Here is a 56,568-nt window from a genome sequence, read left to right on the forward strand (position 1 = left end):
AGCGGTGAAGCGCGACCTGCATGCGCTGATGACGATGTCGCAGGACTGGTGGCCGGCCGACTTCGGTCACTACGGCGGCCTGTTCGTGCGGATGGCCTGGCATGGCGCGGGCACGTACCGGATCGCCGACGGGCGCGGCGGCGCGGGCGGCGGGCAGCAGCGCTTCGCGCCGCTGAACAGCTGGCCCGACAACGGCAACCTCGACAAGGCGCGCCGCCTGCTGTGGCCGATCAAGCAAAAGTACGGCCGCAACATCTCGTGGGCCGACCTGTTCATCCTGACCGGCAACGTCGCGCTCGAATCGATGGGCTTCAAGACCTTCGGTTACGGCGGCGGCCGTGCCGACACGTGGGAGCCGGACGACGTCTACTGGGGTTCGGAAAAGATCTGGCTGGAACTGAGCGGCGGCCCGAACAGCCGTTACTCGGGCGACCGCGATCTCGAGAATCCGCTCGCGGCCGTGCAGATGGGCCTCATCTACGTGAACCCGGAAGGCCCGGACGGCAAGCCCGATCCGGTGGCGGCCGCGCGCGACATCCGCGACACGTTCGCCCGCATGGCGATGAACGACGAAGAGACGGTCGCGCTGATCGCCGGCGGCCACACGTTCGGCAAGACGCACGGCGCGGGCCCGGCATCGCACGTCGGCGCCGAGCCGGAAGCGGCGGGCATCGAGCAGCAGGGCCTCGGCTGGAAGAGCACCTACGGCTCGGGCAAGGCCGGCGACGCGATCACGAGCGGCCTCGAAGTCACGTGGACGTCGACGCCGACCCAATGGAGCAACGACTTCTTCAAGCACCTGTTCAGCTATGAATGGGTGCTGACCAAGAGCCCGGCCGGCGCGCACCAGTGGGTCGCGAAGGATGCCGAGGCGGTGATTCCCGATGCCTTCGATCCGTCGAAGAAGCATCGCCCGACGATGCTGACGACCGACCTGTCGCTGCGCTTCGATCCGGCCTACGAAAAGATCTCGCGCCGCTTCTACGAGAACCCGGACGAGTTCGCCGACGCGTTTGCGCGTGCGTGGTTCAAGCTCACGCACCGCGACATGGGCCCGCGCTCGCGCTATCTCGGCCCGGAAGTGCCGGCCGAGGAACTGCTGTGGCAGGACCCGATTCCCGCCGTCGACCACCCGCTGATCGATGACGCCGATGCGGCCGCGCTGAAGGCGAAGATCCTCGCGACCGGGCTCACCGTGCCGCAACTCGTGTCGACCGCATGGGCGTCGGCGTCGACGTTCCGCGGCTCGGACAAGCGCGGCGGCGCGAACGGCGCACGCATCCGCCTCGCCCCGCAGAAGGACTGGGCGGTGAACCAGCCGGCGGCGCTCGCGGCAGTCCTCGAGACGCTCGAAGGCGTGCAGAAGGCGTTCAACGACGCGCAGACGGGCGGCAAGAAGGTGTCGCTCGCCGACCTGATCGTGCTGGCCGGTGCGGCCGGCGTCGAACAGGCCGCCAAGCAGGCAGGCGTCGCGGTCACGGTGCCGTTCGCCGCGGGCCGGATGGACGCGTCGCAGGAGCATACGGACGTCGACGCGATGGCCGTGCTCGAGCCGGTCGCCGACGGTTTCCGCAACTACCTGAAGGCCGCGTACAAGACGCCGGCCGAGGCGCTGCTGGTCGACAAGGCGCAGCTGCTGACGCTGACGGCGCCGGAGATGACCGTGCTGATCGGCGGCCTGCGCGTGCTGGGCGCGAACGCGGGCGGCGCGCAGCACGGCGTGTTCACCGATCGTCCGGGCACGCTGTCGAACGACTTCTTCGTGAACCTGCTCGACATGGGCACGGAGTGGAAGCCGGCGTCGGCGGCGAACGACGTGTTCGAAGGGCGCGACCGTGCGAGCGGGCAGCTGAAATGGACCGGCACGCGCGTCGACCTGATCTTCGGCTCGCACTCGCAGCTGCGCGCGCTGGCCGAGGTGTACGGCAGCGCCGACGCGAACGAGAAGTTCGTGCGTGATTTCGTCGCGGCCTGGAACAAGGTGATGAACCTCGACCGCTTCGACCTCGCATGAGCATCGTGACGCGATAGCCCGTCGCGTTGCAACGTGAAGCGGCCGGTCGCACGACCGGCCGTTTTTTCTTCCGATTCACCATCTGGTCTTGTCGAAGGAGAAACGACCATGACGCAAATGATCCTCAACATGCGCGCAGCATATACGCCGGCCGAGCTGGTACGGCGCGTCTTCGGGTTCGCGATCGTCATCGGCGGCGCGGCCGAGCTGGCCACGCAGGCGCTGCACGCGCTCGCGTCGCTCGGGGCGGGACACTGAGCGCAACGATTCGCTCATCGCGCTAGACTGGCAAGTCGCGCCCGGATGCCCGCGACGCGGCATGCGGCATGCGGCATGCGGATTGCGCGCGCTTTCGTCGGTTCAACGTTTCGAACAAGGAGTCTCGAAGATGGCCAAGAAAGGCAACGTCACGCAGATCAACATCGGCATCAGCGACAAGGACCGCAAGAAGATCGCGGACGGCCTGTCGCGTTTGCTCGCCGACACGTTTTCGCTGTACCTGAAGACCCACAACTTCCACTGGAACGTCACGGGTCCGATGTTCAACACGCTGCACCTGATGTTCGAGGAGCAGTACAACGAACTGTGGCTCGCGGTCGATTCGGTCGCCGAGCGCATTCGCACGCTCGGCGTCGTCGCGCCGGGCACGTTCGCCGATTTTGCAAAGCTGTCGTCGGTGCCGGAAGCGAACGGCGTGCCGGCGGCCGAAGAGATGATCCGGCAGCTCGTCGAAGGGCACGAGACCGTCGTGCGCACCGCGCGCGAGATCTTCCCGCTCGCCGATGCGGCGCGCGACGAGCCGACCGCCGACCTGCTGACGCAGCGACTGCAGACGCATGAAAAGACCGCGTGGATGCTGCGGTCGCTGCTCGCGTAAGGTGGTGGGGCGGGGGCCGTCGCCGGTCGGGTGCGGTCGTCGCTTGGTGGTCGCGGCTTACGGTCGGTTTCTGTAAAGCCGCGTGCGTACGGTCCGCCCGGTAGAGTCGGTTGCGTACTGTCGCTCGCGCATGGGCCGCCGCTTACTACCGGCCACGTAACGCGCGGCCGGCCTCGGCATCGTCATCGGCCCGCAGGCTACCCAGCGCCTACCCGCCGCATGCCGACCGGCCTGCGTCCCTGGATCCGGCCCCGGATTACGGCGCCGCGCCGCAACTGCCCGCGCGGCGCCGCCGACCCGCATCCTGCGGCGGCTCGCCGCCCACCGCGACATGACGCGGACCGCCGCTCGGCTCTAAAATGCCGGGATTCCCTACCCGGTGTTTCGCCATGCTTGCCCGCTTTCCCCTGTATCTGCGCCTCGTCCGGATGGACAAGCCGATCGGCAGCCTGCTGCTGCTGTGGCCGACGCTCAACGCGTTGTGGATCGCGTCGGACGGCCGTCCGCGCTGGCCGCTGGTCGCGATCTTCGCGCTCGGCACGCTGCTGATGCGCTCGGCCGGCTGCGCGATGAACGACTATGCCGACCGCGATTTCGATCGTCACGTGAAGCGCACGGCCGATCGGCCGCTGACCTCGGGCAAGATCCGCGCATGGGAGGCCGTCGCGATCGCGGCGGTGCTGTCGTTCGTCGCGTTCCTGCTGATCCTGCCGCTCAATACGCTGACGAAAGAGCTGTCGGTCGTCGCGCTGTTCGTCGCCGGCTCGTATCCGTTCATGAAGCGCTTTTTCGCGATTCCGCAGGCGTACCTCGGCATCGCGTTCGGCTTCGGCATCCCGATGGCGTTCGCGGCCGTGCAGGGCACGGTACCGGCGCTCGCGTGGGTGATGCTGGTCGCGAACGTGTTCTGGTCGGTGGCGTACGACACCGAATATGCGATGGTCGACCGCGACGACGACATCAAGATCGGGATCCGCACGTCCGCGCTGACGTTCGGCCGCTTCGACGTCGCGGCCATCATGCTCTGCTATGCGGTGACGCTCGGCATCTACGCATGGATCGGCGCGACGCTCGGCTTCGGGCTCGCGTTCTGGGCCGGCTGGGCCGCGGCGCTCGGCTGCGCGCTGTATCACTACACGCTGATCAAGGACCGCGAGCGGATGCCGTGCTTCGCCGCATTCCGGCACAACAACTGGCTTGGCGGCGTGCTGTTCGCCGGGATCGCCGCGCACTATCTGGTGGCCGGTGCGGCCGGTAACTGAACCGGCGTGAACCGGCCCGAACCGGCCTGAGCTGGCAGGCGCCGCGAAGGCGCGATGCAACAAAAAAGCGGCCGAGGCCGCTTTTTTGTTGGCGCACCGGGAAACCGGCGCAGGCTGCAGCGCTTACGCGCGGCCGAGCTCGTCGCCCATTTCCTGCGCGCGCGCGTGCGCAGCGAGCGCGCCGCGCACGATCGCTTCCTTCACCTGCTGCGCGTCGAACGACGCGAGCGCGGCGGCCGTCGTGCCGCCTTTCGACGTCACGCGCTCGCGCAGCACGCTCGCCGGCTCGCCCGACTGCGCGGCCAGCTGCGCGGCGCCGGCGAACGTCGCGACCGCGAGCGCGCGGCCCTGTTCGTCGTTCAGGCCGAGGCGGCGGGCGGCCTCCTGCAGCGCTTCGATGAAATAGAACACGTAGGCCGGCCCGCTGCCCGAGATCGCGGTGACCGCGTCGAGCTGCGCTTCGTCGTCGAACCAGACGATCTCGCCGACCGCGCCGAGCACGCTCGACGCCAGTTCGCGACCGGTCGCGTCGACGCCCGGCAGCGCCGCGAGGCCCGTCACGCCCATGCCGACCAGCGCCGGCGTGTTCGGCATCGTGCGCACGACACGCGTGTAGCCGCCGAGCCAGCGCGCGAGGTCGGCGCCGCGGATGCCGGCCGCGATGCTGATCACCAACTGCGACTTCAGGTGCGGCGCGAGCGCCTGCGCGACCTCCTTCAGCACCTGCGGCTTCACCGCGAGCACGATCGCGTCGTAATCGGCGAGCGTCGCGTCGACGGCCGCGCCGGTGCGGATCCCGAACTGCTGCGCGGCACGCGCGCGCACGTCCTCGTTGACGTCGATGGCGTACAGGCCGTCGGCGGCGACGCCGCGCTTGACGAGCCCGCCGATCAGGGCCGCGGCCATGTTGCCGCCGCCGATGAATGCGATTTTCATGATGTCGGATTGAGCGAGTGAGTGAACGGAAAGGCGGCGCGGCGCTCAGTGCGAATAGTCGCGCGCGCCGAAGATCGCGGTGCCGACGCGCACGATCGTCGCGCCTTCGAGCACCGCCGCTTCGAGATCCGCGGACATGCCCATCGACAGCGTGTCGAGGGCCAGCCCGTGCGCGCGCAGCGTGTCGAACAGCGCGTGCAGCGCGCGATGCGGCGCGCGTTGCGCATCGGTATCGCCGGCCGGCTCGGGGATCGCCATCAGGCCGCGCAGCCGCAGCGCCGGCAGCGCGGCGACCGCGCGTGCGAGCTCGGCCACGTCGGCCGGCGCGACGCCGCTCTTCGATTCCTCGCCGCTGATGTTGACCTGGATGCACACGTTCAGCGGCGGCAGCTGCGGCGGGCGCTGTTCGGACAGGCGTTGCGCGATCTTCAGCCGGTCGACCGAATGAACCCAGTCGAAGCGCTCGGCCACCGCGCGCGTCTTGTTCGATTGCAGCGGCCCGATGAAATGCCATTCGAGCGCGCTGCGCAGGTCGGCGAGCGCGTCGATCTTGTCGATCGATTCCTGGACGTAGTTCTCGCCGAACGCGCGTTGTCCGGCCGCGTGCGCGGCGCGCACGTCGTCGGCGGGGAAGGTCTTCGACACGGCGAGCAGCGAGACGGTCGCGGGATCGCGGCCGGCTGCGCGGGCGGCGTCGGCGATGCGGCGGTGAACGGAGTCGAGGCGGGCGGCGAGATCGGACATGACGGGCACGGAAGCTGGCACTGAAGCGGAGACGGCGCGCTGCGGCACCGCATGCGCCGCAGCAAAGCGCCCATTATACGGACGGCACGCGGACGGACGGCAGGCGGACGGCGCGCCGCGCCGCAGCGGGCCGCCGCTCGCGTCAGCCGTACAGCAGATGCTCGACGAGCTGCACCCAGTGCACGACCGGAATCTGCGTGCCGCTTTGCAGGTGCGCGATGCAGCCGACGTTGCCGGACACGATCATCTGCGGTTCGAGCGCCTGCAGCTTCAGCAGCTTCTGCTTGCGCAGCCGGTACGACAGCGACGGCTGGGTCAGCGAATAAGTGCCGGCCGATCCGCAGCACAGATGGCTGTCGACCGGCAGCCGCACGTCGATGCCGAGCGTCTCGAGCAGGCGCTCGACCTTGCCGCGCGACTGCTGGCCATGCTGCAGCGTGCACGGCGGGTGATACGCGACGGTATGGATCGCGCGGCGTCGCGCGAGCGTCGCCAGCTCGGCCTCGGACGCGAGCAGCACGTCGGAGATGTCGCGCGTGAGCGCGACGATGCGCTGCGCCTTCTCCGCGTAGGCCGGGTCGTCGCGCAGCAGGTGCGCGTATTCGAGCACCGTCGCGCCGCATCCCGATGCGTTCATCACGATCGCCTCGGCGCCTTGCTCGACATGCGGCCACCACGCGTCGATGTTGCGGCGCGCGTCGTCGAGCGCGTCGTCGTGATAGTTCAGGTGCAGCCGGATCGCGCCGCAGCAGCCGGCGTCCGGCGCGACGACCGTCTCGATGCCGAGCGCATCCAGCACGCGTGCGGTCGCGATGTTGATGTTCGGCAGCATCGACGGCTGCACGCAGCCGCCGAGCATCAGCATCTTGCGCGCATGCGGCTGCTGCGGCCACTCGAGCAGCCGCGTGCGCGGCGGCACCTTGTCGCGCAGCCGTTTCGGCAACAGCGGCCGCACGTGCTGGCCGAGCCGCATCATCGGCGAGAACAGCGCCGCGTTCGGCACGACGCTCGCGAGCAGCCGGCGCATCAGCCGCTGCTGCGCCGGGCGCTGCACCTGCGCCTCGACGTGCTTGCGGCCGATTTCGACGAGCCGGCCGTATTGCACGCCCGACGGGCAGGTCGTCTCGCAGCTGCGGCAGGTGAGGCAGCGGTCGAGGTGCTGCTGCGTGCTGCGCGTGACGGGCGCGCCTTCGACCATCTGCTTGATCAGGTAGATGCGGCCGCGCGGGCCGTCGAGTTCGTCGCCGAGCAGCTGGTAGGTCGGACACGTCGCGGTGCAGAAGCCGCAATGCACGCACTTGCGCAGGATCGCGTCGGCCTCGTCGCCGTCGGCCGTGTTGCGGATGAAATCGGCGAGGTTCGTTTGCATCTCAGAGATCGGGGTAGAGCCTGCCGCGGTTGAAGATGCGCGCCGGATCGAACGCGGCCTTCAGCCCGCGGTGGATCTTCATCAGCGGCGCGGGCAGCGGCGTGAACACGCCGGCGCTGCGGTCGTAGGAATCGCCCGCGCGGAACAGCGTCGCGTGGCCGCCGGCCTGCTTCGCGCTCATGCGCACCGTCTGCGCATCGGCGTCGGTGATCCACCAGCGCTGCGCGCCGCCCCATTCCATCAGCTGGTTGCCGGCCAGATGCATCGGCTCGGTGATCGACGGCAGCGACAGGCGCCACAGCGCATAGCCGGGCGGAATGCCGTTGAAGAACGGATCGGTGTGCTCGCGCAGGCCGGCCCAGAAGCGCTCGGCTTCGACCGCATCGACGACTTCGCCGCCGAGCAGCGTTTTCGCCGACTTGACCGCCGCTTCCGCGCCGGACAGCCGCAGCACCAGCGTGCCGTTGCGCCAGCCGCTCGCGCTCACCGGCAGCGGATGGCCGCCCCATTCGTTGAGCTTGCGCACCGCGTCGGTGGCCGTCATCTCGAACTTCAGCGTGACTTCGGCGACCGGCACCGGCAGCACCTTGATCGACAGCTCGAGCATCAGCCCGAGCGTGCCGAGCGCGCCGGCCATCAGGCGCGACACGTCGTAGCCGGCGACGTTCTTCACGACCTGCCCGCCGAAGCGCAGCACTTCGCCGCGCCCGTTCATCAGCGTGACGCCGAGCACGAAGTCGCGCGGCGCGCCGCAGGCCGCGCGCCGCGGGCCGGCGAGACCGGCCGCGATGCAGCCGCCGACGGTGGCCGCGCGGCCGAAGTGCGGCGGCTCGAACGGCAGCATCTGGCCGCGCTCGGCGAGGACGGCTTCGAGCTGCGCGAGCGGCGTGCCCGCGCGCACCGTGACGACGAGCTCGGCCGGGTCGTACGACACGACGCCTTGAAACGCGCGCGTGTCGAGTATTTCGCCGTCCAGCGTCTGGCCGTACCAGTCCTTGGTGCCGCCGCCGCGGACCCGCAGCGGCCGCCCGTCGGCGCTGGCGGCGCGCACGCGCTCGGCCCATCCGGCGACGATGTCGTCCTCTTCCATGTTCCGTTGCTGCCTCGTTGTTGTCCGGTCGATTGTACCGGGGTGGCGCGAATCCACATCGCGACTATCCCTAACGCCCCGACGCGCGCACGCCGGGCCTCCGCACGGCGCGCGCCGCTCAGAAGCGCGGCAGGTCGGGATGCGGCAGCAGCCCGCCGCGCACGTGCTGACGGCCGTACTCGGCGCAGCGCGCGCGGGTCGGGATGCCCTTGTCGGGGTTGAGCAGCCCGGCCGGATCGAACGCGCGCTTGACCGCGAAGAACGCGTCGCGCTCCTGCGGCGAGAACTGCACGCACATCGAATTGAGCTTTTCGATGCCGACGCCGTGCTCGCCGGTGACGCTGCCGCCGAATTCCACGCAGCATTCGAGGATCTCCGCACCGAACTGCTCGGCGCGGTGCAACTGCTCGGGATCGTTCGCGTTGTAGAGGATCAGCGGATGCATGTTGCCGTCGCCGGCATGGAATACGTTGATGCAGCGCAACCCGTAGCGTGTCTCGAGCTGCTCGATGCGCGCGAGCAGCGGCCCGATCGCGCGGCGCGGCACGGTGCCGTCCATGCAGTAATAGTCGGCCGAGATGCGGCCGGCGGCCGGGAACGCGTTCTTGCGGCCCGACCAGAAGCGCAGCCGCTCGCTCTCGTTGCGCGACACCTGAATGCGCGTCGCGCCGTGCTCGCGCAGCACGGCCGTCATGCGGACGATCTCCTCCGCGACTTCCTCGGGCGTGCCGTCGGATTCGCACAGCAGGATCGCCTTCGCGTCGACGTCGTAGCCGGCGTGCGTGAACGCCTCGACCGCCTGCGTGGCCGGCTTGTCCATCATCTCGAGCCCGGCCGGGATGATGCCCGACGCGATGATCGCGGCGACCGCCTCGCCGCCCTTCACGACGTCGTCGAAGCTCGCCATCACGAGCTGCGCGGTCTGCGGCTTCGGGATCAGCTTCACCGTCACTTCGGTGACGATCGCGAACATCCCTTCGCTGCCGATCATCACCGCGAGCAGGTCGAGGCCCGGCGTGTCGAGCCCGAGCGAGCCGAACTCGACGATCTCGCCGTCCATCGTGACCGCGCGCACGCGCATCACGTTGTGCACCGTCAGCCCGTACTTCAGGCAGTGGACGCCGCCCGAATTCTCCGCGACGTTGCCGCCGATCGTGCAGGCGATCTGCGACGACGGATCGGGCGCGTAATACAGCCCGTACGGCGCGGCCGCCTCGGAAATCGCGAGGTTGCGCACGCCGGGCTGGACGGTCGCCGTGCGCGCGTACGGATCGACTTCGACGATCCGAGTGAAGCGCGCGAGCGACAGCACGACGCCGTTCGCGATCGGCAGCGCGCCGCCCGACAGGCTCGTGCCCGCGCCGCGCGGCACGATCGGCACTTCCATGCGGCGGCAGATCTGCACGATGCGCTGCACCTGCGATTCGGTTTCCGGCAGCGCCACCGCGAGCGGCAGCCGGCGATACGCCGACAGGCCGTCGCATTCGTACGCGGCGGTGTCTTCGTCGCGGTACAGCAGGCAATGGGTCGGCAGCACGGCCATCAGCGCCTGCACGATTTCGCGCTGGCGCTGCGCGCGCATCGCGCTCGACAGTTCGACGGAAGCGTTCATTGAGTCTCCTGAGCGCGCGCGGCCGCGCGCCGCCGTGTCAGCACGTGAAGATCTTGCCGGGATTCATCAGGTTGCGCGGATCGAGCGCGAGCTTGATCGCCCGCATCGCGTCGATCGCGTTCTCGCCGTGCTCCTTCGGCAGGAAGCGCATCTTGTGCAGGCCGACGCCGTGTTCGCCGGTGCAGGTGCCGCCCAGCCGCAGCGCGCGCTCGACGATCCGGTCGTTGATGCGTTCGGCTTCGTCGAGCTCGGCGGGCTTGTCGGGGTCGATCAGGATCGCGACGTGGAAATTGCCGTCGCCGACGTGGCCGACGATCGGGCAGGGCAGCGACGACGCGCGCAGGTCGGCTTCGGTTTCCTCGACGCAGGCGGCCAGCTGCGAGATCGGCACGCAGACGTCGGTCGTCACCGCGCGGCAGCCGGGCTTGAGCTGCAGCATCGCGAAGTACGCGTTGTGGCGCGCGGCCCACAGCCGCGTGCGGTCCTCGGGGCGCGTCGCCCATTCGAAGCCCTGGCCGTGGTTCTGGCCGGCGAGCGCCTGCACGAGCTCGGCCTGCTCCTTCACGCCGGCGTCGGTGCCGTGGAATTCGAAGAACAGCGTCGGCGCCTCGGCGAGCGTCAGGTTCGAATGGCGATTGATCGAGCGCACCGCCAGCGCGTCGACGAATTCGACGCGCGCGATCGGCACGCCGATCTGGATCGTCTCGATCACGGTGCGCACCGCGTCGCCCATCGTCGGGAACGCGCAGATCGCGGCCGACACCGCTTCGGGCAGCGGATGCAGGCGCAGCGTGATCTCGGTGATCACGCCGAGCGTGCCTTCCGAGCCGACGAACAGCCGCGTCAGATCGTAGCCGGCCGACGACTTGCGCGCGCGCGAGCCGGTCTTCACGACGCGGCCGTCGGCGAGCACGGCGCTCAGGCCGAGCACGTTCTCGCGCATCGTCCCGTAGCGCACGGCGTTGGTGCCCGAGGCGCGGGTCGCCGTCATGCCGCCGATGCTGGCGTCGGCGCCCGGATCGATCGGGAAGAACAGGCCGGTGTCGCGCAGCGCTTCGTTCAGCGCCTTGCGCGTGATGCCCGGTTCGACCGTCACGGTCAGGTCTTCCGCGTCGATCGACAGCACACGGTTCATCTCCGACAGATCGAGCGACACGCCGCCGCGCACCGCCAGCAGATGGCCTTCGAGCGACGAGCCGGCGCCGTACGGGATCAGCGGGACGCTGTAGAGCGCGCACAGCGACACGACGGCGCGCACTTCGTCGGCGTTGTGCGCGAACACGACGGCGTCGGGCAGTTGCGGATCGAACGGGGATTCGTCGCGGCCGTGATGGGCGCGGACCGCGTCGGCGATCGACACGCGCTCGCCGAAGGCGGCGCGCAGCGCATCGAGCATCGCGGGAGGAAGCGGGCGGCGCGTGGCGGCCGGCGTGGCGGGGTGATTCACGAGCGTCTCCTGACGGCTGCTTGTCGAACTTTTGGGTCATTCTACGCCGCAACGTCCGCTGCGACCCGCCCCGCCGGCTGCGATAATCGCGTTCCTACACAACCGGGCCGCGTCGCGGCCGCGCACGAGAGGACATTCGCATGGGCAACCGCTTGAGCAAGATCGCCACGCGCACGGGCGACGACGGCACCACCGGCCTCGGCGACGGCCGGCGCATCGGCAAGGACGACGCGCGGATCGTCGCGATCGGCGACGTCGACGAACTGAACTCGAATCTCGGCGTGCTGCTCGCCGAGCCGCTGCCGGACGACGTGCGCACCGCGCTCGTGACGATCCAGCACGACCTGTTCGATCTGGGCGGCGAGCTGTGCATCCCCGGCCACACGGTACTCGACGACACGCATCTCGCGCGCCTCGACCGATGGCTGGCCGACTACAACGCGACGCTGCCGCCGCTGCGGGAATTCATCCTGCCGGCCGGCTCGCGCGCCGCGTCGCTCGCGCACGTGTGCCGCACCGTGTGCCGGCGCGCCGAGCGTTCGATCGTCGCGCTCGGCCGTGCCGACACGTTGAACGATGCGCCGCGGCGTTACGTGAACCGGCTGTCCGACCTGCTGTTCGTGCTCGCGCGCGTGCTGAACCGCGCCGGCGGCGGCTCGGACGTGCTGTGGGAGCGAGGGCGCGTGCGCTGAGCCGCGCGCCTTCCCGCGCTGCGACAATTTGCCCGAGGGGCCGCGATTTTTAAACATGTATCGTTTGAGCATGTTTAACGGAGAACGACATGACTGACATCACCGCCGACCAGATGGCTCGTGTGAAGGCCACTGCCCCCGTCCTGGCCGTGCACGGCGCGACGATCACGAAGCACTTCTACCAGCGCATGTTCACGCGCCATCCCGAGCTGAAGAACCTGTTCAACCAGACGCACCAGAAGACCGGCAGCCAGCCGGAGACGCTCGCGAAGGCCGTCTATGCGTATGCGGCGAACATCGACAACCTCGGCGCGCTCGGCGGAGCGGTGTCGCATATCGCGCACAAGCACGCGAGCCTGAACATCCGTCCGGAGCATTACCCGATCGTCGGCGAGAACCTGCTTGCATCGATCGTCGAAGTGCTCGGCGACGCGGTGGACGCGCAGACGCTCGAAGCCTGGCGCGTCGCGTACGGCCAGCTCGCGCAGATCCTGATCGGCGCCGAGGCCGACCTGTACGCGGGCGCCGCCTGGAGCGGCTTCCGTCCGTTCAAGGTGGCCCGCAAGGTGCGTGAAAGCGACGAGATCACGTCGTTCTACCTGACGCCGGCCGACGGCGGCGCGGCGCCGACCTTCGAGCCGGGCCAGTACGTCACGGTGAAGCGCTTCGTCGGCGATCTCGGCGTCGACCAGCCGCGCCAGTACAGCCTGTCCGACGCGCCGCACGGCAAGTGGCTGCGCATCTCGGTGAAGCGCGAGTCCGGCCAGGCCGAAGCGGTTCCGGCCGGCAAGGTTTCCACGCTGATGCACGACGGCGTGGAGGAGGGCGCGATCGTCGAGGTGACCGCGCCGATGGGCGAATTCTCGCTGAAGCGCGGCGTCGATACGCCGGTCGTGCTGATCTCCGGCGGTGTGGGCCTGACGCCGATGGTGTCGATGGCGTCGACGCTGGTGGCCGAAGGCAGCAAGCGCGACGTGCGGTTCGTCCACGCCTGCCGCTCGGGCGCGGTGCACGCGTTCCGCGACTGGCTGAACGATACGGTGCGCGAACACGCGAATTTCAAGCGCACGGTGCTGTACGAGCTGGTCGGCCCGAACGACCGCGCGGGCGTCGATCACGACCTCGAAGGGCGCCTGACGCCGGAGCGCGTGCAGCAGTATGCGCTGGTGCCGGATGCCGACTACTACATCTGCGGCCCGATCGCGTTCATGAAGGCGCAACGCGACGCGCTGGTCGCGCTCGGCGTCGCGCCGGAACGCATCAACACCGAGATCTTCGGCTCGGGCGCGCTCGAGTAACGCCCGCCCGGCCGGTGTCGGCCGACGCAGCGACACAACGACAAAGCCCGGCGCGAGCCGGGCTTGTCTTATTGGGGCATCGATCGGGCCGCGGGCGGCATGCGCCGGCCCGCGGCCCGCTGGCCGGCCGTCAGTTGCCGCTGCCGCGTGCGACGCGGCGCGCCTTCACGGCTTCCGCGAGCCCTTCGAGCACCTTCACGCTGTCGTCCCACGCGATGCATGCGTCGGTGATGCTCTGGCCGTAGGTCAGCGCGCAGCCTTCCTTCAGGTCCTGGCGCCCCTCGACGAGGTGCGACTCGATCATCACGCCGACGATCCGCTCGTCGCCGGCCGCGACCTGGCGGCCGATGTCCGCGCACACCGGGATCTGGTTCTCGTGCTTCTTCGAGCTGTTCGCATGGCTCGCGTCGATCATCAGGCGCGCGGCGAGGCCGGCCTTGCCGATGTCCGCGCAGGCGGCGTTCACGCTGTCCGCGTCGTAGTTCGGCGTCTTGCCGCCGCGCAGGATCACGTGACAGTCTTCGTTGCCGGCCGTCGACACGATCGCCGAATGGCCGCCCTTGGTCACCGACAGGAAATGGTGCGGCTGCGACGCGGCCTTGATTGCGTCGACGGCGATCTTCACGTTGCCGTCGGTGCCGTTCTTGAAGCCGACCGGGCACGACAGCCCCGACGCGAGCTCGCGATGCACCTGCGACTCGGTCGTGCGCGCGCCGATCGCGCCCCACGAGATCAGGTCGGCGATGTACTGCGGGCTGATCATGTCGAGGTATTCGGTCGCGGCCGGCAGCCCCATCTCGTTGATCTGCAGCAGCAGCTCGCGCGCCGTGCGCAGCCCTTCGTTGATCTTGAAGCTGTTGTCGAGATGCGGATCGTTGATCAGCCCCTTCCAGCCGACCGTCGTGCGCGGCTTTTCGAAGTACACGCGCATCACGATTTCCAGCTCGCCCTTGAAGCGCTCCCGCTCCTTCACGAGCCGCCCCGCATATTCGAGCGCCGCCTTCGTGTCGTGGATCGAGCACGGCCCGATCACGACGATCAGCCGGTCGTCCATCCCGTGCAGGATCCGGTGCATCGAACGGCGCGACTCGTAGATCAGCTCGGACGCGGCCTCGGAGCATGCGAATTCGCGGATCAGGTGGGCGGGCGGCGTCAGTTCCTTGAGTTCGCGGATGCGGACGTCGTCGGTGTTGTGCGGGGGCATGCTGGTTCTCCTGGTTTTACGGGCGCCGTTCGGTCAGAGCGCGTGCGGCAGATTCATCGATTCGGGTGATTCGGTCGGCGCCGGCCGGTGCGGCGGGATCCGCTGCGACGGCCGGTTGGCGAAGGGCGAAAAAAAACCGCCGGGTTCGCCGGCGGTTTTTCGGGAATTTCGGTTGCGCTTTACGCGCCATCAACCCTCTCGATCCGCCAGCGGTCTGAGATGCCAAAAAAAGTAAAAATAAAACTTGGCGGACATGACGGAGATTCGGTTCGTCGAAAAAGTCGATTCGCAATTTATACCCGGTCGCCGCGCAGCTGGCAACCGGGGGCAGTCAAAAATGCGGGCAATCCGCGTGGTTTCGTCAAAATGCGCGGATTGTCTGCGCGGCGATGCGGTTATGCCGTACCGCCGACGGTCATCTTGTCGATCCGCAGCGTCGGCTGGCCGACGCCGACCGGCACGCTCTGGCCTTCCTTGCCGCAGACGCCGACGCCCGAATCGAGCGACATGTCGTTGCCGATCATGCTCACGTACTTCAGCGATTCCGGGCCGCTGCCGATCAGCGTCGCGCCCTTCACCGGGTAGGTGACCTTGCCGTTCTCGATCATGTACGCCTCGGACGCCGAGAACACGAACTTGCCGTTCGTGATGTCGACCTGGCCGCCGCCGAAGTTCACCGCGTACAGGCCGTTCTTCACCGACGCGATGATTTCCTGCGGATCCTTGTCGCCGTTGAGCATGTACGTGTTGGTCATGCGCGGCATCGGCAGCGCGGCGTACGACTCGCGGCGCGCGTTGCCGGTCACGGGCATCTTCATCAGGCGCGCGTTCAGCGTGTCCTGGATGTAACCCTTGAGGATGCCGTCCTCGATCAGCGTCGTGCACTGCGTCGGGTTGCCTTCGTCGTCGATGTTCAGCGAGCCGCGGCGGTTCGGCAGCGTGCCGTCGTCGACCACCGTCACGCCCTTCGCGGCAACCTGCTCGCCGATCCGGCCCGCGAATGCCGACGAGCCCTTGCGGTTGAAGTCGCCCTCGAGGCCGTGGCCGATCGCCTCGTGCAGCAGCACGCCCGGCCAGCCCGGCCCGAGCACGACGGTCATCGCGCCGGCCGGCGCCGGGCGCGCGTCGAGGTTCACCAGCGCGGCGTGCACCGCGTCGTCGACGTAGCGCGACAGCACGTCGTCGGTGAAATAGGCGTAGTCGAAGCGCCCGCCGCCGCCGCCCGAGCCGATCTCGCGGCGGCCGTTCTGCTCGGCGATCACCGTGACGGACACGCGCACGAGCGGCCGGATGTCGGCCGCGAGCGCGCCGTCGCTGCGCGCGACCAGCACGACGTCGTATTCGCCGGCGAGGCCCGCCATCACCTGCGTGACGCGCGGGTCGCGCCCGCGCGCCATCTGCTCGATGCGCTCGAGCAGCTTGACCTTGGCGGTCGCGTCGAGCGACGCGAGCGGGTCGGACGGCAGGTACAGGTCGCGGCCGGTGATGCCTTTCAGCGACGTCGCCGCCTTGATCTTCTGGCGGCCGCCGCCCGCCGCCGCGATCGCCTTGGTGGCCGCGGCCGCCTGGGCGATGGCTTCCGGCGACAGGTCGTCCGAATAGGCGAACGCGGTGCGGTCGCCCGCCACCGCGCGCACGCCGACGCCCTGGTCGATGCTGAAGCTGCCCGACTTCACGATGCCTTCCTCGAGGCTCCACGCTTCGCTGCGGGTGGCCTGGAAGTACAGGTCCGCGTAGTCGACGCGATGCGTGAAGATGTCGGCGATCGTGCGCGTGAGCAGGCTCTCGTCGAGGCCGTACGGCGTGAGGAGGATGTCCTTCGCCAGCGCAAGATTGCGGATGCCGGGTTCGATGATGTTCATGCGGGTATCGAGGTTTCTCAAAAAGTTGTCGGGTGCGTTCTGGACAGATGGGTTGGCCGGGCGGCGTTTCAAGCGGCGGCGGCGCTTCAGGCCAGCACGCGATGCCGCCACGCGGGCAGGCTCTGGCGCACGTCGGCGATGCGCTGAGAGTCGAGCGCGCCGGCCACGACGCCTGCGCCTTCGTCGCGGACCGCGACGATTTCGCCCCACGGATCGATCAGCATGCTGTGGCCCCACGTGCGCCGGCCGTTCTCGTGCTTGCCGCCCTGCGCGGCGGCCAGCACGTAGCACTGGTTCTCGACGGCCCGCGCGCGCAGCAGCGTTTCCCAGTGCGCGCGGCCCGTCGTATACGTAAATGCCGACGGCACGACGAGCAGTGCGCAATCGCCCATCCGGCGGTACAGCTCGGGAAAGCGCAGATCGTAGCAGACCGACAGGCCGATCCGCCCGAACGGCGCGTCGAACGCGACGACCGTGTCGCCCGCGCGGATCGTGCGCGCCTCGTCGAACGATTCGTCGCCTTTCTCGAAGTTGAACAGGTGGATCTTGTCGTAGCGGGCGGCCTCGCGGCCGCTCGGGTCGAACACGAGCGTCGTGTTCAGCACGCGGTCGGGCTCCGGCGCGTGCAGCGGCAGCGTGCCGCCGATCACCCAGACGCGGTGCCGCTGCGCGGCCTGCGCGAGGAACTGCTGGATCGGCCCGTCGCGATAGGGTTCGGCGAGCGCGAGCTTGTCGGTGTCGCGGTGGCCCATGAAGCAGAAATACTCCGGCAGCAGCACCAGTTGCGCGCCGTCTGCCGCCGCCTGCTCGATCAGATGGCCGGCGTCGGCGAGATTGCGCGCGACGTCCGGCGTGCTCACCATCTGCAGCGCGGCAACCCGGAAGGGCGTGGCGGAACGGGTCGAATCGGTCATCGCAGGATCGCTGGCTTCGTAAAAGGGGTGCGGTCCGGCGGCCTGCACGCGTCAGTGGCTTGCCGCATCGGCCGGACCGTGATCCATCTTACCCTGATCGCCCCGCACCCGCTCGATGTGCGGATGCGCCCACGAGCCGGTGATCGCGTAGTCGAGCGCGAACGCGTGCGACAGCGTCTGCGACAGCGCGTAGTTCGCCGCCAGCACGCCGACGCCGAGCAGCGGATTGACGATCGCGGCCGCGATCGCCGCGGTGCCGGCGCCGATCTTCGGCGCGACGTGCGCGTGCAGGTCCTGCGTCTCGGTGGCCAGATCGACCGCGCCGCGCACGGTCACGTTCGCGGGCGCCGTCGTCATCGAGAAGTCGTCGGTGCGGGCGATCCCGTTCGAGATCCGGCTGGTGCCGGTGATCTTGTCGAACGGCAGCCCCTTGCCGATCACGTCGCGGAAGTTCAGCGTCAGGAACCGCGCGAGGCTCTGCAGGCTCAGCACGCCGAGCAGTTTCGCGGCGCCCGGATCGACCTTCAGGATCTGGCCGTGCTCGAAGTCGAGCGCGACCTGGCCGCCGAGCGACGGCACCTCGACGGCCGTCGGGCCGCCGCGCCAGCCCACCTTGCCGGTCACCGTGCCGTGGCCGTTCTCGAGCGTGCGCGGCAGGCCGACGAGGTCGAGCAGCGCGCCCGCGTTGCCGACGTCGAGCTTGAAGTCGAACACGCTGCGCCGCGGCGCGTCGTTGTCGTCCACGCCGCGGGCCAGCGCGCGGCGCGACGTGCGCCAGTTGCCGGTCGCCGTCAGCTTCGCGGCCGGATTGGCGAGCTCGAGCCGATCGAGCTGCCACACCGGTACGCCGTCCTCGTCGATGTTGCGCGCGTTGACGACCAGCCGGCCGATGTCGTGATTGCGCGCGACGACCTGGTCGACGATCAGGTCCACCGACGGTATCGGCCGGTCGGTCGGCGTCGGCAGGTTCATCGCGCGGCCGACGAGGTCGTGCTCGGCGCTGTCGGGAATCACCAGCTTCGCGAGCCGTGCATTGAGCACGCCCGCGCCGTTGTGCCCGCCGCCCGGCGCCCACGACAGGTAGCCCGAGACCTGGTTCGACGCGATGTTCGCCTGCCACAGCTCGTCGACGTGCGACGCGCCGACGATCACGTTTTCCCAGTTGCGCTTGAGCAGCTTCAGCGTGCCGAAGTGGAGCGCGAAACGTTTCGGCGTGAAGCTGGCGACGTCGATGCGCGACCGCGCCGGCGCCTCCGGCGGCGGCTCCGGCGTGCGCGGCGTGTCGGGCTTCAGCGTGTGCGCGAGCGCGAGCCACGCGTCGGCATCCAACTCGTCGACGTCGACCGCTGCGCTCACGCCGTCCTGCGGCAGGTCGGGCATCCGGTGGATGCCCATCGCGCCGCGCAATGCGCGCAGCGGCTGGCCGCGCGTCGCGTCGAGCAGATAGGTGGCCGACACCGGGCCGAGCGTCAGGTCCGCGTGCTCGATGCGCTTGCCGCCGGCCGGCGCGGCCGGCTGCAGCGTGAAGCGAAACGGCATCGGCTCGCCGGCCGGTTTCGCGAACGGCGCCGGGAAGTTCAGCGCGACGCCCGTCAGGTCGGAGCGCGCGGTGATCTGCGGCAGGCTGCCCGGCGCGCCGCGCACGGCGACCTGGTACGGCGCGTCGCCGACCACGTGTTCGAGCAGCGCCGCGGCCGTGCCGCGCAGGTTCAGTCCGCGGGCGGCGTCGAGCGCGAGCTTGCCGTCGACGTCGACCGTGTACGGGCCGTGCGACTGGAAGCTGCCGTTCGCGTGCACCGGCCCGCCGAGGAAGCGCCCGGCCAGGTCGTGCAGCGACGCGCCGGCCTCCGTGAAGCGCACGCTGCCGCGCAGCGCGGACAGCGGCGGCACGCCGTCGGTCGACAGCGTGTTGCCGCCGAACGCGAGCGCGCCTTCGACGTGCGTGTGCGGATGCGGCACGTGCTGCGGAATCGTGATCTTCAGCGCGAGCGACGCCGGGCCCTGCGCGTCGATGCGCTGGCCGATGTGGCCGCTCATCGTGCCGAGCGAGCTGTTGTCCGCGTAGTCGATCAGGTCGGCGAGCGGCCCATGCGCGTGGCCGTCGATCACGAGCGGCGACTTCGAAGGATTGCCGAGGTCGTCGATCCGGCCGTTGACGTTCGTCAGCGCGACGCGCTTGTAGCGCGCGCGTGCGATGTCGAAGCGCAGCTTGTTCTGCGCGAGCTCGAACACGCCGTCGATCCCGTCGAGCGCCGGCCACACGCTCGGCGTGCCGTTCGCGAGCTTGCGCGGCGGGTAGGGCGTCGGCTCGAAGCGCCCGCCGGTGAACGGCGCGACGATGTGGAACACGCCGGCATCCGGCTCGTGTTCGAACGGGAATTTTTCGAGCGGGCCGCGCGCGACGATCGACGCGCCCTTGGTCACGCGGCCGTCCTGCAGCGCATGCCCGAGATATGCGCGCAGCCGCTCCGACATGCCGGTCGGCAGGTAGCGCGGGATGCGCGCCACCGCTGCGCGGGCGAACTCGGCGCGCAGGTCGAGCGAGCCGCGGCCGTGGCCGGGGTTCGTGTACGTGCCCGATACGTCGATCTCGGCATCGGGATTCGCGACGTACAGGTCGGGCAACGTCACGTCGACGCGCGCGTGTTTCTCGCCCGGCGCCGGCGTGATCACCCATTTGGCGTTGCCGCGCAGCCGGTCGAAGGTCAGGCGCGGTTCGTCGAACTCGCCGGGCACCGTGACCGCCGCGTTCACCGTGTCGAAGTGCGCGGCGCCGCCCGTCTCGGTCGCGTCGACGCTGCCCCACAGGTTCTCGACGCCCGGCCAGCCGGCGCGCGGATGGCCGCGCGGCGACAGCCCGGGCGGCGGCTCCTGCGCGGCGAAGCTGATGCCTTGCAGATCGCCGAGGAAGCGGTAGCGGACGATCGGCGCGGCGCCGGTGCGGCGTTCCTCGTCGGCGAGCTCGGCCCGCGCGGGCTTCGCGCGTTCGACCTCGATGTGATAGTTCGACACCATGCCGTGCGGGTCGAGCTTGATCAGCTCGTTGCGCAGCCGCGCCGGCAGCGGGAGTCCGCGGATGAATTCGCTGAGGATGCCCAGATCGACGCGGTCGCCGGCGACGCTCAGCAACTGCCCCTGATCGGCGGTCGGCACGCGGTAGCGGGCGGTCAGCGTCGACAGCGCGAGCGAGCGCGCGAGCGGCGTGCCGTCGGGCAGCGGCGGCTGGCCGAGCTCGGCGTTGAAGCGCGTCAGGTGCAGCGTGTAGTCGCGGCCGGCGTCGAGCGCGATGTCCCAGCCGAATCCGACCGTCGGCACTTCCAGGCGCGGCTGGGTCGGCCGCACGCGCAGCACGACGTCGGCGCCCTGCAGGTCGCCGCCCGCGGAGCGCAGGTGGCCGTCCTGAAAGGTCGCCCAGATCGCGTTGTCGATCCGGCCCGCGTGGGCCGTGAACGGCAGGTCGAGGTAGCGGCCGAGCGTCTGCAGGTCGACCGGGCCGGTGGACAAGTAAGCGTTGCCGGTCCAGTTGGTCGGCTTGCCGATCGGCGCGAGCGGCTTGTGCGTGAAGCGCGCGTGGAAGTCGAGCGGGCCGAGCAGCAGCGTGCCGTTGGCCGGCGCCTGCAGCGCGACCTTGTGCTCGCGGCCGTGGTTCAGCACGGCGAGGCGGATGCCCGACAGCGCGAGCTCCGGTGCGTCGTGCTGGGCGTCGCGCCAGCGCAGCGTGCCGTTGCGCAGCACGATCGCTTCCTGCTTCAGCAGCCAGGTGCCGAACGTGTCGTTGCCGCCGTGGGTGGTCGCGACGCCGATGCCCGCGACGCTCAGCGAACCGTCGGCCGCGCGCGCGACGACGAGATCCGGATGGTCGACGATCAGGCTGGACAGCGCAGGCGACAGCCGCAGCAGCGAGATCCACGACAGCGCGGCCGTCGCATGCGGCACCGACAGCGCGATGCGGCCGTCACGGCCGCGAATGGTGAGGTTCGTCACTTCGACGCCCGGCTGCATGCCCGACCAGTGCGGGGACAGCCTGCCGATCGAAAGCTGCGCGTGGAGCTTGTCGGACACGGCGCGCTCGATGCGCGGCCGGAATTCGTCGATGCGCGGCAGCACCACGTAGCGCAGCCCGAGGAATGCGCCGGACGCGACGAAGTACACGCCGATGCCGACTGCCAGCGTCACCCTGAACACGCGGCGCAGGACCGGATGATCGTGCTTCGGAGGTCCCGCTTCGGGCGCAGCTACGGCGGATTCCTGACGGTCGGACATGCGGCGGAGGGGCGGCGATATGGTAGTTTTGCAGATTGACGTTGAAATGTATCACAGGGGTTCGTGCCGGCGGCCGTTGCGCGCATGCGGCACGGGCTTTCCGGCGCGCGGTGTGGGCGGCGGCGCACGCGCGGCCGCTCACACCGCGCCGAGTCCAACGGTCTGTCGGCAGCGGCGCGCGCACGCGCGACCCGCGGCAACGGGCCTTACCGCCACGCCCGCTTTTCGATGACGATGACCGACGCTTCCGCCCTGATCAGCACGTCCTATTCCCGCTATCTCGCCCGCGCGGTCGCCGCGCGCCCCGCGCTGGCCGAGCTGATCGCCGCGTGGGCCGACGCGCCGCTCACGCGCGCGCGGCTCGACGCGCGCCTCACCGAGTTGCTCGCGGCGAGTTCCGGCGCGGCCGCGCCGGGCGACGACGAATTGAAGCGCGCGCTGCGGCAGTTGCGCGTCGAGGTGTTCGGCGCGGTGGCGGAGCGCGACCTGCGCGGCGTCGCGGACGTCGCCGAGGTCACGTCCGCGATGACCGACCTCGCCGAAGTGGCCGTGCAGCGCTCGCTCGCGCTGCTGTCCGCGGAGCTCGAGGCCACCTACGGCGAGCCGCGCGGCGCCGACGGCCAGCGCGTCGTGCTCGGCGTGGTCGGGATGGGCAAGCTCGGCGGCCGCGAGCTGAACGTGTCGTCGGACATCGACCTGATCTTCGTCTACGAGGACGACGGCGAGACGGCCGGCGGCACGCGCGCGCCGCTGTCCACGCAGGAGTACTTCACGCGGCTCGGCCGGCGCCTGATCGGCGTGCTGTCCGAGGTCACCGCCGACGGCTACGTGTTTCGCGTCGACATGCGGCTGCGTCCCAACGGCGATTCCGGGCCGCTCGTATGCAGCCTCGGGATGCTCGAGGAATACTTCTACGTGCAGGGGCGCGAATGGGAGCGCTATGCATGGATCAAGGGGCGGCTCGTGTCGGAAGGCGACAGCGACGCGGCGCGGCGGCTCGCATCGCAGCTCGAAGCAATCGTCAAGCCGTTCGTCTACCGCCGCTATCTCGATTTCGGCGTGATCGGCGCGATCCGTTCGCTGCATCAGCAGATCCGGCACGAGGCCGCGCGCCGCGCGTCGATGCGGCCCGACAAGGCCGACGACATCAAGCTCGGGCGCGGCGGCATCCGCGAGATCGAATTCAGCGCGCAGGTGTTCCAGCTGATCCGCGGCGGCCAGGACGCGGAGTTCCGCGTGCGGCCGACGCTCGCGGTGCTGCGCCATGCGCAGGCGCGCGGGCTGATCGGCGAGGACGTGCGCGAGCGGCTGACCGACGCGTACAACTTCCTGCGCACGCTCGAGCATCGGCTGCAGTATCGCGACGACGCGCAGACCCACGCGATGCCGGTCGATCCGGGCGAGCGGGCGGTGCTCGCCGCGTCGCTCGGTTTTGCCGACTACGCGGCGCTCACCGCCGCGCTCGATGCGCACCGGACCTTCGTCGAGGCGCAGTTCGACCAGATCTTCGCCGACAAGGGCAATGGCGGCGCGTGCGCGTCGGGCGAAGACGCTGCCGCCGCCTGGATATGGAGCGGCGCGCTCGCGGACGACGGCGACGACGAGACGCTGCTCGCGCGCCTCGACGGCCTCGGCTTCGCCGATCCGGCCGCGGTGCTCGCCCGGCTGCGCGCGATCTGGCAGTCGTCGCGCTATGCCGGTCTGCCGGAAAAGAGCCGGCAGCGCTTCGACAGCGTCGCGCAGCGCGCGCTCGAGGCCGCGCCGCGGATCGACGCCGCGCGCCGCGACGAGACGGTCGTGCGATTGTTCGATCTGCTGGAGACGGTCAGCCGGCGCGGCGTTTATCTCGCGCTGCTCACCGAGTACCCGGCCGCGCTCGATCGCGTGCTGTCGGTGCTCGGCACGACGCGCTGGGGCGGCGGCTATCTGATTCGGCATCCGCAATTGCTCGACGAGCTGCTCGACGACGAGGCGATCGCGAGCCCGTTCGACTGGCCCGCGTTCAAGGACGCGCTGCGCGCGCGGCTCGCCGCCGCCGACGGCCCCGAGCAGCAGATGGACCTGCTGCGGCACGCACAGCATGCGGAGGTGTTCCGCATCCTGCTGATCGACCTGGCCGGCCAGCTGTCGGTCGAGCACGTGAGCGACCGGCTGTCCGAGCTCGCCGATGCAGTGCTCGACGTGACGATCGAGGTCGTCTGGTCGCAGCTCGCGAAACGCCATCGCGACGTGCCGAAGTTCGCGGTGATCGCATACGGCAAGCTCGGCGGCAAGGAGCTCGGCTATGCGTCGGATCTCGATCTGATCTTCCTGTACGACGACCCGGACGAGCGCTCGGCGGACGTCTATACGACGTTTACGCGGCGGCTCATCACGTGGCTCACCACCGCGACCGGCGCGGGCGCGCTGTTCGACATCGACCTGCGGCTGCGGCCGAACGGCGAGGCCGGGCTGCTCGTCACCGATCTCGATGCGTTCCGCCGTTACCAGCTGCGCGAAGGTGATGCGGCGAATACCGCGTGGGTCTGGGAGCACCAGGCGCTGACGCGCGCGCGGTACAGCGCCGGCGACGCGCAGATCGGCGCGGCCTTCGAGGCGATCCGCCGACAGGTGCTGACGACGCCGCGCGATGCGGCCGTGCTCGCGCGGGAAATCGTCGACATGCGCGACAAGGTGTTCGCCGGTCACCCGAACCACAGCGAGCTGTTCGACCTGAAGCACGATCGGGGCGGGATGGTCGACATCGAGTTCATCGTCCAGTACTGGGTGCTGCTGCATGCGTCGAGCGATGCCGAGCTGATCCGCAACACCGGCAACATCGCGCTGCTGCGCGAAGTCGCGCGCTTCGGGCTGATGGAGGCGGACGAGGCGGAGTGCGTCGGCGCCGCGTACCGCAAGTACCGGAAGCTGCAGCACAAGCTGCGGCTCGACGGGATGGAGAAGGCGCGCGTCGACCCGGCGGTCGTGGCCGAGGAGCGGGCGGCTGTTACGGCGCTGTGGGCGCGGGTGTTCGGGGCGGTTCGAACGGGTGTTTGAGAGCGGCGGGTGGGGTGGGTGTTTGAGGCGATGATGAGGTGGGGCGGGCGCGTCGTATCGCGCAGTCGGGCCGCCGGTGATGGCCGGCGCGTCCGTTCCGCGGTTGCTTGCGGGGATTCGGGCGGGTGAGGTCGGAGTGCGGCCCGGTGTAGTCCGGTGCTTCGTGGTGTGGACCGGCGCGGCTCGGTGTGGTGTAGGCCGGCGCGACTCGGTGTGGCTCGGCACGGCGCGGCTCGGCACGGCTTCGGCACGGCACGGCACGACTCGGTGCGGCCCAGCACGGCTCGCAGTGGCCCAGCACGGCTCCGTGTGATCCGGCGCGGGCCGATATAGCCCGGCATGCCCCGATCCGGCCCGGGGTGGTCCGCCTCCATCCGACCCGGCCGTCGGCCGGGCCGCTCAGGCCGCGAGCATTTCCTTCGCGTGCTTGCGCGTGGTCGCGGTGATCTCCAGCCCGCCGAGCATCCGCGCGACTTCCTCCACACGGCTCGCCTTGTCGAGCGCGATGACCGACGATACGGTGCCGCCGCGCTCGTCCGCGCCCTTCGCGACCTGGAAGTGATGGTCGCCGCGCGCCGCGACCTGCGGCAGGTGCGTCACGCACAGCACCTGGCGGTTGCGCCCCAGCTGGTGCAGCAGGCGCCCGACCACTTCGGCGACGCCGCCGCCGATCCCGGTGTCGACCTCGTCGAAGATCAGCGTGGGCGTGGGGCTGGCCGCGCTGGCGATCACCGCGAGCGCGAGACTGATCCGCGCGAGTTCGCCGCCCGACGCGACTTTCGCGAGCGGCCGCAGCGGCACGCCGGGATGGCCGGCGACGCGGAATTCGACCTGTTCGAGCCCGTGCGGGCCGCCGTCGGCCAGCGGCACGAGCGCGACTTCGAAGCTGCCGCCCGCCATCGACAATTCCTGCATGCCGGCCGTGACCGCGGCGCCGAGCGCCTTCGCCGCCTGCGCGCGCGCCTTCGACAGCCGTTTCGCGTCGGCGAGATAGGCATCCCACGCCTTTGACTGCGCGGCTTCGAGCGCGCCGAGGTCGGCGGCCGCATCGAGCGCCGCGAGCTGCGCGCGGCGCGCCGCATGCTCCTCGTGCAGCGTGTCGGGCGGCAGCCGGAACTTCCGGGCGGTCGAGTGCAGCGCGTCGAGGCGCGCTTCGACCTGCGCGAGCCGGGCCGGATCGAGATCGAGGCGCTGCGCGTAGTGCGACAGCGAATAGACGGCTTCCTGCAGCTGGATCTCGGCCGGTTCGAGTGACGCGAGCGCGTCGGCGAGCCCGCTGTCGTAGTCGGCCAGGCCGCGCAGCTTCGACACGATCGCGCCGAGTTGGGGCAGCATCGCGCCGTCGGCCTCCGACAGCGCGTTGAGCGCGCCCTGCACGCCGGCGATCAGGTTCGCCGAATGCGACAGGCGCTTGTGCTCGTGGCCCACTTCATCCCATTCGCCCGGTTGCGGCGCGAGCTTGTCGAGCTCGGCGAGCTGCCATGCGAGCTTTTCGCGTTCGAGCTGAAGCTCGCGCTCGTGCGCCTTTGCCGCGTCGATCGCCTGTGTCGCGTCGCGCCACACGCGCCATGCGCGCGCGACGTTGGCGGCATCGGCGGCCAAGCCCGCGTGCGTGTCGAACAGCTCGCGTTGCGCGTCGGGCCGCATCAGCAACTGGTGCGCATGCTGGCCGTGGATGTCGACCAGCATCTCGCCGAGCTCGCGCAGTTGGGCGAGCGTGGCGCTGGTGCCGTTGATGAACGCGCGCGAGCGGCCGTTCGCGTCGATCACGCGACGCAGCATCACGGTGTCCTCGGCATCGAACGCGTGCTCGTCGAGCCAGCGCGCGACGCGGTCGTGCGGCGTGAACTCGGCGGTGATGTCGGCGCGGCCGCAGCCGGCGCGCACGACGCTCGCATCGGCGCGCTCGCCGAGGGCGAGCGCCAGCGCGTCGATCAGGATCGACTTGCCGGCGCCGGTTTCGCCGGAAAAGACGGTGAAGCCGCCGTCGAATTCGAGGTCGAGCGCGGCGACGATGACGAAGTCGCGTATCGAGAGGTGGCGCAGCATGGTGTCGGGCTCGCTTGCGTCAGGACGCCTTGTCGTCTTCGTTCGATGCGTGTTCGTTCCAGTGCAGCTTCTTGCGCAGCGTCGCGTAATAGCTGTAGCCGATCGGGTGCAGGAACGGCACCGTGTGCTTCGAGCGGCGCACTTCGATCGTGTCGTTCAGCTCGAGCGCCGTGAAGGACTGCATGTCGAAGTTCACGTTGACGTCGCGACCGGCGACGATCTGGATGGCGATCTTCGAATCGTCCGGCAGCACGATCGGCCGGTTCGACAGCGCGTGCGGCGCGATCGGCACGAGCACGACGCCCTGCAGTTGCGGATGCAGGATCGGGCCGGCCGACGACAGCGCGTACGCGGTCGAGCCGGTGGGCGTCGCGACGATCAGGCCGTCCGAACGCTGGTTGTACATATAGCGGCCGTCGACCGACGCGCGCAGCTCGACCATCCCGGAAAAGCCGCTGCGGTTCACGACGACGTCGTTGAAGGCGAGCGCGTGGTAGATCGGTTCGCCGTTGCGCACGATCCGCGCCTCGAGCAGCGAGCGCTCCTCGCGCTCGAACTTGCCCGACAGGATCACCGGCACGAGCGCCTGCATGTCGGCTGCGGCGATATCGGTGATGAAGCCGAGCCGCCCGTGGTTGATGCCGATCAACGGCGTCTTGTACGGCGCGAGCTGGCGGCCGATGCCGAGCATCGTGCCGTCGCCGCCGAGCACCACCGCGACGTCCGCGCGCGCGCCGATTTCCGCCGGCGTGAGCGCCGGATAGCCCGAGATGCCGATCTCGCGCGCGGTATCGGCCTCGAACACGACGTCGAAGCCGAGTTTCGCGATGCAGCCAGCGAGCGTGGCGAGCGGCTCGGCGATGCCGGGCGTGTTGCTCCGGCCGACGAGCGCAACAGTATTGAACTGATTACCGGTTTTCATGCCGGCATTACACCATAGCTCGTTGACGAAAAGAACCGGCTGCGCGCGCACGGGGCCGGATCGGCCGGCCGGCGCGATGAACGCTGCGGCCACTCGCCGCGCCCGCCCGGTTGCGCTAAAATTTTCCACCATGCTAGATCCTCGCGCACGAACCCTCCTCAAAACCCTGATCGAACGGTATATCGCCGACGGTCAGCCGGTCGGCTCGCGCACGTTGTCCCGTTACTCCGGGCTCGAGCTGAGCCCGGCGACGATCCGCAACGTGATGTCCGACCTGGAGGAACTCGGCCTCGTGTCCAGCCCGCATACCTCCGCCGGGCGCGTCCCGACGCCGCGCGGCTACCGGCTGTTCGTCGACACGATGTTGACGGTCGAGGCGCCGATCGACGCCGAGGCCGTCGCGCGGCAGGTGCAGAACACGCTGCAGGCCGGCGAGCCGCAGCAGCGCGTGGTGGCGGCGGCGGCGAGCGTGCTGTCGAACCTGTCGCAGTTCGCCGGCGTCGTGCTGACGCCGCGGCGCAGCCACGTGTTCAAGCAGATCGAATTCATGCGGCTGTCGGACAAGCGGATCCTGCTGATCATCGTCACGCCCGAAGGCGACGTGCAGAACCGGATGCTCGCGACGCCGCGCGACTACACGCCGTCGCAGCTGACCGAGGCGTCGAATTACATCAACGCGCACTTCGCCGGCCTGTCGTTCGACGAGGTGCGCCGCCGCCTGCGCGACGAGATCGACCAGCTGCGCGGCGACATGACCACGCTGATGCATGCGGCCGTGACGGCCAGCACCGAGGTGCCCGACACCGAGGACACCGTGCTGATTTCCGGCGAGCGCAACCTGCTCGAAGTGGCTGACCTGTCGTCCGACATGGCGCGGCTGCGCAAGCTGTTCGACGTGTTCGACCAAAAGACGGGCCTCCTGCAACTGCTCGACGTGTCGAGCCACGCCCAGGGCGTGCAGATATTCATCGGCGGCGAATCGACGCTCGTGCCGATCGAGGAAATGAGCGTCGTCACCGCGCCGTACGAGGTGAACGGCAAGATCGTCGGCACGCTCGGCGTGATCGGCCCGACCCGCATGGCGTACAACCGCGTGATCCCGATCGTCGACATCACGGCGCGGCTGCTGTCGCTCGCGCTGAGCCAGCAATAAGCCGGCCGCTTGCGCACCGTCATCGTTCTGTCATCGTCCCGCGGCGCCGTGTGCGCCGCCAGTCGGCCGAACGGCCAGCCGCCCCGATCGAGGCGGGCCGCTATAATTGAGAGCCGTTCGACTGCGTGCCGCGAGCACGATCCTGCCCATGCGCTTTGACCTTGAGCCGCCTTCGAGCGTCGCGGCTGCCCATCGCATCGGTGTGCTGCTGATCAATCTCGGCACGCCCGACGCCCCGACCCCGCGCGCGGTGCGCCGCTATCTCGCCGAATTCCTGTCCGATCCGCGCGTCGTCGAAATTCCGCAGGCCATCTGGCAGGTGCTGCTGCGCACGGTGATCCTGCCGTTGCGCGGCCGCGCGTCGGCGAAGAAATACGCGGCGGTCTGGATGCCTGAAGGCTCGCCGTTGCGGGTGTACACCGAACGCCAGACCGAAGGCGTGCGGCATTTGCTCGCAGCGAACGATTATCAGGTGCAGGTCGATTACGCGATGCGCTACGGCAGCCCGAACATCGCGCAGGCGCTCGCGCAGTTCAAACGCGCGGGCGTCGAACGCGTGCTGTTGATGCCGATGTATCCGCAATACTCGGCGTCCACCACCGCAACCGCGTTCGATGCCGCGTTCGCCGCGCTCACGCGGATGCGCAACCAGCCGGAAGTGCGCACGGTGCGGCACTATGCCGACCATCCGGCCTATATCCATGCGCTCGCCGAGCAGGTGCGTCACTACTGGGCGCAGCACGGCCGGCCCGACTTCGCGGCCGGCGACAAGCTCGTACTGAGCTTCCACGGCGTGCCGAAGCGCACGCTCGACCTGGGCGACCCCTATCACGACCAGTGCCAGCAGACGGGTGCGCTGCTGATGGCCGCGCTCGGGCTGTCCACGCTCGAATGCCGCGTGACGTTCCAGTCGCGCTTCGGCAAGGCCGAGTGGCTGCAGCCGTACACGGCGCCGACGCTGCGCGAGCTCGGCGAGGCCGGCGTGCGGCGCGCCGACGTGTTCTGTCCGGGCTTCACGGCCGATTGCCTGGAGACGATCGAGGAAATCGGCATGGAAGTGCGCGACGAGTTTCTCGCGGGCGGCGGCCAGGCGTTCCACCGGATACCGTGCCTGAACGGGGCGTCCGCGTGGATCGGCGCGCTCGGCGAGATCGTCGCCGAGAATCTGCAGGGCTGGCCGGCCAAGGCGGCGCAGCCCGAAACGGTGAGTTGAACGCGATGAACTACAGGATTTCGACCGAACCGGGCGCGAAACTGCGCATCGACAAGTGGCTGTGGGCGGCGCGGTTCTTCAAGACGCGTTCGCTTGCATCGGACGCGGTCGACAAGGGCCACGTGAAGATCGGCGGCGCGGCCGTCAAGCCGTCGAAGGACGTGCGCGTCGGCGACGAGGTCGAGATTGCGATCGACGGAGTGGTCTGGCACATTGCCGTGCTGGGCATCTGCGACGTGCGCGGGCCGGCGAGCGTCGCGCAGACGCTCTACGCGGAAACCGAGGCCGGCCGCACCGCGCGGCTCGCCGAACTCGAACGGCGCCGTACCTACCGGGAGCCGGCGGCCGAGCTGCACGGCCGGCCGACCAAGCGCGACCGTCGCATCATCGACAGATTTTCGGGTGAACGCTGAACATCTGGTCGAACGTCGCGCGGGCGCTGCCGTATTCGGTGGTGCGGTCGGTGACGGCGCCGGACAGGCAGATGGTGGTGGTGCCGGCAATGAGTACCAGCGCGACCACCGATATCGCAAAGGTCAGTTTCACGGTACTCGCCTCATGGTGGATGTCGGGTGGCGGCAAGCTAGGGTTAACGCGCTTTCCGACGCTTGAATGGAGTGTAGTGCAGGCCCCGATGCCGAGCTAGTACTTGCCTGGTAAGCGGTGTTACCGGTCGTTTCGTCCAATCTGGCGGCAAATGCGTGCAATCGCGCGCCGCGCGCGCGGTTGTTTCGCGGTCTTCACGAATCGGCGCGGATAACCCTCTTGAAATCGCAGTTTCCGGCCTTATTTGCAGCAGCAATGTGCGGCGCCGCGGGCATACGGCCCGGCGGTTGCCGGTTTGGCTTCAACCTCTAATCGACTTTCAGCGACATGGAAAACACGCAAGAGAACCCGGCTACCCAATCGGCCGAAGACATCGGCAGCGCGAAGCAAGCGGCACAAGGCGCCGCTCCCGCCGCCGAAGCCGCCGACGCGGCGCTCGCGGAGGCTCAAGCCAAGGTCGCCGAGCTGCAGGAGAGCTACCTGCGGGCGAAGGCCGAGACCGAAAACGTCCGTCGCCGCGCGCAGGACGACGTGTCGAAGGCGCACAAGTTCGCGATCGAGAGCTTCGCCGAGCACCTGCTGCCGGTGCTCGACAGCCTCGAGGCGGCTGCCGTCGATACCTCCGGCGACATCGCGAAGGTGCGCGAAGGCGTCGAGCTGACGCTGCGCCAGTTGACGAGCGCGCTCGAGAAGGGCCGCGTCGTCGCGATCAACCCGGTCGGCGAGAAGTTCGACCCGCACCAGCACCAGGCGATTTCGATGGTCCCGGCCGAGCAGGAGCCGAACACCGTCGTGGCCGTGCTGCAAAAAGGCTACATGATCGCCGACCGCGTGCTGCGCCCGGCGCTCGTCACCGTCGCGCAGCCGAAGTAAGGCGGCCGCGATGCTTCCCGCCGGCGTCGATCCGGCTGCGTTCGAGGCGTTCGACATGCAGGCGCTGGCGGCCGACACGTTCGATGCCGAACTCGCCGGCGCCGGCGACGCGCTGGCCGTCGTGTTCTTCTGGGGCGTCGACTGCTTCAACTGCGAGATCGCGAAGAAGGCGATGCTCGCGCAACCCGACGCGATCCGCGCGCTGGGCCTGAAGTGGTTCCATTGCAACGTCTACGAACATCATGAGCTGGGGCGCCGCTTCGGCCTGCACGGCGTGCCGACGTGGTTCTTCTTCCACGGCGGCAAGCGGCTCGGCCGCGCGACCGGCTGGCATGGGCTCGCGCAGTTCGAGGCGGCGGTGGCGGCGGCGCGCGCGAAGATCGCCGCGGCGTCCGGCGACGGCCGCGGCACCCCGCACGATCCGGCTACCGGCGGCGATTGAAAAAATTTAATATCCGCATCGCTTGGCGGGTCTTGAAAACGGATCGGCCGGACGCATTTCGGGAACAGAGTTGAATTCTGGCGTGCGAAACCGCCCAAAAACGCGGGGTTTCGCGCAGCAAACAGGCATTTCTGGAGATTAGGAAAAATGGGAAAGATCATCGGTATTGACCTCGGCACCACGAACTCGTGCGTCGCCATCATGGAAGGCAATCAGGTCAAGGTCATTGAGAACTCGGAAGGCGCGCGCACGACGCCGTCGATCATCGCCTACATGGACGATAACGAAGTGCTCGTCGGCGCACCGGCCAAGCGTCAGTCCGTGACCAACCCGAAGAACACGCTGTTCGCGGTGAAGCGCCTGATCGGCCGTCGCTTCGAAGAGAAGGAAGTCCAGAAGGACATCGGCCTGATGCCGTACGCGATCATCAAGGCCGACAACGGCGACGCATGGGTTGAAGCGCACGGCGAGAAGCTCGCGCCGCCGCAGATTTCGGCTGAAGTGCTGCGCAAGATGAAGAAGACGGCCGAAGACTACCTCGGCGAGCCGGTCACGGAAGCCGTGATCACGGTGCCGGCGTACTTCAACGACAGCCAGCGTCAGGCGACCAAGGACGCCGGCCGCATCGCGGGCCTCGAAGTCAAGCGGATCATCAACGAGCCGACCGCCGCGGCGCTCGCGTTCGGCCTCGACAAGGCAGAGAAGGGTGACCGCAAGATCGCCGTGTACGACCTCGGCGGCGGTACGTTCGACGTGTCGATCATCGAAATCGCGGACGTCGACGGCGAAATGCAGTTCGAAGTGCTGTCGACCAACGGCGACACGTTCCTCGGCGGCGAAGACTTCGACCAGCGCATCATCGATTACATCATCGGCGAGTTCAAGAAGGAGCAGGGCGTCGACCTGTCGAAGGACGTGCTCGCGCTGCAGCGCCTGAAGGAAGCGGCCGAAAAGGCGAAGATCGAGCTGTCGTCGAGCCAGCAGACCGAAATCAACCTGCCGTACATCACGGCGGACGCATCGGGTCCGAAGCACTTGAACCTGAAGATCACCCGCGCGAAGCTGGAAGCGCTGGTGGAAGACCTCGTCGAGCGCACGATCGAACCGTGCCGCATCGCGATCAAGGACGCCGGCGTCAAGGTGTCGGACATCGACGACGTGATCCTGGTCGGCGGCCAGACCCGCATGCCGAAGGTGCAGGAGAAGGTGAAGGAGTTCTTCGGCAAGGAACCGCGCCGTGACGTGAACCCGGACGAAGCCGTCGCGGTTGGCGCGGCGATCCAGGGCCAGGTTCTGTCGGGCGACCGCAAGGACGTGCTGCTGCTCGACGTGACCCCGCTGTCGCTCGGCATCGAGACGCTCGGCGGCGTGATGACGAAGATGATCACCAAGAACACGACGATCCCGACGAAGCACTCGCAGGTGTATTCGACGGCGGACGACAACCAGTCGGCCGTGACGATCAAGGTGTTCCAGGGCGAACGCGAGATGGCCGCGGGCAACAAGCTGCTCGGCGAGTTCAACCTCGAAGGCATCCCGCCCGCACCGCGCGGCGTGCCGCAGATCGAAGTGACCTTCGACATCGACGCGAACGGCATCCTGCACGTCGGCGCGAAGGACAAGGCGACCGGCAAGGAAAACAAGATCACGATCAAGGCGAACTCGGGCCTGTCTGATGCCGAAATCGACCAGATGATCAAGGACGCGGAAGCGAACGCGGCGGAAGACCACAAGCTGCGTGAGCTGGCCGATTCGCGCAACCAGGGCGACGCGCTCGTCCACAGCACGAAGAAGGCGCTCACCGAGTACGGCGACAAGCTGGACGCGGGCGAGAAGGAAAAGATCGAAGCGGCGCTGAAGTCGCTCGAGGACGTCCTGAAGGATACGTCGGCCGACAAGGCGGCGATCGACGCGAAGGTCGAGGAGCTCGGCAAGGCTTCGCAGAAGCTCGGCGAAAAGATGTACGCCGACATGCAGGCGCAGCAGGCCGGTGCGGCGGGCGCGGCAGGTGCAGCGGAAGGCGCGGCCCATGCGGGCGGCGCGCAGCAGGCAGCTGACGACGTCGTCGACGCCGAGTTCAAGGAAGTGAAGAAGGACTAAGCCGGGTTGCCATGGCACCGCACGCCGCGCACGACGCGCGGTGTGCGGTGCGGCTGAACAGCGGTCTGTCTTTCCTTCCGGATGGCCGGATCGACTCCACGCCTGGCGGGCCTCGCGGCCCTCCGGGCACATTTGTTTTTTGGCGGGTGCTGCGTGAGCCGTCCGCGGACGGTGCAGCGCCAGACGAGTCGAGAGACTTTACTGCGGGCGAAAGGAGCCGCCGCGTGCGCGATGCGTGGCGGCACAGTGAATCGATATGGCGAAACGGGATTACTACGAGGTTCTGGGCGTCGCGAAGAATGCGAGCGACGACGAAATCAAGAAGGCATATCGCAAGCTTGCGATGAAGTACCACCCCGACCGCAATCCGGACAACAAGGATGCGGAAGAGCATTTCAAGGAGGCGAAGGAAGCCTATGAAATGCTGTCGGACGGCCAGAAGCGTGCAGCGTACGACCAGTACGGCCACGCGGGCGTCGATCCGAACATGGCCGGCGCGGGCGGTCAGGGCTTCGGCGGCTTCGCGGATGCGTTCGGCGACATCTTCGGCGACATCTTCGGTCAGGCCGCGGGCGGCGCCGCGCGCGGCGGCCGCGGCGGCCCGCAGGTGTATCGCGGCGCGGACCTGCGCTACAGCATGGAGATCACGCTGGAGCAGGCCGCGCACGGCTACGATACGCAGATCCGCGTGCCGAGCTGGGTGTCGTGCGAAGTCTGTCACGGCTCGGGCGCGAAGCCCGGCACGAAGCCGGAAACCTGCCCGACCTGTCACGGCCAGGGCACGGTGCGCATGTCGCAGGGCTTCTTCAGCATCCAGCAGACCTGCCCGAAGTGTCACGGCACCGGCACCTACATCCCCGAACCGTGCGCGCACTGCCATGGCTCGGGCAAGGTGAAGGAAACCAAGACGCTCGAGGTGAAGATCCCGGCCGGCATCGACGACGGGATGCGGATCCGCTCGGCCGGCAACGGCGAGCCGGGCATCAACGGCGGGCCGCCGGGCGACCTGTACGTCGAGATCCACATCAAGCCGCACGCGGTGTTCGAGCGCGACGGCGACGATCTGCACTGCCAGATGCCGATCCCGTTCACGACCGCCGCGCTCGGCGGCGAGATCGAGGTGCCGACGCTGGCCGGCCGCGCGTCGTTCCCGGTGCCGGAAGGCACGCAGTCGGGCAAGACGTTCCGGCTGCGCGGCAAGGGCATCAAGGGGCTGCGCTCGAGCATCGCCGGCGATCTGTACGTGCACGTGCAGGTCGAGACGCCGGTGAAGCTGACCGACCAGCAGCGCGACCTGCTCAAGCAGTTCGAGAAGTCGCTGGCCGAGGGCGGTGCGCGTCACAGCCCGCAGAGCAAGAGCTGGTTCGACCGCATGAAGAGCTTCTTCGAGTGAACGCATGACTGAAGGCTGCGAGAGCGCGTCGTTCGCGCTCTTGGACGATTGCGACTCGACCGCGTCCGAGCGGTCGAGTCGTTTGTATTCCGGTTTCGTGCACGAACGCGTCTGCACGGATCCGGCACGGCTCGACGAGGTCGACGCGGCGCTCGCGCAGGATCTGCGCGACGGGCTGCACGCGGTCGTCGTCGGCGATTACGAATTCGGGCGCAATCTGCAACGAGCGCAGCCGGGCGACGCCCCGCTGCGCTTTTTGCTGTATGCGCGCTGCGAGCGCCTGTCGCGCGACGAAGCCGACGCATGGCTCGCGCAGCAGGACGGCGGCGGCCCGCCGTCGATCGCGGGCGTCGCGCATGTCGCCAAGAGCGTGTCGCGCGACGCATTCGACGCGGCGATAGCGGCCGTGCACGACGCGCTGCGCGCGGGCGATTCGTACCAGATCAACTACACGTATCGGCTGAATTTCGACATGTTCGGCACGCCGCTCGCGCTGTACCGGCGGCTGCGCGCGCGTCAGCCGGTGCGTTACGGCGCGCTGATCGCGCTGCCCGACGGCGGGTGGGTCGTATCGTGTTCGCCGGAGCTGTTCGTCGAGAAGCACGGCGACGTGCTGCGCGCGCGGCCGATGAAGGGCACCGCACCGCGCTCGGCCGATCCGCACGAAGATGCCGCGGCGGCCGCGTTCCTCGCGAACGATCCGAAGAACCGCGCCGAAAACGTGATGATCGTCGACCTGCTGCGCAACGACGTGTCGCGCATCGCCCGCACGGGCTCGGTGAAGGTGCCGGCGCTGTTCTCGGTCGAGCCGTATGCGTCGGTGTGGCAGATGACGTCGACCGTCGAGGCCGGCTGGCGCGATGGCACCACGTTCGCGCAGATGCTGCGCGCGCTGTTTCCGTGCGGGTCGATCACCGGCGCGCCGAAGCACAAGACGATGGAGCTGATCGATGCGATCGAGGCGACGCCGCGCGGGCTCTACACGGGTGCGATCGGCTGGCTCGATGCGCCGCACGGGGCGTCGAGCGGCGCGGCCGGTTGCGGCGACTTCTGCCTGTCGGTCGCGATCCGGACGCTGATGATCGAGGCGGCTGAAGCAGTCGCGGCGTTGGAAGCACCTGAAGCACACAGAGCATCCCAAGCACCTCAAGCACCTCAAGCACCCGAAGCACCCGAAGCACCCGAAGCACCCGAAGCACCCACCGCGATCCCCCCGGTGGGTTCTCCTGCCACAGCCGCCGCCGCGGCACACGGAGAGCGCGCCGCCGCCTCTACCGGCCGTTGGCGCGGCACGATGGGCGTCGGCGCGGGCATCGTCCTCGACAGCGTGGCCGCCGACGAATACGCGGAGTGCGAATTGAAAGCGCGTTTCCTGACCGACGCCGATCCCGGCTTCCGCTTGTTCGAAACCACCGCCGCGACGCGCGCGACCGGCATCCGCCACGTCGAGCGCCATCTCGCCCGGCTGCAACGCAGCGCCGACGCGTTCGGCTTTCGCTTCGACGCCGCCGCGTTGCGCCGCGCGATCGACGCGCGCTGCGCGGCGCTCGACGGCGACGGCCCGTACCGGATGAAGCTCGCGCTCGCGAAGGACGGCACGCTCGAGATCACCGTCGCGGCGCTGCAGCCGCTGCCGGCGGGGCCGGTCGGTGTGATGCTTGCGTCTGCGCACGGCTTCGCGCCGACGCGCAGCGACGACGCGCTGCTGCTGCACAAGACGACCCACCGTGCCGAATACGACCGCGCATGGCAGGCGGCCGAGGCGCTCGGCGGCTTCGACATGCTGTTCGTCAACGAGCGCGGCGAGGTGACCGAAGGCGGTCGCTCGAACCTGTTCGTGAAGCTCGACGGGCGCTGGGTCACGCCGCCGCTGGCGAGCGGCGTGCTGCCGGGCGTGATGCGCGGCGTGCTGCTCGACGATCCGGCGTTCGACGCGCTCGAGCGGATCGTCACGCGCGACGACGTCGCGCGCGCGGATGCGCTGCTGCTGACCAACGCGCTGCGCGGCGCGCTCGACGCCGTGTTGAAATGATGCACTGACGGCCCGCGCGGCGTCCCGTACAGGACGCCGCGCTTCTTTTGTCCGGGCCGCGCGCCCGGCGAGCGAGCGGCCGGCCCGTGTATCAGAACGAATGCTCGGGGCCGGGGAACGTGCGCTCCTTCACCGCGCTGACGTACGCTTCGACGGCGGCCTGGATGCTCGGCTGGCCTTGCATGAAATCCTTCACGAAGCGCGGCCGCTTGCCGGGGAAGATGCCCAGCATGTCGTGCAGCACCAGCACCTGGCCCGAGCAATCGAGCCCCGCGCCGATCCCGATCGTCGGGATCTTCAGCATGTGCGTGACTTCGGCGGCCACGAGCGTCGGCACCGCTTCGAGCACGACGAGCTGCGCGCCGGCGTCCTCGATCGCGCGCGCGTCGCGCAGCAACTGCGCGGCGCCGGCTTCGGTGCGGCCCTGAACCTTGAAGCCGCCGAACGCATGCACCGACTGCGGCGTGAGGCCGAGATGCGCGCACACCGGCACCGAGCGTTCGACGAGAAAGCGGATCGTGTCGGCGAGCCATTCGCCGCCTTCGAGCTTGACCATCTGCGCGCCCGCGCGCATCAGCGCGACCGAATGGGCGAACGCTTCTGCGGGCGTGCCGTAGGTGCCGAACGGCAGATCGGCGACGACCAGCGCGCGCGGCTGCACGCGCGCGACGCACGCGGTGTGGTACGCGATGTCGTCGAGCGACACGGGCAGCGTGGTCGTGTGGCCTTGCAGCACGTTGCCGAGCGAGTCGCCGATCAGCAGCACGTCGGTGCCGGCGCGATCGAGCAGCGCGGCGAAGCTCGCGTCGTAGCAGGTCAGCATCGCGATCTTCTCGCCGGCTTCGCGCATTGCCTGCAGCTTCGGCACAGTGATCGCAGGCCGGCTCGATTCCTGGAGATAGGTCATGGGGAAATCCGGTTCGAATGGGGGAGGAACGGCGGGCGGTGCGCGCGTCAGCGCGTCGTCTCGCCCTTGACGAAGAATTCCTTGCGGCCGCGCATCGTGTCGATGCGCTCGATCAGCAGCGCGAGGTCTTCGGGGGAATCCAGCGGGTTCAGATGTTCGGCAGCGACCGTCAGTACCGGCGTGCGGTCGTAGTGATAGAAGAATTCGTTGTAGGCGTCGACCAGCGCGCGCAGGTACGCGTCGCTGATCTGCAGCTCCATCGGCAGGCCGCGCTTCTGGATGCGCGAGAACAGCACCTCGGGGCTCGCCTGCAGATAGACGACCAGATCGGGCGCGGGCGCCTGCGGTACGTCGACGTGCGCGGCGATCGCGCGGTACAGCTGCCATTCGTCTTCCGGCAGGTTCAGCCGCGCGAAGATGTCGTTCTTCTGCGGCATGAAATCGGCGACCACCGGCCGGCCGGTGTCGAGCGCGCCGAGCAGCTCGCGCGCCTGCTGCGCGCGCTGCAGCGCGAACGCGAGCTGCGCGGGCAGCGCGTAGCGCGCGGTGTCGCGGTAGAAGCGTTCGAGAAACGGGTTGTCCTGCGGGCGCTCGAGCAGCGCCTGCATCGACCAGCGTTCGGCGAGCAGGCGCGCCAGCGTCGTCTTGCCGACGCCGATCGGGCCTTCGATCACCAGGTAGCGGTGCGGGGCGCGCAGATCGGGCGCGGTGACGGTCAGCGGAGCATTGTTCATCGGCAGCGGTTCTTGTCGGCGTCTGCGCCGGCGGCGAGGGCCTTCTGCATCAGGCATTGGCAGGTCTGCACCTTCTCGACGCGCTGATCGGCGACGGCCGCGAGAAATGCGTCGGCGCGGCCGCGCAGCGGGATGTCGAGCGCCGGGTCGATTTCGACGAGCGGCACGAGCGCGAAGGCGCGGTCGGTGAGGCGGGGATGCGGGACGATCAGGTCGGGCTCGTCGATCGCATCGGTGCCGAACAGCAGGATGTCGAGGTCGAGCGTGCGCGGTGCGTTGCGATACGGGCGCTCGCGCCCGAAGTGATGTTCGATCTTCTGGCAGAGCGCGAGCAGCTCGCGGGCCGACAGCGTCGTGTCGAGCTTGACGACGCAGTTGTAGTAATCGTCGCCGCTCGCTTCGAACGGCGCCGTGCGATACAGGCTCGATTTGCCGAGGACCGAGATGGCGCGCTGCTGTGCCAGGCACACCACCGCGTCCTTCAGAGTCTGGCGCGCATCGCCGAGATTCGCCCCCAGTCCGATATATGCAACCGTCATGGCATCACTTCCTACGTCGTTCGCCAGCGAGCGTCAGTCGCCCGAACCGCCCTCGGTGTCCCGCGACTGCTCGGCTGCACCTTCGCCCGGCTGGCGGTTTCGCGCGCCGCCGCGGCGGCGCCGCTTGCGCGGCGATTTTTCCTTCGGACCGCCCTGCGTGAGGAGGGCCTCACGCGCGGCTGCATCGCCTTCGATGAAATCCGTCCACCACTGGCCGACCTCTGCATCGAGCTCGCCGGATTCGCAGCGTAACAGGAGGAAATCATACCCCGCTCTAAATCTTTGGTGTTCCAGCAGCCGCATCGCGCTGCGGCCCGAGCGCTTCTCGAGGCGCAGCTGCAGGCCCCAGATCTCGCGCATGTCGGCCGAGTAGCGCTTGTGGATCGCGAGCTTCTCGGTCTGCATGTCGAGCACGTCGTCCATCGCGCGATGGAGGGCCGGCACCGGGAATTCGCCGTCGGCCGAGTATTGCTCGAAGCGCTGGCGCATGTCGTGCCACAGCAGCGTCGCAAACAGGAAGCCGGGCGACACCGGCTTGCCGGCGCGCACGCGCGCGTCGGTGTTGTTCAGCGCGAGCGTGATGAACTTCTCGCCCTGCGGCTGTTCGAGCACGACGTCGAGCAGCGGCAGCAGCCCGTGGTGCAGCCCCTGCTCGCGCAGCTGCTTCAGGCACGCGAGCGCGTGGCCCGACAGCAGCAGCTTCAGCATCTCGTCGAACAGGCGCGCGGCCGGCACGTTGTTGATCAGGTCGGCCAGCGGCTTGATCGGCTCGCGCGTGTGCGGCTCGATCTCGAAGCCGAGCTTCGCCGCGAAGCGCACCACGCGCAGCATCCGCACCGGATCCTCGCGATAGCGGGTGGCCGGATCGCCGATCATCCGCAGCAGACGGGCGCGCATGTCGGCCATCCCGTCGTGGTAATCGAGCACCGTCTGCGTCGACGGGTCGTAGTACATCGCGTTGATCGTGAAGTCGCGGCGCGCCGCGTCTTCGTGCTGCTCGCCCCAGACGTTGTCGCGCAGCACGCGGCCGCTCGCGTCGACCGCATGCGTACGGCGATCGAGCTCGTCGCGCTTCAGGCGCTTCGGCGGCTCGGCCGGCGCGGCCTCGGGCGGCGCATCGACCAGCGCGCGGAACGTCGACACCTCGATCAGCTCCTGACCGAACTGCACGTGCACGATCTGGAAGCGGCGGCCGATCAGGCGGGCGCGGCGGAACAGGCGCTGCACCTCGGTCGGCGTCGCGTCGGTCGCGACGTCGAAGTCCTTCGGCGCGATCCCGAACAGCAGGTCGCGCACCGCGCCGCCGACGATGAACGCACGGAAGCCCGCCTGCTGCAGCGTGTCGGTCACGCGCACCGCGTTCTTCGAGATCAGCGACGGATCGATCCGGTGCACGCTGGCCGGCACGACGGTCGGTTCGTGGTTGCTGCGCGGCTTCTTCGCCGCGGCGGTGCTGCGGCTGCCCTTGGCGGCGCGCGGCGAAGTGGCGGGCGGTTCGGCCGAGGCAGAGGCAGAAGCTGAGGCTGCTGCGGCCGGGGCCGCTTGCTCGGCGCCGTCCTGGCCGAGCAGCTTGCGAATGAATTTTTTGATCACGACGTTCAGAAGAGGTCCAGGATGCGCCAGCCGCGGTTGCTTGCATGCGCGCGCAGCGTGTCGTCGGGGTTGGTCGCGATCGGGTCGGTGACTTTCTCGAGCAACGGGATGTCGTTGTGCGAGTCGCTGTAGAAGTAGCTGTGCTCGAAGTCGTCCCAGTGCTTGCCGAGCGACGCGAGCCATGCTTCGGTGCGCACGATCTTGCCTTCGCGATAGCTCGGCGTGCCGGTCGGCCGGCCCGTGTACGGCGAGTCGGGATGCCCGTCGGTCGTTTCGACTTCGCACGCGATCAGCGTCTCGACGCCGAACGCGGTCGCAATCGGGCGCGTGATGAATTCGTTGGTCGCCGTCACGACGCAGCACAGGTCGCCGGCGTCGAGGTGCTTGCGCACCAGCTCGAGCGCGGCGGGCGTCATCGCGGGGCGGATCACCTCGTGCATGTACTGCTCGTGCCATTCGGCCAGCTGCGCGCGCGAATACTTCGCGAGCGGCGTGAGCATCGCGCACAGGTACGCGTGGATGTCGAGCTTGCCGGCCTTGTAGTCGGCGAAGAACTGATCGTTCTGACGCGAGAAGCTTTCCGCGTCGACGATGCCGAGCTTCACCATGAAGCGACCCCATTCGTGGTCGCTATCGGTCGGGATCAGCGTGTGATCGAGGTCAAAGAGTGCCAGATTAGTCATGGAAGGGCATTTTACTCGAAGCGGTTCGGGCCTGTGCCGGGCGGCGCGATGTCGTCGCCCGGGCGCGCCAGCATCCGGCGCAGCAGCGGCAGCGTGACCGCGCGCTTCTGCTCGAGCGAGAAGCGGTCGAGCGCGTCGAGCAGCGCCATCAGGCTCGGCATGTCACGGCGGAAATGGGTCAGCAGGTACGCGGCGATGTCATCGGTGAGCGCGATGCCGCGCTCCTTCGCCGCGAGCTTCAGCACGGCGATCTTGCCGGCGTCGGACGGCGGCGACAGGTGGAACACCAGCCCCCAGCCGAGCCGCGTGCGCAGGTCTTCGCGCACGTCGAGCGCGAGCGGGGCCGCGGGGCCCGCGGCCACGAACGCGCTCGACGGATGCGCGCGGACTTCGTTGAACAGGTTGAACAGCGCGACCTGCTGCGTGTCGCTCATCTTGTCGCAGTCGTCGATCGCGTAGATGCCGATGCGCGGGTCGAACGTGAACGCGCCGAGCGGGCTCTGCGGCGTCAGGTAGCGCGCATAGCCGTACGACGCGTCGCTCACGAGCGCCTGCAGCAGGTGGGTGCGGCCGCTGCCCGGCTCGCCCCAGATGTAGAACGACCGGTCCGGCACGGGGCCCGCCGCGAGCGCGAGGTCGAGCTTCTGGAGCCGCGACACGAGCTCGTCGTTCTCCTCGTTCATGATGAAGTTGTCGAACGTGGCGGGCGGCGGCGTGCCGAGATCGAGCGTCAGTTGACGGGTCACGACGGTCACAATGCGAGGCGGTTGACGAAACGCGTGCCGTACGCGGGGCACGCACCGGGGATCGCGCCGACACCGGCCGCCCGCGTGGCCGCGCGCATCCGCGTGCGCAGCGTGGCGCACGGCTCGCGGAGCGGGAAAAACGGGGACGTGTCGACCAAGATGCAATCCCTGACGAATCGGTGCTGGGAATTCCGGCCAACGGGCCGGCTTCGGGTAAAATCGCATTTTACCGACCTTCTCGCATTCCCCCATGAATCCTCCGAAATCCGCTCCCGACGCTCAGGGTCTGTCCTACCGCGACGCAGGCGTCGACATCGACGCGGGCGACGCGCTCATCGACAAGATCAAGCCTTTTGCGAAGAAAACGCTGCGCGACGGCGTGCTCGGCGGCATCGGCGGCTTCGGCGCGCTGTTCGAAGTGCCGAAGAAGTACCGGGAGCCCGTGCTCGTGTCGGGCACCGACGGCGTGGGCACCAAGCTGAAGCTCGCATTTCATCTGAACAAACACGACACCGTCGGCCAGGATCTGGTCGCGATGAGCGTGAACGACATCCTCGTGCAAGGCGCCGAGCCGCTGTTCTTCCTCGACTACTTCGCCTGCGGCAAGCTCGACGTCGACACGGCCGCGACCGTCGTCAAGGGCATCGCCCATGGCTGCGAGCTGTCGGGCTGCGCGCTGATCGGCGGCGAAACGGCCGAGATGCCGGGCATGTACCCGGACGGCGAATACGACCTGGCCGGTTTTGCGGTCGGCGCGGTCGAGAAGAGCAAGATCATCGACGGCAGCACGATCGGCGCAGGCGACGTGGTGCTCGGCCTCGCATCGAGCGGCATCCACTCGAACGGCTTCTCGCTGGTGCGCAAGATCATCGAGCGCGCGAACCCCGACCTGTCGGCCGATTTCCACGGCCGCTCGCTGGCGGACACGCTGATGGCGCCCACCCGCATCTACGTGAAGCCGCTGCTCGCGCTGATGCAGAAGCTGACGGTGAAGGGCATGGCGCACATCACCGGCGGCGGCCTCGTCGAGAACATTCCGCGCGTGCTGCGCGAAGGCCTCACCGCCGAGCTCGACCAGAACGCCTGGCCGCTGCCGCCGCTGTTCAAGTGGCTGCAGGAGCACGGCGGCGTTGCGGACGCCGAAATGCACCGCGTGTTCAACTGCGGGATCGGGATGGCCGTGATCGTCGCGGCAGCCGATGCGGACGCGGCGATCGCCGACCTGACGGCCGCCGGCGAGCAGGTGTGGAAGATCGGCACCGTACGTGCGAGCCGCGAAGGCGAGGCGCAGACGGTCGTGGTCTGACGCGCCGCCGCAGCATGCAGTGACGAAAGCCGCCCGGAGACGATCCGGGCGGTTTTTTTTCGCGCTCGGCGCGGGCGTGCCGATGCGGCATTGAAGGAGGAACGACGATGACCGAAGACGAACACGCGATTCGCGCGCTGGTGGAAACCTGGTTCGTGTCGAGCCGCCGCGGCGATCTGGCGACCGTGCTCGACCTGATCGCCGACGATGCGATCTTCATGGTCGCCGGCCAGCCGCCGTTCGACAAGGCGGCGTTCGCGGCCGTATCGCGCGGCGCGCACGCGGTGGCCGTCGACGGCCGTTACCGGATCGACGAGCTGCGCGTGATGGGCGACTGGGCGTATCTGCGCAATTTCATCGAGATCGACGCGACGTCGCCGGGCGGCGCTCGGGCCACACGCTGACGATCTTCCGCAAGCGCGACGGCCGCTGGCAGCTGGTGCGCGACGCCAATCTCGTGACGCTCGCGCAGTAAGTGCGGCGGCTCGCGACGCGGGCGCGTCAGCGCGCGGCGCGGCCGTCGAGCACGCGCTCGAGCGCATCGAGCGCCTGCGCGGTCGAGTCGCGTGCGATGCAGTCGACCACGATCCGTTCGGGCATCGCGCGCAGCCACGTGATCTGCCGTTTGCACAGCTGGCGCGTCGCGAAGATGCCCTTGTCGCGCATCGTCCGGTAGTCGATGGCGCCGTCGAGGTACTCCCACGCCTGCCGGTAGCCGACGCAGCGCATCGACGGCAGCCCCAGATGAAGATCCTCGCGGCGGCGCAGTCGTTCGACTTCGTCGATGAAGCCCGCCTCGAGCATCGCGTCGAAGCGCTGCGCGATGCGCGCATGCAGCACCGCGCGGTCCGACGGCTCGAGCGCGACCGGCACGAAGCGGTAGGCGGCGGCCGCATCGTCCGCGGCGCGCGGCGCGGCGAGCAGCGCGGACATCGGTTGCCCGCTCAGCATGCACACCTCGAGCGCGCGCTGGATGCGCTGCGCATCGTTCGGCGCGAGCCGCGCGGCGGTCGCCGGATCGATCCGCGCCAGCCGCGCATGAAGCGCGGGCCAGCCGTCGCGTGCGGCGTCGGCATCGAGTTCCGCGCGCAGCGCCGGGTCGGCGCCCGGCAGGTCGTTGAGCCCCTGCGTCAGCGCCTTGTAGTACAGCATCGTGCCGCCGGCGAGCAGCGGCGTGTTGCCGCGCGCGGCGATCTCGCCGATCAGCCGCAGCGTGTCCGCGCGAAAGCTCGCGGCCGAGTACGAATCGGCCGGGTCGATGATGTCGATCAGATGGTGCGGCACGCGCGCGCGTTCGTCGCGCGTCGGTTTCGCGGTGCCGATATCCATGTCGCGGTAGACCAGCGCCGAATCGACGCTGACGATCTCGATCGGCCGGCGCGCGGCCAGCGCGAGCGCGGCGGCCGTCTTGCCGGACGCGGTGGGGCCGAGCAGGCATGCGATCGTCGTCGGACGGGACTGCAACGAAACGCTCATTGGCCGCGCATGAACAGGCGGTCGAGGTCGTTCAGCGTCAGCTGATACCACGTCGGTCGGCCGTGATTGCATTGATCGGCGCGCTCGGTCGCTTCCATCTGCCGCAGCAGCGCGTTCATCTCGTCGAGCGTCAGGCGCCGGTTCGCGCGCACCGCGTGGTGACACGCGAGCGTGCCGAGCAGCTCGTGCTGGCGCTCGGTGAGCACGCGCGAGCCGCCGAACGCATGCAGATCGGCCAGCACCGCGCGGGCGAGCGACTGCAGGTCGGCATCCTTCAGCAGCGCGGGCACCGCGCGGATCGCGAGCGTCGTCGGCGACAGCACCGCGAGATCGAAGCCGAGCGATTCGAGCGTGTCGCGCTCTTCCTCGACGGTGCCGATCTCGACCGGCGTCGCCGTCATCGATATCGGCAGCAGCAGCGACTGCACGGCGACCGTGCGATCGGCGAGCGCGTTCTTGAACTGCTCGTAGAGAATTCGTTCGTGGGCCGCGTGCATGTCGACGATCACGAGGCCGTGCGCGTTTTGAGCGAGCACATAGATCCCGTGGATCTGGCCGAGTGCGAAGCCGAGCGGCTGCTCGTCGTGCGCGGCGGCCGTGAGCGGCATGGCGGCGAAGCCGGGCAGCGGAGTGCGCGACGGGTCGGCTGGATCGGCGGAATCGCGTGCGACGAGCGGCGTGCCGTCGGCCGTGTCCTTGCGGCCGAACAGCGCGTCGTAGAGCGCGAGCGGCTGTGCGACCGGCAGCGTGCCCTGCGTCATGCGCGCCTGACGCATCCACGTGCTGCCGGGCGACGAGGCGGACGAAGTGGACGAGGAGCTCGACGACGCACCGAACGAAGCCGCCGGCGAGAAGCCCGTCGCGCCCGTGCCCGCCGCGCTGCGCTGACCGAGCGGCGTATCGCCGAACGAGGCGGGCTCGCGTGGCGTGGCTTCGAGGTGCGCGGCGTGGCCGCCGGCGGTCGTGTCCGGCGACGCGCCCGCATGGCGCGCGAGCGCGCGCTGCACCGCGTGGAACACGTATTGGTGGATCGAGCGCGAATCGCGGAAGCGCACTTCGATCTTCGACGGATGCACGTTCACGTCGACGGCTTCCGGCGGCAGGTCGAGGAACAGCACGTAGGACGGATAGCGGTCGCCGTGCAGCACGTCCTCATACGCGGCGCGCACCGCGTGCGTGAGCAGCTTGTCGCGCACGAAGCGGCCGTTCACGAAGAAGTATTGCTGGTCCGCGCGGCCGCGGCTCGCGGTCGGCAGGCCGGCGCAGCCGTATACGGCCAGCGGCCCGGCCCGTTCGTCGAGCGGCAGGTGCGCGGTCGCGAAGCCGTCGCCGAGGATCTTCGCGACGCGCTGCGCCGGCTCGCTCGCGTTCCAGTGCTCGACGGCCTTGCCGTTGTGCAGCACCGAGATCGCGACGTCCGGGCGCGCGAGCGCCGCGCGGCGGATCATTTCGATGCAGTGGCCGAACTCGGTCTGCTCGCTTTTCAGGAATTTGCGGCGCGCGGGCGTGTTGAAGTACAGCTCGCGCACCTCGATCGTCGTGCCGACCGCGCCGGCGGCCGGCGACAGCGCGCCGGTCGTCGCGTCGATCTTCGTCGCATGCGCGACGTCGGCCGTGCGGCTGGTGATCGCCAGCTCGGCGACCGACGCGATCGACGCCAGCGCTTCGCCGCGAAAACCGAGCGTCGCCACGGCCTCGAGCTCTTCGAGCGAGCGGATCTTGCTGGTCGCGTGGCGCATCAGCGCGAGCGGCAGCTCGTCGGGCGGAATGCCGCAGCCGTCGTCGGTGATCGAGATGCGCTTGACGCCGCCTTCCTCGAGCACGATGCGCAGCGAGCGCGCGCCGGCGTCCATCGCGTTCTCGAGCAATTCCTTGACGACCGACGCCGGGCGCTCGACGACCTCGCCGGCCGCGATCTGGCTGATCAGCTGGTCGGGCAGCGGCTGGATCGCGCGCAGGCGGCGCGGGGCAGGGGCGGACGCGTCGCCTGCGACCGTTTGGGTGATTTCGGACATGGCCGAATTATAGCGACGCGGCGGCGGCGTGCCGGAGCCGCCGGCCGTTACGTTTTTTCACGGAGCCTTAAGGTAGTTTCGGTATCATGGGGCTCCGTTGCGCGCGCCGCCTTGTCCGGCGGGCGTTCACGCTTGTTCCGGCCGGTCCGGCCCTTCGCCTTCGAGGAATCGCATTTGGATACGCTGCTTCATTTCGTCAACCTGGTCCTGCACATCGACGCGTTCCTCGGCGACTTCATCCGGCAGTACGGCGCATGGGTGTATCTGGTGTTGTTCCTGATCGTGTTCTGCGAGACGGGGCTCGTCGTGCTGCCGTTCCTGCCCGGCGATTCGCTGCTGTTCATCGGCGGTGCGTTCGCGGCAACCGGCGACATGAACGTCGGCGCGTTGATCGCGCTGCTGCTCGTCGCGGCGACGGCCGGCAATACCGTCAACTACCTGATCGGCCGCTGGATCGGGCCGAAGGTGTTCAATACGCATATCCCGGTGCTCGAGCGCTTCCTCGATCGCGCGGCGCTGCAGAAGACGCATTCGTTCTACGACAAGCATGGCGGCAAGACGATCGTGCTCGCGCGGTTCATCCCGGTGGTGCGCACGTTCGCGCCGTTCGTCGCCGGTGCATCGGCGATGAGCTTCACGCGCTTCCAGTTGTTCAACGTGATCGGGGCGCTCCTGTGGGTGCTGCTGCTGGTGCTGCTCGGTTACTTCTTCGGCAATATTCCGTTCATCCGGCAGTACCTGAACGTGATCGTGCTGGCGGGGATCGGCGCTGCCGTCGTGCCGGTTGCGCTCGGTGCGCTGTGGAAGCTCGTGCGCGGGCGGCAGTCGGGCAGCACGCAGAAGACGGGCGGGCGCTGAGCAGGCGCGGTTTCTGTCGATTGAAGTAAAAAGCGGGGCAGCTCGATGGGAGCTGCCCCGCTTTTTTGTGCGTTGCGTGCATCGCTTGTGCGCAGGAGGCGAATGCGGCGCTCGACGAAGGAATCGACGTGTAGCCGCTGCCGTGGATGACCGGACGACCCGGCTGCGGGGCGAGCCGCAGTCGATGTGTTGCGCGTGCTCGCCGCAATGGTGGTGAGTCGATGCTTGCCGTGCGAGCGCGGCCTACAACGGCAATTGCCGCATGATCTCGGCCATGCAGTCGTCGGGGCTCGCCTCCGCCGTCCTCACGTGTACTTCGGGCGACTCCGGTTGCTCGTACGGCGAGCCGATGCCGGTGAATTGCTGGATGGTTCCGCGTCGCGCCAACACGTACAGCCCCTTCGGATCGCGTGCCTCGGCAACCTCCAGCGCCACGTCGACGAATACCTCGACGAAGGTGCCGGGCGCGAAGCGCGCACGCGCTTGGGCGCGTGCGTCCGCGAACGGCGAGATCAGCGCGGCGATCACGATGAAGCCCGCATCCGTCATCAGCCGCGCCACTTCGGCCGTGCGTCGGATGTTCTCGCGCCGGTCGGCATCGCTGAAGCCGAGATCCCGGTTCAACCCTTCGCGCAGCGTGTCGCCGTCGAGCAGATAAGTTCGGTGCCCGAGCGCGTCCAGCTGCAGCTTCAGCAAGCTGGCGAGCGTGGACTTGCCGGCGCCTGACACGCCCGTCAGCCACACGACGAACGGGCGCGGGTTCGCGCCCGAAAATGCGCTGCGGCCGCCTGACAGTGGATCGGGCGGAGAAGGATTGGCAGGATGATTCATTTCAGAGCCGATATGCCGAAAATCGAGGGGCAATTTTGTTTTGAGTCGATCTGTCGATCGCAATGTCGGCCGATTGTAACGTGCTTTTCGATGTCTCGTAAATTTCCTATCTTATTACGAAATATTGCAGCGGAGAGTGCGCGACTGGCAATTTCCACGGACTGCGTAACAATTTGAAATAAGGGTGGTAATCGAATTGAAACGAACCCAGGCATTATTGCCGCCGCCTTGCCCGGTATGGCTGACATCGCATCAACGTATCGCACACGTAATGGCGTGACTTTCCATTTCGGCACGGATAATGCGGTGGTGAGTATTTCCGTTTTAAATAGAATTGCCAGATTAAAATGGGGCTGCAAGATGGTTCGTTAATCGGCTGTCAATCTCGAGGATTTTAGAGTCATATTTTTTTGCGCGAGGTTTTACGCCGCGAATCTCCGCGGATAATATCCCCGGGCGCAATGCCGCGCCCTCGGCAAGTGACTGATATTCCGGGAAAAGCGCGTCACTTGTGCCTTGGATTGAATGGCCGCTGCTGTACATCGGCCCCATGCGCGACGATTGCCGTGCTTTCGGGCACTTCTTCCCATGCGCCGCGCAGGTCGACGAGCGGCTCGGATACGACCATGAACGCATCGTTGCCCACTTCCGCGATACGCGGATTGTGCGGATACAGTTCGTGCAAATGCCTGAACGACGTGCTGTGGAACAGCGATCGCGATTGCCGTTCGCTCGAATAGCGCGCCGCGACGATCCGCTCGCCGTCGGTCGCGCAGACCGTCATGTTGAGCGGCTCGGCGACGCGATACCGCGCCGCGGTTTCCTCGATCACGCCGACCATGCGCTCGAGCGCGGGCAGCGGGGCTTGCTCCAGGCCGTAGGTCAGCGCGAGACGAAACATCAATTCGGAGTCGGTCGAGCCTTCCAGCGTCGAGAACAGCGCGGGGTCGACCTTCATCGTCAGGTCGCGGCGCAGCTTGTGGAAATCGCGGATCAGCCCATTGTGCGCGAACAGCCAGCGGCCGTGGCGGAACGGATGGCAGTTGGTTTCCTGCACGGGCCCATCGGTCGCCGCGCGGATATGCGCGACGAACATGCGCGAGTGGATCGCGCGGGCCGCTTCGCGCAGATTGCGGTCGTTCCAGGCGGGATGCACGGAGCGGTAGCGGAACGGCAGTTCATCGGGATGGCCGTACCAGCCGATCCCGAAGCCGTCGCCGTTGGTCGTCGTCACGCCGAGTTCCGAATGCAGGCTCTGGTCGATCAGCGAATGCTTCGCGCGAAACAGCACGGTCTCGAGCGGGATCGGATTGCCGGTGTAGGCGAGCCAGCGGCACATGGAGCGCTCCTTCGCGATGAACTGTCGCGCATGGTAGCGGAGTTCGCGGCGGCCGGTCCGCTGGACTGGCCGCCGCGATCGTCGGGTGACGATTCGGCGGCTACGCGGCGCGCGCGTCAGTCGCCGAGTGCGTCCATCACGCGTGCCGAGTAGACGAGCGCCGCGCCCGCATTCAGCGCGATCGCGACGCCGAGCGCCTCGGCCACTTCCTCCTTGGTCGCGCCGTGCTTCGCGGCTTCGGCAGTGTGCACCGCGATACAGCCGTCGCAGCGTGTCGTGACGGCCACCGCGAGGGCGATCAGCTCGCGCGTCTTCGCGTCGAGATGGCCCGTCTTCGCGCCGGCGCCCGACAGCGCCTTGTAGCCGGCCAACGTGTCGGGCGAGAGCTTCGCGATGTCGCCGATGCGAGTCGTCAGTTCCTTCCGGTATTCGTTCCAGTTCAGCATGATGCGTCCTTTGGATGGGTTGAGCGGCTGGTGCCGCGATCTCGGGCGATGCATGGCTATTCTGGGCGTTACGGATGAGGGTTTCGATAGCCGATAGCGACATTTTTGGCGTAAACGTCTCATGGACGCGTGGCGTCGATGGTTGTCGTCGGGCCGGAAGTCACGTCGAGGTGAAGGATGCATGCGGCGGCCTTGCCCGGGCCGGCGTCGACCGTCCGCTCGCGATGTCGCATGGTCGCGTTTCATCTGTTGCCGGTCGATCTCGGCGCGACATTTCCGTGGAAGGGTATTGGCCCGTTCGTCGTGGGGAGCCGGACGATGCGCGCGTGGCGCGTTCCTGCAGCAGACGCGGCGCGGGCGAAGCGGCGATCGGGTTAGCGCTCGGCTCGCACTCGGAGCAGGCGTTCCGTGCGGTGCTCGGTGCGACGCTGCGGCGATGGCTGCGCACGCAGCGTGCAGGATGACGCGAACGAGCGTGGTCGTCGCGGCGAGGATGTCGGAGAACGGGTAGGGCGATGGAGACGCGGCCGCGGCAGCCCGGAGACTCAACCGGCGAGCACCAATGAAAAAGGGGCTTCCGGTTTCCCGGAAGCCCCTTTTTTACATCCTTGGTAGGCCGTGCGTGACTCGAACACGCGACCAACGGATTAAAAGTCCGCTGCTCTACCAACTGAGCTAACGACCCAAAGAGCAAAAGATTATAGCGGCGGGTCGTATACCTGTCAACGACCCGTCACGACGATTTACTTGATGCTCTCGATCTTGCCCTGCGCCGTCTGCGCCGCGTTCGACCCGGCGTACTGCGATACGACCTGCTCGAACGTCTTCTTCGCGGCCGCCTTCTGGCCTTGTTCGAGCTGGTTCGTGCCGATCGCGACGAGCGCATCGGCCGCGCGCGGATGCTGCGGATACTTGCTCACGATCGCCTGCCAAGTCGCCGTCGACCCGCGGTAGTCGCGCAGCGCGTATTGCGCATTGCCGAGCCAGTATTGCGCGGTCGGCTGGTACGGGCTTTGCGGATACTTCGCGATGAAGCTGCGGAACGACGCCGCGGCAGCCTTGAAATTGCCGTTGCGGAACTGCTGCTGCGCCGCGCTGAGCGCATCCGTTTCACCGGGCTGAACGGTGCCTTCGACACCATCGATCGTCGCCTGTTGCGGCTCGAACTTCTTGAGCCGCGTGTCGAGATCCTGGTAGTACTCCTTCTGCTGCCGTTCGAGCGTCGTCAGCCGGTTCGTCAGGTCCTCGTTCTCGCCGCGTAGCGTTGCGACCTGCTGGTTCAGCTGGTCGATACGGCCGGATTGATCGAGGATCGTACGCTGGGCTGCCGACAACTGGCTGGCCAGGTTGTCGCTCTTGCTGCGCAGATCGAGCACGGCGCGGCGCGCCTCGTTGTCGTCGAACATGCCGGCGTGCGCCGGCGCGGCCGACCACGCCGCGCCGACGACGCAGAACGCTGCGGCAACGCGCAGCCAGGATACACGGTGCGTCATACGGCAATTCTTCCGTTACTTACTGTTGGTAGACGAGGTCGGCGCGACGGTTCTGCGCCCACGATGCTTCGTCGTGGCCCGTTGCCTGCGGCTTTTCCTTGCCGAGGCTCACGGCTTCCATCTGCGAGTCGTTCACGCCGAGCAGCGCCATCGCGCGGCGGACGGCTTCCGCACGCTTCTGGCCCAGCGCGAGGTTGTACTCGCTGGTGCCGCGTTCGTCGGTGTTGCCCTGGATCAGCACGTGACGCTGCGGGTGGCTCTTCAGGTACTGAGCGTGTTGCTGCAGCAGCGGCTGGTACTCGTCCTTCACCGAATAGCTGTCGAAGTCGAAGTAGATGCTGCGCTTCGCGAGCGGGCTGTTCGGATCGTTCAGCGGATCGACGTTCACTTGCGCGACGTTGTCGGCGCTCGGCTGCGTGCTGACCGCGCCGGCGTTGTTCGCCTTGTCGTCGAGCTTCACGCCCGATTTGCACGCTGCGAGCGCGCTGATCATCATCACGGCCAGAGCCAGACGAGCTTTATTCGACATCATGGTTACTCTCCTTGTGTGGTCATTGCATGAAGGGTCCCCACGACGGCTCACGAACGGAGCCGCCCTGGACGGACAGAATCTGCGGCGGCGCGCTGCCGTCGGTGGGCACTGCTGCCAGCACGTTGCGGCCGCCCGACTGGGTCGCGTAGAGAATGTACTGGCCGTTAGCTGCGAAGCTCGGCGATTCGTCGCGATTGGTGTTCGTGATGGCGTTCGCCGCGCCGGTCTGCAAATCCTGGACGTACAGCTTGAACCCCCCACCGGTGCGGGAGATGTAGGCGAGCAGCTTGCCGTCCGGGCTCACGCGCGGGCTCGTGTTGTAGCTGCCCGTGAAGGTCACGCGCTGGGCCGCGCCGGCGCTTTCGCCTTGCGCGGGCATCCGGTAGATCTGCGGCGCGCCGCCGCGGTCGCTCGTGAAGTAGATCCAGTGGCCGTCCGGCGAATAGAACGGCTCGGTGTCGATCGAGCTGCTCTGCGTGAGCCGGCGCAGCCCGCCGCCGTTGGCGTTGACCGTATAGATCTGCGTATTGCCCGTCAGCGACAGCGCGACGGCCAGCGTGTTGCCGTCCGGCGACCACGCCGGTGCGCTGTTGTTGCCCTTCTGGTCGGAGACCATATAGCGGCGGCCGGTCGGCAGGTCGTGGATGTAGACGATCGGCTTCTTGCGCTCGAACGACACGTAGGCGACCTTCGTGCCGCTCGGCGACCACGCCGGCGAGATGATCGGCTCGGTGCTCGACAGCGCGATGCGCGCGTTCTGGCCGTCCGAATCCGAGATCTGCAGCTGGTAGCGGTTGCCCGTCTTGATCACGTACGACAGACGCGTGGCGAATACGCCGCGCACGCCGAGCAGTTTCTGGTAGATGTAGTCGGCGATCTTGTGGCCGGCGGTGCGCAGCGTGGTGTCGTTCGCGGTCAGCGACAGGCCGCCGAGGCTCTGCTGCTTGACGGTGTCGTACAGGATGAAGTTCACCTTGTACTGACCGTTCGCTTCGCGGTTCACGCTGCCGGCGACGAACGCGTTCGCGCCCTTGGCCCTCCAGGCGCCGAGATCGACCGAGGCGGTCTCGGGCACGGGCGTGCTGCCGGCGTCGATGTTGGTGAATTTGCCGCTGCGGGCGAGGTCGGCGCGCACGATCGACGTGACCTGCTGCGGCAGGCCCGCCTCGTTCGCGAAATTCGCGGTCGCGATGGGGAACTGGGTCGATCCGACGCCGGTGATCAGCACGTTGACCTGCGCGTTAGCGGCGCCGCCGGCCGCAATCAGACACGATGCCACGAGTGCCCTGAAACCTAGTTTCGTCATCAAACTCATGCTTCTTGCTTCCCATGTGACTTGGATCGCTGCGCAAGCGCAGAGACAGTAAAAATACCCTGTTCGTTCCCGTTTCGCAGCGAAGCCCGGAGTGTAAGCGCATTTCCGTTCACTCCGCCGCCTTGAAGGTAATCGTAATGCTCGATGGGGTACGACCGTCAGTATCGGGCGGCAACGGCACCGACGCCTGGATCGCGCTGACCACCGCCTGATCCCACCCCGAATTGCCGCTCGGCCGCGCGACCGATACGCTCAGCAGGTCGCCCGACGGCGTGCAGCGAATCTTCACGACGGTCGTCAATCCGGCGCGCTCGCCGCCCCAGACGATGTTCGGCTTCACGCGACGGCGCACCTTGTCCGCATAGCCGGGCGAGGCCGCGTTGCCGCCGGAGCCCGTGCCGGTGCCGCTTTTCGCGAGCCCCTGGCCGCCGCCGTCGCCCGCGCCCGCGAGACCCTGCAACTGCGCGAGGCGCGCATTTCGTTCCCGGTCGAGCTTGGCCTTGGCCGCCGCGTCGGCCTTCGCGCGCGCGGCCGCTTCGGCCTTTGCCTTGGCCTGCGCGTCCGCCTTTTCCTTTGCGGCTGCGTCGGCCTTCGCCTTGGCTGCCTGCTGGGCCTCGAGCTGCGCCTGCTTCTGCTGCTGGAGCTTTTGCTGCTCCAGTTTCTGCTGTTCGAGCTTTTGCTGCTCGGCGAGTTGCTGCTTGAGCTTCGCCGCCTGCTTCTGCTTTTCGCGTTCGGCGGCCTTTTCCGCGGCGAGCGCCGCCGCTTGCCGGGCCGCCAGCTGGGCGCGCCGCGCTTCCTCTTCCTGCTGCTTCAGCTGCTGCTCGCGGCGCTGCTGCTCGAGCTGCGCTTCGCGTGCGGCCGCCTCTTGTTGCTGGCGCTTCTTCTGCTGCAACGCGATGTCCGCCTGTTCGTCTCTCACCGGGGGAGGGGGCGGCGCGACCTTCACGGGCGGCGTCGGTGCGACGACGGGCCGCGGTGCGGGAACGTCGGGGACCTCGGTCCACAGTTCGGCTTCGGCGCCGGCCGGCGTGCTGTTCTGCCACTGCACGCCGTGGTACAGGAACAGCGCGAGCAGGACGTGCATCAGCGCGGCGAGCGCGAACGCGCGCCAGGTGCCGCGCTCGCGTGGCGGTTGCGACGGGTAGGCGTTGCCGCGCGTGGGTTGCTGCCGGTTCATTGCGATTTGACGAGGAGGCCGACGCGCTTGACGCCGCGCGCCTTCAGATCCGACATCACGGTCATGACCGCATCGTACTGCACGGTCTTGTCGGCCGCGATCACCACCGGCTGGTCCGGATGGTCGGCCTGCCTGGCCACGATGAAGCTGTCGAGCTCGGCCTTGGTCATCGTGTCTTCCTGCGTCGCGCCGGAGTCGCCCTTGTACTTGACGCTCATCGTGCGGTCGGCGTTGATGTTGACGACGACGGGCGGCGTCTGCTCCTGCGGCGCGGCATTGCCGACGGTCGGCAGATTGATGATCGACGGGGCGACGAGCGGCGCCGTCACCATGAAGATCACCAGCAGCACGAGCATCACGTCGATATACGGCACGACGTTGATGTCGGCCATCGCGCGGCGCGAGCGGCCGCCGCGCATGCTGGATCGAATGGGACTTCCTGCCATGGCGAGCTCCTTACTGGGCCTGACGCTGCAGGATGTTCGAGAATTCTTCGATGAAGGTCTCGAAGCGGATCGCGAGGCGGTCGATGTCGTGCGCGTAGCGGTTGTACGCGACCACGGCCGGAATCGCGGCGAACAGGCCGATCGCGGTGGCGACGAGCGCCTCGGCGATGCCCGGCGCGACGTTCGCGAGCGTGGCCTGCTGCACGTTCGCGAGGCCGCGGAACGAATTCATGATGCCCCACACGGTGCCGAACAGACCGATGTACGGGCTGACCGAGCCGACCGACGCGAGGAACGCGAGATTCGCTTCGAGCACGTCCATTTCGCGCTGGAACGCCGCGCGCATCGCGCGGCGTGCGCCGTCGAGCACGAGGCCCGGATCGCTCAGGCGCTTTTCCTTCGCCTTCAGGAATTCGCGCATGCCGGCTTCGAAGATGCGCTCGAGCGCGCCGATCGTGTGGCGGTTATTGGCTGCGCTCTGGTACAGCGCCTGCAGGTCGCCGCCCGACCAGAAATCCTTTTCGAAGCGCTCGGTCTGCGCGCGTGCGCGGCGGATCGCGAACCACTTGCGGAAGATGAAGGTCCACGACATCAGCGACAGCAGCAACAGCAGCCCCATCACGGCCTGGGCGAGCACGCTCGCGTTGAGGACGAGGGAAATGATCGACAGGTCTTGAGATGTGTTCATAGAGATTTGAGTAACGTCCCTTCGGGGGTGCCCGGCAAGGGCGCACGGGTGCGTGCGGTACGGCGCGCCGACGCAGCCCTGGCGCGGAACCTTGCTTAGTA

General features: G+C 68.4%; 49 protein-coding genes, 1 tRNA gene and 1 pseudogene (1 of these 51 cut by a window edge). 18 read left to right on the top strand and 33 right to left on the bottom strand.

Annotated features, from left to right (window positions below):
* From katG to ubiA, 4 genes are all read left to right on the top strand, one after another.
* On the top strand, positions 1-2,014 hold the 3' portion of the coding sequence (katG, locus tag MYA_RS03110; protein ID WP_041493935.1) for a catalase/peroxidase HPI. It extends 173 nt beyond the left edge of the window; the window shows 2,014 of its 2,187 coding nt (coding positions 174-2,187); the start codon falls outside the window, past its left edge; it ends in the stop codon at positions 2,012-2,014.
* Positions 2,015-2,122: 108 nt separating this feature from the next.
* Positions 2,123-2,272: a hypothetical protein gene (locus MYA_RS31880; RefSeq protein WP_011883324.1), complete on the top strand. Its 150-nt coding sequence runs from the start codon at positions 2,123-2,125 to the stop codon at positions 2,270-2,272.
* Between the two features lie 130 nt (positions 2,273-2,402).
* Positions 2,403-2,891, top strand: coding sequence for a non-specific DNA-binding protein DpsA (dpsA, locus tag MYA_RS03115; protein WP_011883325.1), 489 nt, complete (start codon positions 2,403-2,405; stop codon positions 2,889-2,891).
* A gap of 389 nt (positions 2,892-3,280) precedes the next feature.
* The gene (ubiA, locus tag MYA_RS03120) at positions 3,281-4,153 is read left to right on the top strand and encodes a 4-hydroxybenzoate octaprenyltransferase (RefSeq protein ID WP_011883326.1); all 873 of its coding nucleotides are present in this window, start codon (positions 3,281-3,283) and stop codon (positions 4,151-4,153) included.
* 123 nt (positions 4,154-4,276) lie between these two features.
* Here the strand turns inward: ubiA and proC are convergent, their stop codons facing one another.
* The 6 genes from proC to MYA_RS03150 all read right to left on the bottom strand — a co-directional run bounded on the left by proC (position 4,277) and on the right by MYA_RS03150 (position 11,351).
* Positions 4,277-5,089, bottom strand: coding sequence for a pyrroline-5-carboxylate reductase (gene proC / locus MYA_RS03125; protein ID WP_014722473.1), 813 nt, complete (start codon positions 5,087-5,089; stop codon positions 4,277-4,279).
* Between the two features lie 45 nt (positions 5,090-5,134).
* A complete protein-coding gene (locus MYA_RS03130) occupies positions 5,135-5,833 on the bottom strand; it encodes a YggS family pyridoxal phosphate-dependent enzyme (RefSeq protein WP_011883328.1) in 699 nt (232 codons plus the stop codon).
* A gap of 142 nt (positions 5,834-5,975) precedes the next feature.
* Complete coding sequence (glcF, locus tag MYA_RS03135; RefSeq protein WP_034194445.1) at positions 5,976-7,202, bottom strand: glycolate oxidase subunit GlcF; 1,227 nt, start codon at positions 7,200-7,202, stop codon at positions 5,976-5,978.
* A gap of 1 nt (position 7,203) precedes the next feature.
* Positions 7,204-8,292, bottom strand: coding sequence for a glycolate oxidase subunit GlcE (gene glcE / locus MYA_RS03140; RefSeq protein WP_014722474.1), 1,089 nt, complete (start codon positions 8,290-8,292; stop codon positions 7,204-7,206).
* 118 nt (positions 8,293-8,410) lie between these two features.
* Positions 8,411-9,904: an FAD-linked oxidase C-terminal domain-containing protein gene (locus MYA_RS03145; protein WP_011883331.1), complete on the bottom strand. Its 1,494-nt coding sequence runs from the start codon at positions 9,902-9,904 to the stop codon at positions 8,411-8,413.
* Between the two features lie 37 nt (positions 9,905-9,941).
* A complete protein-coding gene (locus MYA_RS03150; RefSeq protein WP_014722475.1) occupies positions 9,942-11,351 on the bottom strand; it encodes an FAD-binding oxidoreductase in 1,410 nt (469 codons plus the stop codon).
* A gap of 140 nt (positions 11,352-11,491) precedes the next feature.
* Here MYA_RS03150 and MYA_RS03155 point away from each other — a divergent pair, with 140 nt between their 5' ends.
* Positions 11,492-12,043 carry a cob(I)yrinic acid a,c-diamide adenosyltransferase gene (locus tag MYA_RS03155; protein ID WP_011883333.1) on the top strand — a complete coding sequence of 184 codons (552 nt, stop codon included), beginning with the start codon at positions 11,492-11,494 and terminating at the stop codon, positions 12,041-12,043.
* An 89-nt stretch (positions 12,044-12,132) separates the two neighbouring features.
* Positions 12,133-13,341 carry an NO-inducible flavohemoprotein gene (hmpA, locus tag MYA_RS03160; RefSeq protein WP_011883334.1) on the top strand — a complete coding sequence of 403 codons (1,209 nt, stop codon included), beginning with the start codon at positions 12,133-12,135 and terminating at the stop codon, positions 13,339-13,341.
* A gap of 130 nt (positions 13,342-13,471) precedes the next feature.
* Here hmpA and aroG read toward each other — a convergent pair whose 3' ends face one another.
* From aroG to MYA_RS03180, 4 genes are all read right to left on the bottom strand, one after another.
* Complete coding sequence (gene aroG / locus MYA_RS03165; RefSeq protein WP_011883337.1) at positions 13,472-14,545, bottom strand: 3-deoxy-7-phosphoheptulonate synthase AroG; 1,074 nt, start codon at positions 14,543-14,545, stop codon at positions 13,472-13,474.
* A gap of 395 nt (positions 14,546-14,940) precedes the next feature.
* Positions 14,941-16,407 (bottom strand): metalloprotease TldD, encoded by a 1,467-nt coding sequence (tldD, locus tag MYA_RS03170; protein ID WP_011883338.1) that lies wholly within the window; start codon positions 16,405-16,407, stop codon positions 14,941-14,943.
* An 86-nt stretch (positions 16,408-16,493) separates the two neighbouring features.
* Positions 16,494-17,321 carry a carbon-nitrogen hydrolase family protein gene (locus MYA_RS03175; protein WP_014722478.1) on the bottom strand — a complete coding sequence of 276 codons (828 nt, stop codon included), beginning with the start codon at positions 17,319-17,321 and terminating at the stop codon, positions 16,494-16,496.
* 51 nt (positions 17,322-17,372) lie between these two features.
* Positions 17,373-21,584 carry a YhdP family phospholipid transporter gene (locus MYA_RS03180; RefSeq protein ID WP_041493756.1) on the bottom strand — a complete coding sequence of 1,404 codons (4,212 nt, stop codon included), beginning with the start codon at positions 21,582-21,584 and terminating at the stop codon, positions 17,373-17,375.
* A 234-nt stretch (positions 21,585-21,818) separates the two neighbouring features.
* Here MYA_RS03180 and glnE point away from each other — a divergent pair, with 234 nt between their 5' ends.
* A complete protein-coding gene (gene glnE / locus MYA_RS03185; protein WP_041493757.1) occupies positions 21,819-24,620 on the top strand; it encodes a bifunctional [glutamate--ammonia ligase]-adenylyl-L-tyrosine phosphorylase/[glutamate--ammonia-ligase] adenylyltransferase in 2,802 nt (933 codons plus the stop codon).
* A 399-nt stretch (positions 24,621-25,019) separates the two neighbouring features.
* Here glnE and recN read toward each other — a convergent pair whose 3' ends face one another.
* Positions 25,020-26,669, bottom strand: a complete 1,650-nt coding sequence (gene recN, locus MYA_RS03190; protein ID WP_014722483.1) for a DNA repair protein RecN — start codon at positions 26,667-26,669, stop codon at positions 25,020-25,022.
* A 19-nt stretch (positions 26,670-26,688) separates the two neighbouring features.
* Complete coding sequence (locus tag MYA_RS03195) at positions 26,689-27,591, bottom strand: NAD kinase (protein WP_011883345.1); 903 nt, start codon at positions 27,589-27,591, stop codon at positions 26,689-26,691.
* A gap of 130 nt (positions 27,592-27,721) precedes the next feature.
* On the opposite strand from MYA_RS03195, the gene hrcA reads away from it, so the two are divergent.
* From hrcA to MYA_RS03210, 3 genes are all read left to right on the top strand, one after another.
* Entirely contained in the window at positions 27,722-28,744 is a 1,023-nt protein-coding gene (gene hrcA / locus MYA_RS03200) for a heat-inducible transcriptional repressor HrcA (protein ID WP_011883347.1), read from the top strand.
* 148 nt (positions 28,745-28,892) lie between these two features.
* A complete protein-coding gene (gene hemH / locus MYA_RS03205) occupies positions 28,893-29,957 on the top strand; it encodes a ferrochelatase (RefSeq protein ID WP_011883349.1) in 1,065 nt (354 codons plus the stop codon).
* Positions 29,958-29,962: 5 nt separating this feature from the next.
* Positions 29,963-30,370, top strand: coding sequence for an RNA-binding S4 domain-containing protein (locus MYA_RS03210; protein ID WP_034194465.1), 408 nt, complete (start codon positions 29,963-29,965; stop codon positions 30,368-30,370).
* Here MYA_RS03210 and MYA_RS31885 read toward each other — a convergent pair.
* Complete coding sequence (locus MYA_RS31885; protein WP_011883353.1) at positions 30,342-30,503, bottom strand: hypothetical protein; 162 nt, start codon at positions 30,501-30,503, stop codon at positions 30,342-30,344. The two genes, MYA_RS03210 and MYA_RS31885, sit on opposite strands and share 29 nt — an antisense overlap.
* A 327-nt stretch (positions 30,504-30,830) precedes the next feature.
* On the opposite strand from MYA_RS31885, the gene grpE reads away from it, so the two are divergent.
* The 5 genes from grpE to MYA_RS03235 all read left to right on the top strand — a co-directional run bounded on the left by grpE (position 30,831) and on the right by MYA_RS03235 (position 37,343).
* Complete coding sequence (gene grpE / locus MYA_RS03215) at positions 30,831-31,376, top strand: nucleotide exchange factor GrpE (RefSeq protein WP_011883354.1); 546 nt, start codon at positions 30,831-30,833, stop codon at positions 31,374-31,376.
* A 10-nt stretch (positions 31,377-31,386) separates the two neighbouring features.
* On the top strand, positions 31,387-31,818 hold the full coding sequence (locus tag MYA_RS03220; protein WP_014722486.1) for a thioredoxin family protein: 432 nt from the start codon (positions 31,387-31,389) through the stop codon (positions 31,816-31,818).
* Between the two features lie 147 nt (positions 31,819-31,965).
* Positions 31,966-33,918, top strand: coding sequence for a molecular chaperone DnaK (gene dnaK, locus MYA_RS03225; protein ID WP_011883357.1), 1,953 nt, complete (start codon positions 31,966-31,968; stop codon positions 33,916-33,918).
* A gap of 256 nt (positions 33,919-34,174) precedes the next feature.
* A complete protein-coding gene (dnaJ, locus tag MYA_RS03230; protein ID WP_011883359.1) occupies positions 34,175-35,311 on the top strand; it encodes a molecular chaperone DnaJ in 1,137 nt (378 codons plus the stop codon).
* A gap of 4 nt (positions 35,312-35,315) precedes the next feature.
* Positions 35,316-37,343, top strand: coding sequence for an aminodeoxychorismate synthase component I (locus MYA_RS03235; RefSeq protein ID WP_014722487.1), 2,028 nt, complete (start codon positions 35,316-35,318; stop codon positions 37,341-37,343).
* Positions 37,344-37,434: 91 nt separating this feature from the next.
* Here the strand turns inward: MYA_RS03235 and panB are convergent, their stop codons facing one another.
* Genes panB through MYA_RS31820 form a run of 7 tightly spaced genes read right to left on the bottom strand, consistent with a single transcriptional unit; the run spans position 37,435 to position 42,703 of the window.
* Positions 37,435-38,250 carry a 3-methyl-2-oxobutanoate hydroxymethyltransferase gene (gene panB / locus MYA_RS03240; protein WP_014722488.1) on the bottom strand — a complete coding sequence of 272 codons (816 nt, stop codon included), beginning with the start codon at positions 38,248-38,250 and terminating at the stop codon, positions 37,435-37,437.
* Between the two features lie 47 nt (positions 38,251-38,297).
* Complete coding sequence (locus tag MYA_RS03245) at positions 38,298-38,984, bottom strand: deoxynucleoside kinase (RefSeq protein WP_014722489.1); 687 nt, start codon at positions 38,982-38,984, stop codon at positions 38,298-38,300.
* Positions 38,981-39,523, bottom strand: coding sequence for a 2-amino-4-hydroxy-6-hydroxymethyldihydropteridine diphosphokinase (folK, locus tag MYA_RS03250; RefSeq protein WP_011883368.1), 543 nt, complete (start codon positions 39,521-39,523; stop codon positions 38,981-38,983). The genes MYA_RS03245 and folK overlap by 4 nt, the downstream gene beginning before the upstream one ends.
* 33 nt (positions 39,524-39,556) lie before the next feature.
* A complete protein-coding gene (gene pcnB / locus MYA_RS03255) occupies positions 39,557-41,116 on the bottom strand; it encodes a polynucleotide adenylyltransferase PcnB (protein ID WP_014722490.1) in 1,560 nt (519 codons plus the stop codon).
* Positions 41,117-41,121: 5 nt separating this feature from the next.
* Positions 41,122-41,799 (bottom strand): HAD family hydrolase, encoded by a 678-nt coding sequence (locus tag MYA_RS03260; protein ID WP_011883370.1) that lies wholly within the window; start codon positions 41,797-41,799, stop codon positions 41,122-41,124.
* Between the two features lie 11 nt (positions 41,800-41,810).
* Positions 41,811-42,545 (bottom strand): DnaA regulatory inactivator Hda, encoded by a 735-nt coding sequence (hda, locus tag MYA_RS03265; RefSeq protein WP_011883371.1) that lies wholly within the window; start codon positions 42,543-42,545, stop codon positions 41,811-41,813.
* Positions 42,546-42,550: 5 nt separating this feature from the next.
* Positions 42,551-42,703 (bottom strand): hypothetical protein, encoded by a 153-nt coding sequence (locus MYA_RS31820; RefSeq protein WP_162471374.1) that lies wholly within the window; start codon positions 42,701-42,703, stop codon positions 42,551-42,553.
* Positions 42,704-42,795: 92 nt separating this feature from the next.
* Between MYA_RS31820 and purM the strand changes: the two genes are divergently transcribed.
* The gene (purM, locus tag MYA_RS03270; protein WP_011883372.1) at positions 42,796-43,851 is read left to right on the top strand and encodes a phosphoribosylformylglycinamidine cyclo-ligase; all 1,056 of its coding nucleotides are present in this window, start codon (positions 42,796-42,798) and stop codon (positions 43,849-43,851) included.
* 107 nt (positions 43,852-43,958) lie between these two features.
* Positions 43,959-44,326 (top strand): annotated as a pseudogene (locus MYA_RS03275) (YybH family protein).
* Between the two features lie 26 nt (positions 44,327-44,352).
* Here the strand turns inward: MYA_RS03275 and miaA are convergent.
* Positions 44,353-45,327 carry a tRNA (adenosine(37)-N6)-dimethylallyltransferase MiaA gene (miaA, locus tag MYA_RS03280; protein ID WP_041493758.1) on the bottom strand — a complete coding sequence of 325 codons (975 nt, stop codon included), beginning with the start codon at positions 45,325-45,327 and terminating at the stop codon, positions 44,353-44,355.
* A complete protein-coding gene (gene mutL / locus MYA_RS03285; RefSeq protein ID WP_014722493.1) occupies positions 45,324-47,342 on the bottom strand; it encodes a DNA mismatch repair endonuclease MutL in 2,019 nt (672 codons plus the stop codon). The genes miaA and mutL overlap by 4 nt, the downstream gene beginning before the upstream one ends.
* Before the next feature lie 174 nt (positions 47,343-47,516).
* On the opposite strand from mutL, the gene MYA_RS03290 reads away from it, so the two are divergent.
* Positions 47,517-48,200: a DedA family protein gene (locus tag MYA_RS03290; RefSeq protein WP_014722494.1), complete on the top strand. Its 684-nt coding sequence runs from the start codon at positions 47,517-47,519 to the stop codon at positions 48,198-48,200.
* 243 nt (positions 48,201-48,443) lie between these two features.
* Here MYA_RS03290 and cysC read toward each other — a convergent pair whose 3' ends face one another.
* The 11 genes from cysC to tolQ form a co-directional block, all read right to left on the bottom strand.
* Positions 48,444-49,031 (bottom strand): adenylyl-sulfate kinase, encoded by a 588-nt coding sequence (gene cysC, locus MYA_RS03295; RefSeq protein WP_014722495.1) that lies wholly within the window; start codon positions 49,029-49,031, stop codon positions 48,444-48,446.
* The gene (locus MYA_RS30880) at positions 49,028-49,390 is read right to left on the bottom strand and encodes a hypothetical protein (RefSeq protein ID WP_148278543.1); all 363 of its coding nucleotides are present in this window, start codon (positions 49,388-49,390) and stop codon (positions 49,028-49,030) included. The genes cysC and MYA_RS30880 overlap by 4 nt, the downstream gene beginning before the upstream one ends.
* A gap of 146 nt (positions 49,391-49,536) precedes the next feature.
* A complete protein-coding gene (locus tag MYA_RS03300) occupies positions 49,537-50,370 on the bottom strand; it encodes a class II glutamine amidotransferase (protein ID WP_014722496.1) in 834 nt (277 codons plus the stop codon).
* A 116-nt stretch (positions 50,371-50,486) separates the two neighbouring features.
* Entirely contained in the window at positions 50,487-50,816 is a 330-nt protein-coding gene (locus tag MYA_RS03305) for a carboxymuconolactone decarboxylase family protein (protein WP_011883382.1), read from the bottom strand.
* A gap of 609 nt (positions 50,817-51,425) precedes the next feature.
* Positions 51,426-51,501: transfer RNA gene (locus MYA_RS03310), tRNA-Lys, on the bottom strand.
* 58 nt (positions 51,502-51,559) lie between these two features.
* Positions 51,560-52,309, bottom strand: a complete 750-nt coding sequence (gene ybgF / locus MYA_RS03315) for a tol-pal system protein YbgF (RefSeq protein ID WP_011883385.1) — start codon at positions 52,307-52,309, stop codon at positions 51,560-51,562.
* A gap of 19 nt (positions 52,310-52,328) precedes the next feature.
* Entirely contained in the window at positions 52,329-52,841 is a 513-nt protein-coding gene (pal, locus tag MYA_RS03320) for a peptidoglycan-associated lipoprotein Pal (protein ID WP_011883386.1), read from the bottom strand.
* 19 nt (positions 52,842-52,860) lie between these two features.
* On the bottom strand, positions 52,861-54,156 hold the full coding sequence (gene tolB, locus MYA_RS03325) for a Tol-Pal system beta propeller repeat protein TolB (protein WP_041493759.1): 1,296 nt from the start codon (positions 54,154-54,156) through the stop codon (positions 52,861-52,863).
* A gap of 109 nt (positions 54,157-54,265) precedes the next feature.
* The gene (gene tolA / locus MYA_RS03330) at positions 54,266-55,333 is read right to left on the bottom strand and encodes a cell envelope integrity protein TolA (RefSeq protein ID WP_011883393.1); all 1,068 of its coding nucleotides are present in this window, start codon (positions 55,331-55,333) and stop codon (positions 54,266-54,268) included.
* On the bottom strand, positions 55,330-55,779 hold the full coding sequence (gene tolR / locus MYA_RS03335; protein WP_011883394.1) for a protein TolR: 450 nt from the start codon (positions 55,777-55,779) through the stop codon (positions 55,330-55,332). The genes tolA and tolR overlap by 4 nt, the downstream gene beginning before the upstream one ends.
* Before the next feature lie 10 nt (positions 55,780-55,789).
* Positions 55,790-56,467: a protein TolQ gene (tolQ, locus tag MYA_RS03340; RefSeq protein WP_011883396.1), complete on the bottom strand. Its 678-nt coding sequence runs from the start codon at positions 56,465-56,467 to the stop codon at positions 55,790-55,792.
* Positions 56,468-56,568 lie beyond the last annotated feature (101 nt).

The sequence above is a fragment of the Burkholderia sp. KJ006 genome (assembly GCF_000262695.1).
GTDB lineage: Bacteria > Pseudomonadota > Gammaproteobacteria > Burkholderiales > Burkholderiaceae > Burkholderia > Burkholderia vietnamiensis.

What these genes read in the sequence shown, in the direction of transcription:
- purM (WP_011883372.1), top strand. Translation starts at nt 42,796, where the DNA reads ATGAATCCTCCGAAATCCGCTCCCGACGCTCAGGGTCTGTCCTACCGC.
- dpsA (WP_011883325.1), top strand. Translation starts at nt 2,403, where the DNA reads ATGGCCAAGAAAGGCAACGTCACGCAGATCAACATCGGCATCAGCGAC.
- tolA (WP_011883393.1), bottom strand. Translation starts at nt 55,333, where the DNA reads ATGAACCGGCAGCAACCCACGCGCGGCAACGCCTACCCGTCGCAACCG.
- dnaJ (WP_011883359.1), top strand. Translation starts at nt 34,175, where the DNA reads ATGGCGAAACGGGATTACTACGAGGTTCTGGGCGTCGCGAAGAATGCG.
- MYA_RS03220 (WP_014722486.1), top strand. Translation starts at nt 31,387, where the DNA reads ATGCTTCCCGCCGGCGTCGATCCGGCTGCGTTCGAGGCGTTCGACATG.
- recN (WP_014722483.1), bottom strand. Translation starts at nt 26,669, where the DNA reads ATGCTGCGCCACCTCTCGATACGCGACTTCGTCATCGTCGCCGCGCTC.
- aroG (WP_011883337.1), bottom strand. Translation starts at nt 14,545, where the DNA reads ATGCCCCCGCACAACACCGACGACGTCCGCATCCGCGAACTCAAGGAA.
- cysC (WP_014722495.1), bottom strand. Translation starts at nt 49,031, where the DNA reads ATGAATCATCCTGCCAATCCTTCTCCGCCCGATCCACTGTCAGGCGGC.
- glnE (WP_041493757.1), top strand. Translation starts at nt 21,819, where the DNA reads ATGACCGACGCTTCCGCCCTGATCAGCACGTCCTATTCCCGCTATCTC.
- MYA_RS03175 (WP_014722478.1), bottom strand. Translation starts at nt 17,321, where the DNA reads ATGACCGATTCGACCCGTTCCGCCACGCCCTTCCGGGTTGCCGCGCTG.
- MYA_RS03145 (WP_011883331.1), bottom strand. Translation starts at nt 9,904, where the DNA reads ATGAACGCTTCCGTCGAACTGTCGAGCGCGATGCGCGCGCAGCGCCAG.
- MYA_RS03130 (WP_011883328.1), bottom strand. Translation starts at nt 5,833, where the DNA reads ATGTCCGATCTCGCCGCCCGCCTCGACTCCGTTCACCGCCGCATCGCC.
- grpE (WP_011883354.1), top strand. Translation starts at nt 30,831, where the DNA reads ATGGAAAACACGCAAGAGAACCCGGCTACCCAATCGGCCGAAGACATC.
- ybgF (WP_011883385.1), bottom strand. Translation starts at nt 52,309, where the DNA reads ATGACGCACCGTGTATCCTGGCTGCGCGTTGCCGCAGCGTTCTGCGTC.
- dnaK (WP_011883357.1), top strand. Translation starts at nt 31,966, where the DNA reads ATGGGAAAGATCATCGGTATTGACCTCGGCACCACGAACTCGTGCGTC.
- glcE (WP_014722474.1), bottom strand. Translation starts at nt 8,292, where the DNA reads ATGGAAGAGGACGACATCGTCGCCGGATGGGCCGAGCGCGTGCGCGCC.
- hmpA (WP_011883334.1), top strand. Translation starts at nt 12,133, where the DNA reads ATGACTGACATCACCGCCGACCAGATGGCTCGTGTGAAGGCCACTGCC.
- MYA_RS31880 (WP_011883324.1), top strand. Translation starts at nt 2,123, where the DNA reads ATGACGCAAATGATCCTCAACATGCGCGCAGCATATACGCCGGCCGAG.
- tolQ (WP_011883396.1), bottom strand. Translation starts at nt 56,467, where the DNA reads ATGAACACATCTCAAGACCTGTCGATCATTTCCCTCGTCCTCAACGCG.
- hrcA (WP_011883347.1), top strand. Translation starts at nt 27,722, where the DNA reads ATGCTAGATCCTCGCGCACGAACCCTCCTCAAAACCCTGATCGAACGG.
- MYA_RS03195 (WP_011883345.1), bottom strand. Translation starts at nt 27,591, where the DNA reads ATGAAAACCGGTAATCAGTTCAATACTGTTGCGCTCGTCGGCCGGAGC.
- MYA_RS03260 (WP_011883370.1), bottom strand. Translation starts at nt 41,799, where the DNA reads ATGACTAATCTGGCACTCTTTGACCTCGATCACACGCTGATCCCGACC.
- mutL (WP_014722493.1), bottom strand. Translation starts at nt 47,342, where the DNA reads ATGTCCGAAATCACCCAAACGGTCGCAGGCGACGCGTCCGCCCCTGCC.
- glcF (WP_034194445.1), bottom strand. Translation starts at nt 7,202, where the DNA reads ATGCAAACGAACCTCGCCGATTTCATCCGCAACACGGCCGACGGCGAC.
- tldD (WP_011883338.1), bottom strand. Translation starts at nt 16,407, where the DNA reads ATGAACATCATCGAACCCGGCATCCGCAATCTTGCGCTGGCGAAGGAC.
- tolB (WP_041493759.1), bottom strand. Translation starts at nt 54,156, where the DNA reads ATGAGTTTGATGACGAAACTAGGTTTCAGGGCACTCGTGGCATCGTGT.
- pal (WP_011883386.1), bottom strand. Translation starts at nt 52,841, where the DNA reads ATGATGTCGAATAAAGCTCGTCTGGCTCTGGCCGTGATGATGATCAGC.
- MYA_RS03300 (WP_014722496.1), bottom strand. Translation starts at nt 50,370, where the DNA reads ATGTGCCGCTGGCTCGCCTACACCGGCAATCCGATCCCGCTCGAGACC.
- ubiA (WP_011883326.1), top strand. Translation starts at nt 3,281, where the DNA reads ATGCTTGCCCGCTTTCCCCTGTATCTGCGCCTCGTCCGGATGGACAAG.
- MYA_RS03180 (WP_041493756.1), bottom strand. Translation starts at nt 21,584, where the DNA reads ATGTCCGACCGTCAGGAATCCGCCGTAGCTGCGCCCGAAGCGGGACCT.
- MYA_RS03305 (WP_011883382.1), bottom strand. Translation starts at nt 50,816, where the DNA reads ATGCTGAACTGGAACGAATACCGGAAGGAACTGACGACTCGCATCGGC.
- MYA_RS03210 (WP_034194465.1), top strand. Translation starts at nt 29,963, where the DNA reads ATGAACTACAGGATTTCGACCGAACCGGGCGCGAAACTGCGCATCGAC.
- folK (WP_011883368.1), bottom strand. Translation starts at nt 39,523, where the DNA reads ATGACGGTTGCATATATCGGACTGGGGGCGAATCTCGGCGATGCGCGC.
- MYA_RS03155 (WP_011883333.1), top strand. Translation starts at nt 11,492, where the DNA reads ATGGGCAACCGCTTGAGCAAGATCGCCACGCGCACGGGCGACGACGGC.
- miaA (WP_041493758.1), bottom strand. Translation starts at nt 45,327, where the DNA reads ATGAGCGTTTCGTTGCAGTCCCGTCCGACGACGATCGCATGCCTGCTC.
- MYA_RS03235 (WP_014722487.1), top strand. Translation starts at nt 35,316, where the DNA reads ATGACTGAAGGCTGCGAGAGCGCGTCGTTCGCGCTCTTGGACGATTGC.
- hemH (WP_011883349.1), top strand. Translation starts at nt 28,893, where the DNA reads ATGCGCTTTGACCTTGAGCCGCCTTCGAGCGTCGCGGCTGCCCATCGC.
- panB (WP_014722488.1), bottom strand. Translation starts at nt 38,250, where the DNA reads ATGACCTATCTCCAGGAATCGAGCCGGCCTGCGATCACTGTGCCGAAG.
- tolR (WP_011883394.1), bottom strand. Translation starts at nt 55,779, where the DNA reads ATGGCAGGAAGTCCCATTCGATCCAGCATGCGCGGCGGCCGCTCGCGC.
- MYA_RS03245 (WP_014722489.1), bottom strand. Translation starts at nt 38,984, where the DNA reads ATGAACAATGCTCCGCTGACCGTCACCGCGCCCGATCTGCGCGCCCCG.
- proC (WP_014722473.1), bottom strand. Translation starts at nt 5,089, where the DNA reads ATGAAAATCGCATTCATCGGCGGCGGCAACATGGCCGCGGCCCTGATC.